The 53,031-nt window shown below is 69.3% G+C and carries 61 protein-coding genes and 1 tRNA gene (1 of these 62 only partly in view); 21 read left to right on the forward strand and 41 right to left on the reverse strand.

Going from position 1 to position 53,031, the window contains the following annotated elements; genetic code table 11:
- The 11 genes from CGR01S_RS00005 to CGR01S_RS00045 form a co-directional block, all read right to left on the reverse strand.
- Positions 1-840: DUF3987 domain-containing protein (locus CGR01S_RS00005; RefSeq protein WP_042421732.1), on the reverse strand; the 840-nt coding region annotated here is incomplete at its 3' end.
- Entirely contained in the window at positions 830-1,726 is an 897-nt protein-coding gene (locus tag CGR01S_RS00010) for a toprim domain-containing protein (protein ID WP_217997519.1), read from the reverse strand. The genes CGR01S_RS00005 and CGR01S_RS00010, both read right to left, overlap by 11 nt.
- A 53-nt stretch (positions 1,727-1,779) precedes the next feature.
- Positions 1,780-2,064: a hypothetical protein gene (locus tag CGR01S_RS00015; RefSeq protein WP_042421035.1), complete on the reverse strand. Its 285-nt coding sequence runs from the start codon at positions 2,062-2,064 to the stop codon at positions 1,780-1,782.
- Positions 2,065-2,096: 32 nt separating this feature from the next.
- A complete protein-coding gene (locus CGR01S_RS00020; RefSeq protein ID WP_042421038.1) occupies positions 2,097-2,636 on the reverse strand; it encodes a hypothetical protein in 540 nt (179 codons plus the stop codon).
- Positions 2,633-2,884: a hypothetical protein gene (locus CGR01S_RS00025; protein ID WP_042421041.1), complete on the reverse strand. Its 252-nt coding sequence runs from the start codon at positions 2,882-2,884 to the stop codon at positions 2,633-2,635. Before CGR01S_RS00025 ends, CGR01S_RS00020 begins: the two co-directional genes overlap by 4 nt.
- Positions 2,881-3,108, reverse strand: a complete 228-nt coding sequence (locus tag CGR01S_RS16555) for a hypothetical protein (RefSeq protein WP_156967468.1) — start codon at positions 3,106-3,108, stop codon at positions 2,881-2,883. Before CGR01S_RS16555 ends, CGR01S_RS00025 begins: the two co-directional genes overlap by 4 nt.
- Before the next feature lie 299 nt (positions 3,109-3,407).
- Positions 3,408-3,677 (reverse strand): helix-turn-helix transcriptional regulator, encoded by a 270-nt coding sequence (locus CGR01S_RS00030; protein ID WP_042421044.1) that lies wholly within the window; start codon positions 3,675-3,677, stop codon positions 3,408-3,410.
- A gap of 77 nt (positions 3,678-3,754) precedes the next feature.
- On the reverse strand, positions 3,755-4,207 hold the full coding sequence (locus CGR01S_RS16560; protein WP_156967469.1) for a hypothetical protein: 453 nt from the start codon (positions 4,205-4,207) through the stop codon (positions 3,755-3,757).
- 135 nt (positions 4,208-4,342) lie between these two features.
- Positions 4,343-5,566, reverse strand: a complete 1,224-nt coding sequence (locus tag CGR01S_RS00035) for a tyrosine-type recombinase/integrase (RefSeq protein ID WP_042421048.1) — start codon at positions 5,564-5,566, stop codon at positions 4,343-4,345.
- Between the two features lie 176 nt (positions 5,567-5,742).
- A tRNA-Ser gene (locus tag CGR01S_RS00040) sits at positions 5,743-5,832 on the reverse strand.
- Positions 5,833-5,884: 52 nt separating this feature from the next.
- On the reverse strand, positions 5,885-6,367 hold the full coding sequence (locus CGR01S_RS00045) for an Lrp/AsnC ligand binding domain-containing protein (protein WP_042421051.1): 483 nt from the start codon (positions 6,365-6,367) through the stop codon (positions 5,885-5,887).
- A gap of 126 nt (positions 6,368-6,493) precedes the next feature.
- Between CGR01S_RS00045 and CGR01S_RS00050 the strand changes: the two genes are divergently transcribed.
- Positions 6,494-7,804, forward strand: a complete 1,311-nt coding sequence (locus CGR01S_RS00050; protein WP_042421053.1) for a D-amino acid dehydrogenase — start codon at positions 6,494-6,496, stop codon at positions 7,802-7,804.
- A gap of 87 nt (positions 7,805-7,891) precedes the next feature.
- Here the strand turns inward: CGR01S_RS00050 and serS are convergent, their stop codons facing one another.
- Positions 7,892-9,250: a serine--tRNA ligase gene (gene serS / locus CGR01S_RS00055; protein WP_042421055.1), complete on the reverse strand. Its 1,359-nt coding sequence runs from the start codon at positions 9,248-9,250 to the stop codon at positions 7,892-7,894.
- Positions 9,251-9,363: 113 nt separating this feature from the next.
- Between serS and CGR01S_RS00060 the strand changes: the two genes are divergently transcribed.
- Positions 9,364-10,062, forward strand: coding sequence for a CBS domain-containing protein (locus CGR01S_RS00060; RefSeq protein ID WP_042421057.1), 699 nt, complete (start codon positions 9,364-9,366; stop codon positions 10,060-10,062).
- 197 nt (positions 10,063-10,259) lie between these two features.
- Here CGR01S_RS00060 and ispH read toward each other — a convergent pair whose 3' ends face one another.
- Both ispH and CGR01S_RS00070 read right to left on the reverse strand, forming a co-directional pair.
- Positions 10,260-11,228 carry a 4-hydroxy-3-methylbut-2-enyl diphosphate reductase gene (ispH, locus tag CGR01S_RS00065; protein ID WP_042421058.1) on the reverse strand — a complete coding sequence of 323 codons (969 nt, stop codon included), beginning with the start codon at positions 11,226-11,228 and terminating at the stop codon, positions 10,260-10,262.
- The gene (locus tag CGR01S_RS00070; protein ID WP_042421060.1) at positions 11,225-11,677 is read right to left on the reverse strand and encodes an FKBP-type peptidyl-prolyl cis-trans isomerase; all 453 of its coding nucleotides are present in this window, start codon (positions 11,675-11,677) and stop codon (positions 11,225-11,227) included. Before CGR01S_RS00070 ends, ispH begins: the two co-directional genes overlap by 4 nt.
- Positions 11,678-11,721: 44 nt before the next feature.
- Between CGR01S_RS00070 and radC the strand changes: the two genes are divergently transcribed.
- Positions 11,722-12,435, forward strand: a complete 714-nt coding sequence (gene radC / locus CGR01S_RS00075; RefSeq protein WP_042421063.1) for a RadC family protein — start codon at positions 11,722-11,724, stop codon at positions 12,433-12,435.
- Between the two features lie 220 nt (positions 12,436-12,655).
- Complete coding sequence (locus tag CGR01S_RS00080; protein WP_042421733.1) at positions 12,656-13,306, forward strand: Smr/MutS family protein; 651 nt, start codon at positions 12,656-12,658, stop codon at positions 13,304-13,306.
- Between the two features lie 80 nt (positions 13,307-13,386).
- On the opposite strand, the gene CGR01S_RS00085 is transcribed toward CGR01S_RS00080, so the two are convergent.
- Both CGR01S_RS00085 and CGR01S_RS00090 read right to left on the reverse strand, forming a co-directional pair.
- The gene (locus tag CGR01S_RS00085) at positions 13,387-13,791 is read right to left on the reverse strand and encodes a group II truncated hemoglobin (protein ID WP_042421067.1); all 405 of its coding nucleotides are present in this window, start codon (positions 13,789-13,791) and stop codon (positions 13,387-13,389) included.
- Between the two features lie 76 nt (positions 13,792-13,867).
- Positions 13,868-14,308 (reverse strand): type II secretion system protein N, encoded by a 441-nt coding sequence (locus CGR01S_RS00090; RefSeq protein WP_042421071.1) that lies wholly within the window; start codon positions 14,306-14,308, stop codon positions 13,868-13,870.
- Positions 14,309-14,373: 65 nt separating this feature from the next.
- On the opposite strand from CGR01S_RS00090, the gene gspG reads away from it, so the two are divergent.
- From gspG to CGR01S_RS00140, 10 genes are all read left to right on the forward strand, one after another.
- Positions 14,374-14,814, forward strand: a complete 441-nt coding sequence (gene gspG / locus CGR01S_RS00095) for a type II secretion system major pseudopilin GspG (RefSeq protein ID WP_042421074.1) — start codon at positions 14,374-14,376, stop codon at positions 14,812-14,814.
- A gap of 226 nt (positions 14,815-15,040) precedes the next feature.
- Positions 15,041-15,469: a prepilin-type N-terminal cleavage/methylation domain-containing protein gene (locus tag CGR01S_RS16565; RefSeq protein ID WP_042421076.1), complete on the forward strand. Its 429-nt coding sequence runs from the start codon at positions 15,041-15,043 to the stop codon at positions 15,467-15,469.
- Complete coding sequence (gene gspI, locus CGR01S_RS00105; protein ID WP_042421079.1) at positions 15,466-15,849, forward strand: type II secretion system minor pseudopilin GspI; 384 nt, start codon at positions 15,466-15,468, stop codon at positions 15,847-15,849. The genes CGR01S_RS16565 and gspI overlap by 4 nt, the downstream gene beginning before the upstream one ends.
- A complete protein-coding gene (locus tag CGR01S_RS00110; protein ID WP_042421082.1) occupies positions 15,849-16,511 on the forward strand; it encodes a prepilin-type N-terminal cleavage/methylation domain-containing protein in 663 nt (220 codons plus the stop codon). Before gspI ends, CGR01S_RS00110 begins: the two co-directional genes overlap by 1 nt.
- On the forward strand, positions 16,508-17,446 hold the full coding sequence (gene gspK, locus CGR01S_RS00115; protein WP_042421085.1) for a type II secretion system minor pseudopilin GspK: 939 nt from the start codon (positions 16,508-16,510) through the stop codon (positions 17,444-17,446). The genes CGR01S_RS00110 and gspK overlap by 4 nt, the downstream gene beginning before the upstream one ends.
- 84 nt (positions 17,447-17,530) lie before the next feature.
- Positions 17,531-18,748: a type II secretion system protein GspL gene (gene gspL, locus CGR01S_RS00120; protein ID WP_042421088.1), complete on the forward strand. Its 1,218-nt coding sequence runs from the start codon at positions 17,531-17,533 to the stop codon at positions 18,746-18,748.
- Positions 18,745-19,266, forward strand: coding sequence for a type II secretion system protein M (locus CGR01S_RS00125; protein WP_042421091.1), 522 nt, complete (start codon positions 18,745-18,747; stop codon positions 19,264-19,266). Before gspL ends, CGR01S_RS00125 begins: the two co-directional genes overlap by 4 nt.
- 5 nt (positions 19,267-19,271) lie before the next feature.
- Positions 19,272-20,093: a type II secretion system protein N gene (gene gspN / locus CGR01S_RS00130; protein WP_042421735.1), complete on the forward strand. Its 822-nt coding sequence runs from the start codon at positions 19,272-19,274 to the stop codon at positions 20,091-20,093.
- Positions 20,094-20,098: 5 nt separating this feature from the next.
- Positions 20,099-22,318 carry a type II secretion system secretin GspD gene (gene gspD / locus CGR01S_RS00135; RefSeq protein WP_042421094.1) on the forward strand — a complete coding sequence of 740 codons (2,220 nt, stop codon included), beginning with the start codon at positions 20,099-20,101 and terminating at the stop codon, positions 22,316-22,318.
- Between the two features lie 2 nt (positions 22,319-22,320).
- Positions 22,321-23,709: a GspE/PulE family protein gene (locus CGR01S_RS00140; protein WP_042421098.1), complete on the forward strand. Its 1,389-nt coding sequence runs from the start codon at positions 22,321-22,323 to the stop codon at positions 23,707-23,709.
- Between the two features lie 126 nt (positions 23,710-23,835).
- Here the strand turns inward: CGR01S_RS00140 and hisF are convergent, their stop codons facing one another.
- Positions 23,836-24,636 carry an imidazole glycerol phosphate synthase subunit HisF gene (gene hisF, locus CGR01S_RS00145; protein ID WP_042421102.1) on the reverse strand — a complete coding sequence of 267 codons (801 nt, stop codon included), beginning with the start codon at positions 24,634-24,636 and terminating at the stop codon, positions 23,836-23,838.
- Positions 24,637-24,730: 94 nt separating this feature from the next.
- Entirely contained in the window at positions 24,731-26,143 is a 1,413-nt protein-coding gene (locus tag CGR01S_RS00150) for a sigma-54 interaction domain-containing protein (protein ID WP_245616706.1), read from the reverse strand.
- 142 nt (positions 26,144-26,285) lie between these two features.
- On the opposite strand from CGR01S_RS00150, the gene CGR01S_RS00155 reads away from it, so the two are divergent.
- Positions 26,286-27,902: an AMP-binding protein gene (locus tag CGR01S_RS00155; RefSeq protein WP_169742437.1), complete on the forward strand. Its 1,617-nt coding sequence runs from the start codon at positions 26,286-26,288 to the stop codon at positions 27,900-27,902.
- A gap of 15 nt (positions 27,903-27,917) precedes the next feature.
- Positions 27,918-28,679 (forward strand): enoyl-CoA hydratase/isomerase family protein, encoded by a 762-nt coding sequence (locus CGR01S_RS00160; RefSeq protein WP_042421111.1) that lies wholly within the window; start codon positions 27,918-27,920, stop codon positions 28,677-28,679.
- 209 nt (positions 28,680-28,888) lie between these two features.
- Here the strand turns inward: CGR01S_RS00160 and hisA are convergent, their stop codons facing one another.
- The 6 genes from hisA to CGR01S_RS00190 form a co-directional block, all read right to left on the reverse strand.
- On the reverse strand, positions 28,889-29,632 hold the full coding sequence (hisA, locus tag CGR01S_RS00165) for a 1-(5-phosphoribosyl)-5-[(5-phosphoribosylamino)methylideneamino]imidazole-4-carboxamide isomerase (RefSeq protein WP_042421115.1): 744 nt from the start codon (positions 29,630-29,632) through the stop codon (positions 28,889-28,891).
- Between the two features lie 83 nt (positions 29,633-29,715).
- A complete protein-coding gene (hisH, locus tag CGR01S_RS00170; protein ID WP_042421118.1) occupies positions 29,716-30,384 on the reverse strand; it encodes an imidazole glycerol phosphate synthase subunit HisH in 669 nt (222 codons plus the stop codon).
- Between the two features lie 51 nt (positions 30,385-30,435).
- Entirely contained in the window at positions 30,436-31,059 is a 624-nt protein-coding gene (gene hisB / locus CGR01S_RS00175; RefSeq protein WP_042421122.1) for an imidazoleglycerol-phosphate dehydratase HisB, read from the reverse strand.
- Positions 31,056-32,156, reverse strand: coding sequence for a histidinol-phosphate transaminase (gene hisC / locus CGR01S_RS00180; RefSeq protein WP_042421126.1), 1,101 nt, complete (start codon positions 32,154-32,156; stop codon positions 31,056-31,058). The genes hisB and hisC overlap by 4 nt, the downstream gene beginning before the upstream one ends.
- The gene (locus CGR01S_RS00185) at positions 32,153-32,605 is read right to left on the reverse strand and encodes a PIN domain-containing protein (RefSeq protein WP_042421130.1); all 453 of its coding nucleotides are present in this window, start codon (positions 32,603-32,605) and stop codon (positions 32,153-32,155) included. Before CGR01S_RS00185 ends, hisC begins: the two co-directional genes overlap by 4 nt.
- 4 nt (positions 32,606-32,609) lie before the next feature.
- Entirely contained in the window at positions 32,610-32,834 is a 225-nt protein-coding gene (locus tag CGR01S_RS00190; protein WP_042421134.1) for a CopG family transcriptional regulator, read from the reverse strand.
- A gap of 158 nt (positions 32,835-32,992) precedes the next feature.
- Here CGR01S_RS00190 and CGR01S_RS00195 point away from each other — a divergent pair, with 158 nt between their 5' ends.
- From CGR01S_RS00195 to CGR01S_RS16980, 3 genes are all read left to right on the forward strand, one after another.
- Positions 32,993-33,265 (forward strand): VF530 family protein, encoded by a 273-nt coding sequence (locus CGR01S_RS00195; RefSeq protein WP_042421137.1) that lies wholly within the window; start codon positions 32,993-32,995, stop codon positions 33,263-33,265.
- Between the two features lie 601 nt (positions 33,266-33,866).
- The gene (locus tag CGR01S_RS16975; protein ID WP_245616726.1) at positions 33,867-34,103 is read left to right on the forward strand and encodes a Fic/DOC family N-terminal domain-containing protein; all 237 of its coding nucleotides are present in this window, start codon (positions 33,867-33,869) and stop codon (positions 34,101-34,103) included.
- Positions 34,078-34,530 carry a Fic family protein gene (locus CGR01S_RS16980; protein WP_245616708.1) on the forward strand — a complete coding sequence of 151 codons (453 nt, stop codon included), beginning with the start codon at positions 34,078-34,080 and terminating at the stop codon, positions 34,528-34,530. Before CGR01S_RS16975 ends, CGR01S_RS16980 begins: the two co-directional genes overlap by 26 nt.
- 199 nt (positions 34,531-34,729) lie before the next feature.
- Here CGR01S_RS16980 and hisD read toward each other — a convergent pair whose 3' ends face one another.
- The 12 genes from hisD to CGR01S_RS00260 all read right to left on the reverse strand — a co-directional run bounded on the left by hisD (position 34,730) and on the right by CGR01S_RS00260 (position 43,935).
- Positions 34,730-36,049, reverse strand: a complete 1,320-nt coding sequence (hisD, locus tag CGR01S_RS00205) for a histidinol dehydrogenase (protein ID WP_042421140.1) — start codon at positions 36,047-36,049, stop codon at positions 34,730-34,732.
- A gap of 5 nt (positions 36,050-36,054) precedes the next feature.
- Complete coding sequence (hisG, locus tag CGR01S_RS00210; RefSeq protein ID WP_042421143.1) at positions 36,055-36,717, reverse strand: ATP phosphoribosyltransferase; 663 nt, start codon at positions 36,715-36,717, stop codon at positions 36,055-36,057.
- The gene (murA, locus tag CGR01S_RS00215; protein ID WP_042421145.1) at positions 36,714-37,985 is read right to left on the reverse strand and encodes a UDP-N-acetylglucosamine 1-carboxyvinyltransferase; all 1,272 of its coding nucleotides are present in this window, start codon (positions 37,983-37,985) and stop codon (positions 36,714-36,716) included. The genes hisG and murA overlap by 4 nt, the downstream gene beginning before the upstream one ends.
- Positions 37,986-38,057: 72 nt before the next feature.
- Positions 38,058-38,303, reverse strand: a complete 246-nt coding sequence (locus tag CGR01S_RS00220; RefSeq protein WP_042421148.1) for a BolA family protein — start codon at positions 38,301-38,303, stop codon at positions 38,058-38,060.
- A gap of 111 nt (positions 38,304-38,414) precedes the next feature.
- Positions 38,415-39,170 carry an ABC transporter permease gene (locus CGR01S_RS00225; RefSeq protein WP_042421151.1) on the reverse strand — a complete coding sequence of 252 codons (756 nt, stop codon included), beginning with the start codon at positions 39,168-39,170 and terminating at the stop codon, positions 38,415-38,417.
- Positions 39,167-40,096: an ABC transporter ATP-binding protein gene (locus CGR01S_RS00230; protein ID WP_042421154.1), complete on the reverse strand. Its 930-nt coding sequence runs from the start codon at positions 40,094-40,096 to the stop codon at positions 39,167-39,169. Before CGR01S_RS00230 ends, CGR01S_RS00225 begins: the two co-directional genes overlap by 4 nt.
- 51 nt (positions 40,097-40,147) lie before the next feature.
- Complete coding sequence (locus CGR01S_RS00235; protein WP_042421159.1) at positions 40,148-40,420, reverse strand: STAS domain-containing protein; 273 nt, start codon at positions 40,418-40,420, stop codon at positions 40,148-40,150.
- 24 nt (positions 40,421-40,444) lie between these two features.
- Positions 40,445-41,092: an MlaC/ttg2D family ABC transporter substrate-binding protein gene (locus CGR01S_RS00240; RefSeq protein WP_042421162.1), complete on the reverse strand. Its 648-nt coding sequence runs from the start codon at positions 41,090-41,092 to the stop codon at positions 40,445-40,447.
- 26 nt (positions 41,093-41,118) lie between these two features.
- Positions 41,119-41,838, reverse strand: a complete 720-nt coding sequence (locus CGR01S_RS00245) for an MlaA family lipoprotein (protein ID WP_042421165.1) — start codon at positions 41,836-41,838, stop codon at positions 41,119-41,121.
- Positions 41,835-42,308, reverse strand: a complete 474-nt coding sequence (gene mlaD / locus CGR01S_RS00250) for an outer membrane lipid asymmetry maintenance protein MlaD (RefSeq protein WP_042421168.1) — start codon at positions 42,306-42,308, stop codon at positions 41,835-41,837. The genes CGR01S_RS00245 and mlaD overlap by 4 nt, the downstream gene beginning before the upstream one ends.
- A 14-nt stretch (positions 42,309-42,322) precedes the next feature.
- On the reverse strand, positions 42,323-43,105 hold the full coding sequence (gene mlaE / locus CGR01S_RS00255) for a lipid asymmetry maintenance ABC transporter permease subunit MlaE (protein ID WP_042421169.1): 783 nt from the start codon (positions 43,103-43,105) through the stop codon (positions 42,323-42,325).
- On the reverse strand, positions 43,102-43,935 hold the full coding sequence (locus CGR01S_RS00260; RefSeq protein ID WP_042421171.1) for an ABC transporter ATP-binding protein: 834 nt from the start codon (positions 43,933-43,935) through the stop codon (positions 43,102-43,104). The genes mlaE and CGR01S_RS00260 overlap by 4 nt, the downstream gene beginning before the upstream one ends.
- Before the next feature lie 388 nt (positions 43,936-44,323).
- Between CGR01S_RS00260 and speD the strand changes: the two genes are divergently transcribed.
- Together speD and speE are read left to right on the forward strand one after the other, a co-directional pair.
- Positions 44,324-44,734, forward strand: a complete 411-nt coding sequence (speD, locus tag CGR01S_RS00265) for an adenosylmethionine decarboxylase (RefSeq protein WP_042421174.1) — start codon at positions 44,324-44,326, stop codon at positions 44,732-44,734.
- Positions 44,734-45,696: a polyamine aminopropyltransferase gene (speE, locus tag CGR01S_RS00270; protein WP_042421177.1), complete on the forward strand. Its 963-nt coding sequence runs from the start codon at positions 44,734-44,736 to the stop codon at positions 45,694-45,696. The genes speD and speE overlap by 1 nt, the downstream gene beginning before the upstream one ends.
- Before the next feature lie 147 nt (positions 45,697-45,843).
- Here speE and CGR01S_RS00275 read toward each other — a convergent pair whose 3' ends face one another.
- The 5 genes from CGR01S_RS00275 to CGR01S_RS00295 form a co-directional block, all read right to left on the reverse strand.
- Complete coding sequence (locus CGR01S_RS00275; RefSeq protein WP_042421181.1) at positions 45,844-46,626, reverse strand: amino acid ABC transporter ATP-binding protein; 783 nt, start codon at positions 46,624-46,626, stop codon at positions 45,844-45,846.
- Entirely contained in the window at positions 46,607-47,260 is a 654-nt protein-coding gene (locus CGR01S_RS00280) for an amino acid ABC transporter permease (protein WP_042421184.1), read from the reverse strand. The genes CGR01S_RS00275 and CGR01S_RS00280 overlap by 20 nt, the downstream gene beginning before the upstream one ends.
- Before the next feature lie 172 nt (positions 47,261-47,432).
- Positions 47,433-48,227: an amino acid ABC transporter substrate-binding protein gene (locus CGR01S_RS00285; protein WP_042421186.1), complete on the reverse strand. Its 795-nt coding sequence runs from the start codon at positions 48,225-48,227 to the stop codon at positions 47,433-47,435.
- Between the two features lie 261 nt (positions 48,228-48,488).
- Positions 48,489-49,967 carry a glutamate synthase subunit beta gene (locus CGR01S_RS00290; protein ID WP_042421189.1) on the reverse strand — a complete coding sequence of 493 codons (1,479 nt, stop codon included), beginning with the start codon at positions 49,965-49,967 and terminating at the stop codon, positions 48,489-48,491.
- 68 nt (positions 49,968-50,035) lie between these two features.
- A protein-coding gene (locus CGR01S_RS00295) for a glutamate synthase-related protein (protein WP_042421191.1) crosses the window boundary here: on the reverse strand, positions 50,036-53,031 show its 3' portion. The gene runs 1,738 nt beyond the window's last position; only the last 2,996 of its 4,734 coding nucleotides appear in the window; its start codon lies beyond the right edge, outside the window; the stop codon is at positions 50,036-50,038.

Below are 53,031 nucleotides of genomic sequence, written 5' to 3' on the forward strand. Positions count from 1 at the left end.
AGAAACGCGCTCCACGCGCACATCGCCGCCGGTGTAGGCCTGCAGCAGCACGTCCAGCGAAGGCCCGCCCGCGCCGCCGTAGTTGGACGATATGGCGTTCAGCAAGCCGCCTTCATCGGATAGCGCCGCGCACCGGCCGCGCTGCTCGGTCAACACGGTTTGCACGCGCTCCACCGTGCTTTCGTTGACGTAGGCGCGCGGGGGGTAGAGCTGCTCCGGCATGTCTGCCAGCTCCTCCTCGATCTGCTTGCGCAGGTGGTCGCGTTCCTCCTGGTTCTCTGCCTTGCCAGCCTGGGCTTGCAGGCGCTTTACGGTGGCCTCGGCAACGGCAATGCGGGCGTTGTTGCCCGCAATCTCGCGCCGCATGCGGTCACCGGCCCGCTTCTCCCATGCCTCCAATGGCGCCACCAGCGCGGCCTTGATAGCCGATTTGCGCGAGCCGCTCGGCGCAACCGTCAGGCTCCAAAATGATGTGGATTCGGTGTAGCCCTCATGCACCTGCACCACGTAGCGCCGCTGCGCGCAGGTGGCCACCACCGACAGCGCAAAGCCCACGGCCATGGCGGGCGGGGTCTGCGTGGCCTCGCACAGCGCCGCCACGTACTGCCCCAGCCAGCCGGGCAGCACATCGGCAGGTATCTCGGGCGGCACGGCACCGCCGACCATGGGGATGGGCCAGTCAGGCGCGGGAGCCGGGGCAGCGGCGCGCGGTGCTGGAGGCTCCACAGGCGTGGCCTGGTCGATCTGTTCGCGCACTGCGTCCAGCCCCACCAGCACGGCCGCGTCGTTGAAATCGGTCAGTTTGTCTTCTTGCAGCGGGGGGAATGTCTCAGACACCATGGCGCGCACCCCTCTCGAACCGGGGGACAGCCACAAAGCCACCCACAGCCCGCGCCGCCTCGGTGGCCCTGGTCAGGCCCGGATTGCCAGGGGTCTGGCTGTCGTCGTCGGCGGCAACCACGATGCGCGCGTGAGGAAACTTTGCGCGCAGGGCGCGCGCCACCGGCATCAGGTTGCCCGCGTTGAAGGCGCAGGCCGTGGCGTCGCCCGTGGCCATGAAAACCGTGGCCGCGGTGGCGAAACCCTCGGCCAACAGCAGGCGATTGCCGGGCCTGCCCATGGCGTAGTAACAGCCCTGAATGCGTCCGCCGCTCAAGAAGCGCTTGGAGCCATCGGCGCCGATGAATTGCAGGGTATGCAGCGCACCAGCGGCGTCGCGCGCAGGAACGACCAATGCCCCGTTGAGCTGGCGCACACCAAAACCGCGAATGCCCTTGCGGCGCAGGTAGGGGTGTGCATCGTCTGCTGGCCTCGCTGCGCGCCAAAGCCTATCGGCCCGCTCGCGCGCCGCCCGATGCACTGCCACCTGTTCGGCGGCGCGCGCCGCCTGCATGGCCCTGAACTGGCGCTGCAGCTCCGCATGCTGCGCTGGCGTCAGCGGCTCATTTCCACCCGCTCGCCAGGTATGGGTTATGCCCGTTTTCCAGCTCCCGAAGGCCCCGGCCATGACGGGCTGGTCATGCAGAACAACCCAGCCGTTTTTGCTGCCAGGCTTGTCGCCGCGCACTCGGTAGCGGCGCAGCCTGCCATCGGGCATCAAGTCAATGTCTTTGAATGGCTCCAGGCCGACATGCCTCATGGCCTCGAACATCGAGGAAAATTCCCTGCACGCCCTGCGCAGGTCATTGACAGGCACCGCATGCCTGTCGATAATTTTTTTGTTCATTTTCCGCTCCTCACCGCCTCGGCCCCGCAATGGCCCAGGCGGTTTTTCTTTGCTCAATCACCCCTGGCGCTGGCGCCAGGAACAAAGCCGGCCTCAAGCTGGAACACGTTGCCCGCCTCGGACCGGGCCAGACATTCACCCGTCACCGGATCGAACACGCGCAGCACGCCAGGCCAGTCCACGCGCACCAGCACCGGCTTGCTGCCGGGCCTGCGCATGGTCTTGCTCAGCCATGGCTTGGCCGTGCTGTGCATTTCCGCGAACCGTGCAGCCTGGGCCAGGGTGCGACGGGCAGCAGCCTCGGCCGCGGCCTGCGCCTTTTGGTTGGGGTTCTCCATCGATGTCACTCCTGGGCAAACTGCCGCTCAATTCAGACATAACGCACCTCAACGGCGGTCTTTGCCGGCCGACCTGGCCTTTTTCTCTGCGGAACGACGGCGGCCTTGAACGCCTGAAAGGCGCTGTCCTGGCTCGCTTCAAAGTAGCGGGCCAAGCGTTCCGCCCGCACAAGACACCCTTCGGGCGAAAGTTCATAGAGCGCCCGGGCGATCTCAAGCCGCTTTTGCCGGATGCTCCACGCATCCTCCAGGCAGGTAGAGCGCAGGCACCACCAGTCGCCCGTAATCCACACCGACATGGGGCCTTTGATGCCGTCTGGCCGCTTGCGCCCCAGCCAATAGGACGCGCCGCCACTGCACCATTCGACTTTCTGTTTACCCTGGGGCCACACGGTGCCGGGCGGTATAACGCCTTCTGCTTCCAGTTGGGCGCGAGTGCCTTCGTACTCCCAGAACCGAAAGCCACGCTTGTAGATCGTGATCTTTAGTTCGCGCCCGGGAATAGGCAACTGCGCCGCAGCGGCGCCAGGAAAATGGGGGGGTTGCGTCGCGGCAATGTCGCGGGTGCTCATGCTGCACCCCCTTGCAGCGCATCAGCGCATGCCAGCAGCTCGGCGGCCACAGCCCGGGCCTGCTCCGCGGTGAAGGCCATGCGGCAAGACTGCACGTCCCCCTGCAGGCCGAGCAGCACGCTGCCGCTCGGTCGAACGGCGTGCACGGTAAGCAGATCGCCACTTGGCAGCAGGGCCTGAGAATCGCGCGGGCTCAGGGCATTTGACCCTGGCTCGCTCGTGTGGGTGGTGAAGATGACGGCGCTCATGCTGCTCCCCCTTGCGCCAGGACAGCCAGACGACGCAGGGCCGATAGCGCCTGAGCGCTCTTGCGCGCTGCGCCTGCATGGTTGCCCTTGCGGGTGTAGTAGGTGGCCATCGCGCAAGCGTTGATGGCCTCGCCATGCAAGGCGACAGGGTCAAAGTGGGGGGTGTTGCCCGTGCCGGGCTTGGATGCGGGCGCAATGCGGCCCACGGGTGCGGTGTTAGCCATGAATGGCTCCTTCGGAACAGGTTTGAAACCTGCCGCCCTCATCGCCAAATGAGGGTGGCAGACCGTGTCAGGTTGGCGAACCGGCCGAAGGAACCGGCACACCCTTGCGGGTGTCCCAACACGGCCCGCCGTAAAGGTAGCCGTGCGCCACACGCAGCATGTGGGCATGAAAAAAGCCGCTGTCCAAAAAAAGGGCGCGGCTGCTGCGCCTTCGGTGATCGGGTCGCCAAACCCGTGGTGTTTTTCAACACCGGGGTGGAATGTAGCACGGCTTGCCGCCGCTGTGTCAGGCGCCGCGTTCATACGTGCGCCACCGTTTGCGTCAGCGCCTCGAAACGCTCGGCCCGCTGCGCATGGAGCTTGGCCACCAGCGCACGAATGGCCTCATCGGGTTGCCCCGCAACGCGCGCGGCCGTGACGGCTTCAACCTCGTAATCTGGCCAGCCCACAGAGCGCAGGCCAATGGCCACGGGCTTGGTCAGAAGCCCGGCTTGAACCGCGTTGTAAACCGATGTTTTGGACCGATGGCCCGTGATTGCAGTGACCCCACAGATTCGCAAAATTGCCATCTTGGCCGCCCTTGTCTGTTGTTGGACATGGGGGCGAGTCTCAAATCTGAAGCCTTTGAAGTCACCGTCATTCGGTGTCAGTCTTTGTCATTTTGTTCGGGGTGCGCTTGATCCCATTCAGATTGGGTTTGGCCATCTAGGAAGCGCTGTGGCCAAATTTCAGTTGCGCGTTTCAGGTCGCGTTCGATTTGCCTGCATGATTTATGGCGTTCCTCGGCGACCGTTGCCACAGCTTCAGCATGCGTCAACCCGCTTTCTCTGAGAGCCTTGACTTCATGGTGAATGTCCAGAATCACAAAGTCGACCTCCTCAACTAACTCGAACGTTCCGTGCTCGGCAAAGCGTTGTAGGGCGCCCAAGAGCTCATCCGCGTTAGCATAAAAAAATTCCTGTTTCTCCGGTGGACTTTCAGGATTTAAACAATGCCTCCCATCTGGCGAATTTTCAGCCAGCAGGTACTGGTCAACTATTTCCTGTGCGCGGGCTCTCTCTTCAGGACTGGCGCGCCGCCCTGTCTTTTTCTGTCTCATACGCTCCCCGTCTCGCACCTGAATAAGTAGCCATCGCCGCCAGGTCAGGGTGTCCCGGTTTTCGCCCTCGGGGATCAGTCTCGGGCTAGGCATGGCTTCAAACGATGCGCACTTGGCGCCCGGCCTATGTACCCATCAAGCGATACCAACGCGCAGCGGCACCACGTCCGCACCGCGACGGAGCTTGTCCAGGTGGTTTGCCCAGTCGCACATCATCACGCGCCGCTCTTGCAAATACAGCGCGTGGTTGTAGGCTGCGCTCACTTCGTTTCGCTCCTGGTGGGCGAGCTGCAGCTCAATGGCGTGGTGGGCGTAACCCTGTTCATGCAGGATGGTGGAAGCCATGCCCCGGAACCCGTGGCCGGTCATGCGGCCCTTGTAGCCCATGCGCTCCAACGCTTTCAGGATGGTGTTGTTGCTCATGGGCTTGGCGTGGTCACGCTCGCCAGGGAACAGCAGCTCGCGCCCGCCTGAGAGCGTATGCAGCACCTTCAGCACCTCCACGGCCTGCGGCGACAGGGGCACGATGTGGGGCGTTTTCATCTTCATGCGCTCGGGTGGGATGCGCCACTCTGCGGCCTGCAGGTCGAACTCTGCCCAGCGTGCCGCGATCAGCTCGGACGTGCGCACGAAGGTGAGGGCCATCAACTGCATGGCCAGGCGCGTGTAGGGCCCGCCCTGGTATGCCTCGATCTTGCGCAGCAGCTCGGGCAGCTCCTTTTCACCCAGGCGGGCGTAGTTCTCCTTCCTGCGGCTCTTGAGGGTGTCGCTGGGCTTCACGTCCGTGGCCGGGTTGCGCTCGATCAGGTCATGCGCCACGGCATACCGCATCACCTGGCCCGCCATCTGCAGCACGCGGTGTGCCAGGTCGATGGCGCCGCGTTCCTGCACGGCTTTTGCCATGCGCGTCAGGTCTTTGGCGGTCAAGCTGGCAATGGGTCGCGAACCCAGCAATGGGAAGGCGTCCGCCTCCAGGCGCTTGATGGCGTATTCAGCATGGCGCGGGCTTTTGCCGTCCCTCCAGTGCTCCCACCACAGCCGCGCCACGGCCTCGAAGGTGTTGGCCTGGTCGAACGCGCTGGCCGCCTTGGCTTCGCGCCGGAGCTGGCCGGGGTCTGTGCCGTTCTTCAGCGCCTTGCGGGCATCGTCTCGAGCCTCCCTGGCCTGCGCCAGCGACACTTCGGGGTACACGCCCAGCGCCAGGCGCTTTTCTTTGCCGCCGTACCGGTACTTCCAGCGCCAGTATTTGCCACCGGCTGCGGTCACTTCCAAGTAGAGGGCTTTTTCATCGGCCAGGCGGACGCTGGGGCGCCCCTCGGGGCAAGTGGCCTTCTTGCACGCTGTGTCGGTCAGGGGCATTTTGGGGGCACATTTTTGGGGGCATCGGAAAAGCCCGATTTATGCCCCCGATTGTGCCCCCCGGTTTGCGTGGCTTCAACTGCCTGCCTTTGTGCTTCTTTGGCCAAAAAAAACCCCGCTTACCTATAGGAAAGCGGGGTTTACTGGTCAGCTTTGTACGTCGTTGAACGTCAAACTGGCGGAGAGGGAGGGATTCGAACCCTCGGTACGCTTACACGTACGCCTGATTTCGAGTCAGGTACATTCGACCACTCTGCCACCTCTCCGCAGCGTCGAAGCCCGCGATTCTAGCAGCAAATCCGAGCTTTGCGGCGGCCCTCAGGTCCGCGGCCGGCTCCGGTCGATGCGCACCACGGAGCTCTCCTTGATCTCCTCCATCACCACATAGCTGCTCGACTGCGCCGCCACCGGCATCTGCTTGAGCATGGTGCCCAGCATGTGCCGGTATTCGGACATGCCCGTCAGGCGCGCCTTGACCAGGTAGTCGAAGCTGCCCGAGACCAGGTGGCATTCGAGCACCTCGGGCATGTTCTGCAGTTCGTCGCGCACCTTCTTGAAGATGGGCTCGGACTTTTCCGACAGGGTGATTTCCACGAACACCAGCAGGCTTTTGCCCACGGCCGCGGGGTTGATGTGCGCGTGGTAGCCGGTGATGATGCCCAGGCTCTCCAGCCGCTTGACGCGCTGCGAGCACGGCGAGGTGGACAGGCCCACGCGCTCGCCCAGCTCGGTCATGGTCAGGCGGCCTTCCTGCTGCAGGAGGTCGAGGATGCGGCGGTCGATGGTGTCGAGTTCAGACATTGCTGCGGCAAAAGGTTTTTTGCGATTTTTGCAGCAATGATTGCTGCAATCAACGGCTAATTCAGCAAAAGATACGCGCGAAAATCCATAGAGTCACGCACATTCACCAAACAATGGAGACTGGACGTGAAAATTGTTGTTTTGGGATCAGGCGTGCTGGGGGTGGCTACGGCGTACTACCTGGCGCGCGCGGGCGCCGAGGTGACGGTGATCGACCGGCAGACCGGTCCGGCGCTGGACACCAGCTTTGCCAATGCCGGGCAGATCTCTTTCGGCTATTCCACGCCCTGGGGCGCCCCGGGCATTCCCGCCAAGGCCGTGAAGTGGATGTTCGAGCGCCATGCGCCGCTCTCGATCCGGCCCGATGGCACGCTGTTCCAGTTACGCTGGATGGCCGCCATGCTGCGCAATTGCTCGGCCGACCGCTACGCGGTGAACAAGGAGCGCATGCTGCGCCTGTCCAATTACAGCCGCGAATGCATAGGCCAGCTGCGCGCCGACACGGGCATTGCCTACGAGGGGCGCCAGGCGGGCACCTTGCAGCTGTTCCGCTCGCAAAAGCAGGTGGACCAGGCCCAGCGCGACATCCGCGTGCTCCAGGAATGCGGCATCGCCTACGAACTGCTGGACCGTACGGGCGTCTGCCGGGCCGAGCCCGCCCTGGCCCAGGCCAGTGCCCCGATTGCCGGCGGCCTGCGCCTGCCGGCGGACGAGACCGGCGATTGCTTCCTGTTCACCAACGCCCTGGCCCGCCTGGCCGAGGGGCTGGGTGTGAAGTTCCGTTTCGGCACCGACGTCGAAGCCCTGCTGTCCGACGGCCAGGGCGCCATTGCCGGGGTGCAGCTGGCCACGCCCGAGCGGGAGGTGGTCAAGGCCGACCGCTATGTGCTGGCCATGGGCAGCTATTCGCGCCCGCTGCTGCTCTCCACGGGGCTGGACATTCCGGTGTACCCCGTCAAGGGCTACTCGCTCACCATCCCCATCCAGAACGCGGCGCTGGCACCCGTCTCCACCGTGCTCGACGAGACCTACAAGATTGCCCTCACGCGCTTTGACGACCGCATCCGCGTGGGCGGCATGGCCGAGCTCAGCGGCTTTGACCACACCCTGCGCCCGCAGCGCCGCGCCACGCTGGAAATGGTGACGCAGCAGCTCTTCCCCGGCGGCGACCTGCCGCGCGCCGAGTTCTGGACGGGCCTGCGTCCCATGACCCCCGACAGCACGCCCATCGTGGGCCGCACGCCCCTCAAGAACCTGTTCCTGAACACGGGCCACGGCACGCTGGGCTGGACCATGGCCTGCGGCTCCGGGCGCCTGCTGGCGGACCTGGTGATGGGCCGCCCCACCGAAATCTCGACCGAGGGGCTCTCGGTGGACCGCTACCTGGGGGCATCGCGGGCGCCGGTGCGTGCCGCAGTGTCCGGGCAGGTGGCATAAGCCCCCTGGCGGGCCGCCGCCGCATGCAACAACAAAGCCCGGCACGTGCCGGGCTTTGTGGTTCGCGGCAGCGTTGACGCCGCGGCCTTACGGCACCAGGCGCACCAGGCCACCCATGTAGGGGCGCAGCGCCTCGGGGATGGTGATGCTGCCGTCCTCGTTCTGGTAGTTCTCGAGCACGGCCACCAGGGTACGGCCCACGGCCAGGCCCGAGCCGTTGAGGGTGTGCACGAGTTCGTTCTTGCCCTGGGCGTTCTTGAAGCGCGCCTGCATGCGCCGCGCCTGGAAGGCCTCGCAGTTGCTCACCGAGCTGATCTCGCGGTAGGCGCTCTGGCCCGGCAGCCAGACCTCCAGGTCGTAGGTCTTGGCGGCGCCAAAGCCCATGTCGCCCGTGCACAGGGCCATGACGCGGTAGGGCAGGCCCAACTTCTGCAGGATGGCCTCGGCGTGGCGCGTCATCTCCTCCAGCGCCTCGTAGCTCTTGTCGGGGTGCACGACCTGCACCATCTCGACCTTGTCGAACTGGTGCTGGCGGATCATGCCGCGCGTGTCGCGCCCGTAGCTGCCGGCCTCGGAACGAAAGCACGGCGTGTGCGCCGTCAGGCGCAGCGGCAGCTCGGACTCCTGCAGCACCACGTCGCGCACCAGGTTGGTCAGCGGCACCTCGCTGGTGGGGATGAGGTAGAGCGCGGCGTTGTCCGGCACGGGCTCGCCCTCCTGCCCGCCCTTCTTGGCGGCGAACAGATCGCCCTCGAACTTGGGCAGCTGGCCCGTGCCCTTGAGCGAATCGGCGTTGACCACATAGGGCACGTAGCACTCGGTATAGCCGTGCTCGCCGGTCTGCACGTCCAGCATGAACTGGGCCAGCGCGCGGTGCAGGCGGGCCACGGCCCCCCGCATGACGGTAAAGCGTGCGCCCGAGAGCTTGACGCCCAGGTCGAAGTCCAGCCCCAGCGGGCCGCCCAGATCCACATGGTCGCGCGCGGCAAAGCCCAGGCTGCGCGGCTCGCCCCAGCGGCGCACCTCGACGTTGCCGCTGTCGTCCGCGCCCACGGGCACGCTCTCGTGCGGCAGGTTGGGCACGGCCAGCAGCAGGGTCTGCAGCTCGGCCTGGATCTGTTCGAGCCGCGCGTCGAAAGTCTCTCGTTCCTGATTTATTTGAGCCACTTCCAACTTAAGGGCTTCTGCTTGCTGTTTGTTGAAATCAGCTTGTTCAAACTCCTCTGTCGCGTTAAGGCGGGCAATTTGCCCCATTAAAGCACCGACCTGCTTGGAAAGCTGATTGCGTCGAGATTGCAGTTCCTCAGACCGAGTCTGCAGCGTCTTGCGCTCGGCCTCCAGGGCCTGGAAGGCCGCGACGTTGAGGAAGGGCTGCGGGTTCTTGCGGGTGTGCAGGCGCTCGACCGCGCTGGCGAGGTCCTTGCGGAGGAGAAGAATGTCTAGCATGGCGTGATTTTAGATGGCCCCGCCCGCAGCGCCGCCGCCCCCTGTGGCGCCGCCGTGCTTTGCCGATAACATGGGCAGGCCCGCCCCGGCCGCGGGGCCTGCAGGAGGCTGCCATGTTTTTTGTGTTCGGCCCGTCGGGACAGATGTACCGAGGCGGCCCCGAGAACCTCTCGCGCATCGCGTCGGTGCGCCGCGTGCAGCGGCCCCAGGCCCTGCGCACGCGCACCACGGACGAGGCGCCCGCCTTTTCCCTCGACACCCTGGCCCCGGGGCCGGCGCCGCCCGGCCCGCCACCGGCGGCAGCCGGCCACGCCAGCCTGCGCGCCCTGGACGCCGTGCTGGCCTACGCCCAGACCGGCCAGCCCACACCCCCCACGCGCCAGCCGCTCACGCGCGTGCGCGATGTGATGACGCCGCGCGCCCTGACGGTGCGGCCCGACGCCATCGTCAACCACGCCTGGCAGCAACTGGCCGAGCACGGCGTGGCGCAGGCGCCGGTGGTCGATGCGCTGGGGCGCGTGGTGGGCCTGCTGCTGCGCGCCGACATGGCGCCGCTGGACCTGCTGCCCGAGCCCGGCCACATCCAGGCGGCCATTGCGCTGGCGCGGCGGCCCGTGGAGTCCGTGATGGTGAGCCCCGTGCCCGCCGTCGCCCCCGATACCGACCTGCGCCGCCTGGCCACGGTGCTGCTGGAGACGGGGCTGCCGGGCCTGCCAGTGACCGACGATCTGGGCGTGCCCGTGGGTTTTGTCTCGCGCACGGACATCCTGCGCGCCGTGGCGGCCGATCCGCCGCTGGACCTCTGGAGTTGAAGAGGCGACAACCCCCTGTGCGGCTGCGCCGCTTCCCCCTTCTCTCGGCTGGACGCCACCAGCGCTGCGGGGCGGCCCTTGCGCGGTGGCCGCTGGCCTGGGCCGCCCTCTAGCAAGCGTCCCGAACCTCGTTTCAATAAGAAACGGGCCCAAGGGCCCGTTTCATCCCCGCCAGCAGCTACTGAATCAATAGCAATTCATTCGCCGTCGCCCGGCGCCTGCGCGGCGCCGTCGAGCTTGAGGCCCTTGGGCAGCGGGAACTTGAGCGTCTCCTCGATGCCGCTGAGCTTGCGCACGGACACGGCGCCCAGGGCCTTGATGCGCTCGATCACCTGCTGCACCAGCACCTCGGGCGCCGAGGCGCCGGCCGTGAGGCCCACGCGCGCAATGCCCTCGAACCATTCGGCGCGCAGCTCGGCGGCCGAGTCCACCATGTAGCTGGTGGTGCCCATGCGCTGGGCCAGTTCGCGCAGACGGTTGCTGTTGGAGCTGGTGGGGCTGCCCACCACGATCAGCAGGTCCACCTGCGGGCTCAGCAACTTGACGGCGTCCTGGCGGTTCTGCGTGGCGTAGCAGATGTCCTGCTGCTTGGGCTCGCGCACCTTGGGAAAGCGCGCGCGCACGGCGGCGGTGATCTCGGCGGCGTCGTCCACGGAGAGCGTGGTCTGCGTGACCACGGCCAGCTTGTCGGTCTGCGCGGGCTGCACGCGCGCCACGTCCGCCACGTCTTCCACCAGGTGGATGCCGCCGTCGAGCTGACCCAGCGTGCCCTCCACCTCGGGGTGGCCCTTGTGGCCGATCATGATGAACTCGTAGCCCTCCTGCGCCAGCTTGGCCACCTCCACGTGCACCTTGGTCACCAGCGGGCAGGTGGCGTCGAAGATGTGAAAGCCGCGCGCGCGCGCCTCTTCCTGCACGGCCTTGCTCACGCCGTGCGCGCTGAAGATCAGCGTGGCGCCGGGCGGCACGTCGGCCAGGTCCTCGATGAAGATCGCGCCCTTGGCCTTGAGGTCGTTGACCACGTAGGTGTTGTGCACGATCTCGTGGCGCACGTAGATGGGTGCGCCGAACTTGGCGAGCGCGCGCTCGACGATGTCTATGGCCCGGTCCACCCCCGCGCAGAAGCCGCGCGGCTCGGCCAGCAGGATCTCCTGGGGGTGGTTCATAGAATCCCTATGACATGCACTTCAAAGGTCACCGGCTGGCCCGCCAGCGGGTGGTTGAAGTCGATGAGCAGCGCGTCCGCGCTCTCGGCATTGCCCACCTGCACCACCACGCCCGCGTAGGAGCCCATGCCATCGGGCGTGGAAAATTCCACCGCCTCGCCCACGTGGTACTGCTCGTCGGGGTCGCCCATCTCGTTCAGGAGCTTGCGCGCCACCCACTGCTGCATGGCCGGGTTGCGCTCGCCAAAGGCCTCGCCCGCAGGCAGGTCGAACGTGGTGCGCGTGCCCTCGTGCAGGCCCACGAGGCGCTGCTCCAGCACGGGCGAGAGCTCGCTGTTGCCCAGCGTGAGCGTGGCCGGCTTGGCGCTGAAGGTGTTGACGACGTCGCCCGCAGGCCCCGCCAGACGGTAATGCAGGGTGAGAAAAGAACCCGGTTGAACAGTAGCCATGGATGCCTCGATAAACTCGCGCCATTCTAGTTTGGCCCCCCGCCATGCCCCTGAAAGACCTTCCTGCCGACGCGCAGCCGCGCGAAAAGCTGCTCGCCCGCGGCCCCGCCGCGCTGGCCGACGCCGAGCTGCTCGCCATCCTGCTGCGCACCGGCATCGTGGGCAAGGGCGTGCTGCAAATGGCCCAGGAGCTGCTGCAGCCCCCGGCCCGCGACCCGGCCAGCGGCCAGGTGACGGGGGGCTTTGGCGGCATCGCCGGGCTGCTGCACGCGAGCAGCCAGGACCTGCAGCGCATCAAGGGCCTGGGCCCGGCCAAGCGCGCTGAACTCGTGGCCGTGCTGGAGCTGGCACGCCGCGCCCTGGCCCAGCAGTTGCGCGAGCGCGCGGTGTTCGACTCGGCCGACGCCGTCAAGCACTACCTGCAACTGCACCTGGCCAGCAAGGGGCACGAGGTCTTCGCCGTGCTGTTCCTCGACAGCCAGCACCGCCTGCTGGCGCTCGAAGAGCTGTTCCGCGGCACGCTCACGCAGACCAGCGTGTACCCGCGCGAAGTGGTGCTGCGCGCCCTGCACCACCACGCCGCCGCCGTGGTGCTGGCGCACAACCACCCCAGCGGCAGCGTGCAGCCCAGCCGGGCGGACGAGGCGCTCACGCAGGCCCTCAAGGCCGCGCTGGCCCTGGTGGACGTGCGCGTGCTCGACCATGTGATCGTGGCACCGGGCCAGGCGCTCTCCATGGCCGAGAAAGGCCTGGTGTAGCGTGAGCCTGCCCGGCCACACCGCCCTGCGCCTGGCGCTCGAGCGCGCCCGCGCGCCCCAGGCGGTGCGGCCACCGCCCGCCCCCCCGCTGGCGCCGCCCGCCAGCGCGCCGCCGCTGCCGCCCAGCCCGGTGCCACGCCCGCCGCGACCCGCCGCGGACGCCGCCCCCGCGCCGCGCAAGCCGCGGCGCAGCAGCGCCCCCCTGCCGCGCCGCGCCAGCGTGCGCGTGACCGACCTGCAGGACCTCGCCGCCATCGCCCGCCACCTGCGCGCGGAACAGGCCCGCCTGGAGGCCGAGGAAAAGGCCCGGCGCGAGGCCGCCGCGCGCCGCGAGGCCGAGCGCCAGCAGTTCAGCCGCGCCGTGGGCCCCGTCACCCGGCTGCGCGAGCGCAACCTCGCCCGCCTGCGCCCGCCCCTGCCGCCGCCCCTGCCCGTGCAGCACGCACTGGACGAACAGCGCGTGCTGCAGGAGTCGATCAGCGACGACTTCGACGTGAGCACCCTGCTCGACACCGACGACCAGCTCAGCTTTCGCCGCCCCGGCATCGGCGTGGAAGTGACGCGCCGCCTGCGCGCCGGGCACTGGAGCATCCAGCGCCAGCTCGACCTGCACGGCCTGCGCGTGGACGAGGCGCGCGAGGCGCTGGGCGCGTTCATCCGCACCGCGCACAAGAACGGCATCCGCTGCGTGCGCGTGGTGCACGGCAAGGGCCTGGGCTCGCCCGGCAAGAGCCCCGTGCTCAAGAGCCGCGTGCAGCGCTGGCTGGTGCAAAAGCACGAGGTGCTGGCCTTTGTGCAGGCGCGGCCTGTGGACGGCGGCGCCGGGGCGCTGCTGGTGCTGCTGCAGCCCGTGGGCGGGCGCCCGCGCTGACGGCCGTTCGACCTGGGCATAAAAAACGGCCCCAGCCCTTTTCTATCCAGCGCAAGCAGCTACTGAATCAGTAGCAAAACTCAGCCGCCCTTGTTGCGCATCCAGTCGGCGGTGTTCAAGAAGCTCGCCTTCAGCCGCGTGCGCAGCGCCTCGGGCGTGGCGCATTCGCCCATGGCCTGGTCCATGCAGGCCACCCACTGGTCGCGCTCCTTCACGCCGATGGCGAACGGCAGGTGGCGCGCGCGCAGGCGCGGGTGACCGAAGCGGCGCTCGTAGTGGTCCGGCCCACCCAGCCAGCCGCAGAGGAACCAGAACAGCTTGTCGCGCGCATCGGCCAGGGTGCTGCCGTGCGTGGCGCGCAGCGCGGCGTAGCCGGGCTCCAGGTCCATCAGGTCGTAGAAGCGGTCCACCAGGGCACGCACGGCGCTCTCGCCGCCCAGGCGCTCGAACGCGCTGGCTTCGCTGGGGGAGTCTGCAGGGTCCATGGTCAAATCGGGGTGCGAACCAGGACTGGAAAGCGCTGGCAGCTATCAATACAAGAGCAACGGGCGCTGTGCCCGGTCAGCGGCGCAGCGGCATCTCCAGCGTGACGCTGGCGGGCGCCTCCAGGGCCGGGCCCAGGCGCGCCGTGCGCGCGTCCAGCGCCTGCAGCACCAGGGCCTCGTCCACCCGCGCGCCCACGCGGTAGGGGCGGGCGGGCTTGCCGTCCACGGCGATGAGCGCGGCGCCGCTGCTGCCCCCCTGGCCCGCAAGCACGCCCACCAGCGCAAAGCGGCTCGCGGCCGGCGCGGTCTGCGCCGCCTGCGGCGCGGTGCCGCCCAGCAGGCGCGCCAGGGCCTGGACATCGGTGGCCACGGGCTCGGCCGCTGCGGGCGGCAGGGCCAAGGAGGGCGGTGGCGCCGACAGGCGCAGCCCCCAATAGGCCACGCTGGCGGCGGCCAGCGCCCAGGCGGCCAGCGTGCCCAGGCGCACGCCCCAGGTCGGATGAGATTCACTGCGCATCGCGCGATTATCATTCAGCCGATGCGCAGGGCAGCCCGCCGCGCCCGTTCCACATCCACTGCCCCATGAACCCTTCCGTTTCTTCCGTCCGCTCCCGCCTGGCCCGGGGTTTCACCCTGATCGAGCTGATGGTGGTGCTGGTCATCATCGGCGTGCTGGCCGCGCTCATCGTGCCCAATGTGCTGGACCGCGCCGACGACGCGCGCGTGACGGCAGCACGCACCGACGTCACCAACCTCATGCAGGCGCTCAAGCTCTACCGCCTGGACAATCTGCGCTACCCCACGGCCGAGCAGGGCCTGCAGGCGCTGATCGCCAAGCCCACCGCCGGCCCGCAGCCGCCCAACTGGAAGCCCTACCTGGAGAAGCTCCCCAACGACCCCTGGGGCCGGCCCTACCAGTACCTCAACCCCGGCATCAAGGGCGAGGTGGACGTGATGTCCTTCGGCGCCGACGGCCAAAGCGGCGGCGAGGGCAAGGATGCCGATATTGGCTCCTGGCAGTAGTGGCCCCCACGGTCGCGCACTGCGTGTCGCTCCCTGCCCCCCAAGGGGGCCGCGTTTCGCCTGGGGGCGGCCCGGCGGTGAAACGGTGAGCCCCCACGGTCGCGCACTGCGTGTCGCTCCCTGCCCCCCAAGGGGGCCGCGTTTCGCCTTGGGGCGGCCCGGCGGCGAAACTGTGAGCCCCCACGGTCGCGCACGGCCCGTCTCACCCTCCAATCCTGCGCGGTCCATGAGCCGGCAGGCACGCGGCTTCACCTTGCTGGAGTTGCTCGTGGTGCTGGCCATCGTGGGCCTGGCCCTGGGCGGGGCCAGCCTGGCGCTGCGTGACAGTGGCGCCGCCCTGCTCACGCGCGAAGGCGAGCGCCTGGCGGCCCTGCTGGAGGCAGGGCGCGCGCAGTCGCGCGCCAGCGGCGTGCCCGTGCGCTGGCAGGCCGATGCGCAGGGCTTTCGCTTCGAGGGCCTGCCGCGCGAGGCCCTACCCACGCACTGGCTGGACGCGCAGACCCGGGTGCAGGGCCCGCAGGCGGCGCTGTGGCTGGGGCCCGAGCCGCTCATCGGCCCGCAGGCGGTGCAGCTCGTCCACCCGGCCTGGCCCGGGCACAGCGTGCGCGTGGCCACCGACGGGCTGCGCCCCTTCGCCCTCGAGGCCGCGCCGTGACGGCAGCGCGCACCCGGGCCGCGCGCGCGCAGCGCGGCTTCACGCTGGTGGAGGTGCTCACGGCGCTGGCCATCGTCGCCATCGCGCTGCTGGCGGGGGCGCAGGCGAGCAGCGCCCTGGTGCGCAACAGCGCGCGCCAGGCGGACGTGCTGCTCGCCCAGCTGTGCGCCGAGAACGCCCTGGTGGCCGCGCGCCTGTCGCGCCAGATGCCCGCCATCGGCGACGGCATGCAGCCCTGCCCGCAGGCAGGGCGCAATCTCACGGTCAGCCTGGTGGTGCGGCCCACGCCCAACCCCTCGTTCCGGCGCGTGGACGCGCAGGTGCTCGACGAGGACCAGCAGCCCATGCTGCGGCTGTCCACCATCGTGGGGCGGCGCTGATGAAACCGGCGCGCGGCTTCACGCTGATCGAGCTGCTCGTGGCGATCGCCCTGCTGGGGCTGGTCGCGCTCATGAGCTGGCGCGGCCTCGACGCCATGGCGCGCACCCAGGAGCAGACGCGCGCGCACAGCGCACAGCTCATGGCGCTACAGGCGGCGCTCGCGCAGTGGAGCGCCGACCTCGACGCCCTGCTGCCGCTGGCGCACACCGTGCCCCTGGACTGGGACGGCCAGGTGCTGCGCCTGACGCGGCGTAGCCTGGGCGCGCCCGACGCCGGCGCGCTGGTCGTGGCCTGGACGCGGCGCACAGTGCAGGGCCAGGACCAGTGGCTGCGCTGGCAGTCGGCGCCGGTGCGCACGCGCGGCGACTGGCAGCAGGCCTGGCAGCAGGCTGCGCAGTGGGCGCGCAACCCCGGCGATGCCGAGCGCCGCCGCGAGGTGGTGCTGCTGCCGCTGGCCGACTGGCGGGTGTTCTACTACCGCGGCGACGCCTGGAGCAACCCGCAGTCCAGCCCCGACACGCCGCCGGGCGACGCGCCCACCGTGGGCACGCTGATCCCCGACGGGGTGCGCCTGCAGCTCGAACTGCCCCCCGGGCCGGGTGTGGCGGGCCCGCTGGTGCGCGACTGGGCCAACCCGCTGCGCGGCGGAGGCAAGTCATGAGCGCGCGCCAGCGCGGCGCGGCCCTGCTGGCCGCCATGCTCACGGTCACGCTGGTGGCCACCTTTGCCGCGGCCGCGCTGTGGCAGCAGTGGCGCACCGTGGAGGTCGAGACCGCCGAGCGCGCGCGCGTGCAGTCGGCCTGGATACTCACCGGCGCGCTCGACTGGTCGCGCCTCATCCTCATCGAGGACGGCCGCGCCGGCGGCCCCGACCACCTGGCCGAGCCCTGGGCCGTGCCGCTGGAGGAAGCGCGCCTGTCCACCTTTCTGGCGGCCGAGCGCAACGTCGCCCAGGTGGACTCCGGCACCGGCGAGGAGGCGTTTCTGTCGGGCCGCATCCTCGACCTGCAAGCGCGCCTGAACGTGACCAACCTGGTGCAGGGCGGCGCCGTGAACGACACCGCGCAGGCGCAGTTCCGGCGCCTGTTCACGCTGCTGGGCCTGCCCGTCTCGGAGCTGGACCTGCTCGTGCAGGGGCTGCGCCAGGCGCAGGTGGGCGGCGCCGAGGCCCCGGGCGCACCGCTGTGGCCCCAGAGCCTGCCGCAGCTTGTCTGGCTGGGCCTGGCGCCGCAGACGCTGGCGCTGCTGGCGCCGCACGCCACGCTGCTGCCCGAGCGCCGCGGCGTGAACCTCAACACCGCTGGGGCCGAGGTGCTGATGGCCGTCCTCCCCGGCCTGGACCGCGCGGGAGCCGAGCGCCTCATCACGGCGCGCCAGGCGCAGCACTTTCGCAGCCTGGAGGATGTGCGCGCGCTCCTGGGCAGCAGCGTGCCGCTCGATACCGGCGAACTGACCGTGGCCTCCGCGTATTTCGAGGTGCAGGGCCGCCTGCGCCTGGGGCAGATGGTGGTGCAGGAGCGCTCCGTGGTGCGCCGCCAGGGCATGGAGGCCACCACCCTCGTGCGCGAGCGCGTGGGCGCGCTGGGCCTGCCCTGACACGCCGCCGGCGCGCGGCAAGCCAGGCATTCCCGTACAAGAACCGCCAGACAAGCCCCCTACAATGGCCCGCGAATTGCGCCCATGAGCACCCTGATCGTCCACCTCCCTCTGGCCCGCGCCAGCGCCGCCACCGAATACCGCTACACGCTGAGCCTGGACGGCCAGCAGGTCGCACGCCACGGCGTGGCCGCGGCGTCCATGCTGCCGCCCCCGGGGCGCACGGGCGAGACCGTGGCCCTGGTGCCGGTGCAGGCCCTGTCGTGGCAGCGCGTGGCCCTGCCCCCGGGCGTGGGCCCGCACAGCCCACGCCTGCGCAGCGTGCTCGAAGGCCTGCTCGAAGACCGCGTGCTCGACGAACCCGCGGGGCTGCACTTTGCCCTGGAGCCGCAGGCGCGCGCCGGCCAGGAGGCCTGGGTCGCCGTGTGCGAGCGCGCCTGGCTGCAGGCGGCCCTGCAGGCGCTGGAGGCGGCCGGCCGCCCCGTGGCACGCGTGGTGCCCGAGCTGGCGCCCGGCGCCCCGGCCGCCCTGCATGTGCTGGGCAGCACGGCCGAGGACGCCCTGCTCGCCTGCGCCCCCGGGCCGGAGCAGGGCCTGCGCCTGCTGCCGCTGGCCGCCGCCGGCCTGGCTCTCGCCGGGCTGGACGGCGCGAACCCGCCGCCCGCCTACGCCGAACCCGCCGTCGCGGCACTGGCCGAGCAGGCCCTGGGCCGCAGCGTGCAGTTGCAGACCGAACACGAACGCGCCCTGCAGGCCGCGCAGGGAGCCTGGGACCTGGCCCAGGCCGACCTGGCGCGCAGCGCACGCGCACGCCGCCTGCGCCAGGCCTCCAGCCTGGCGGGCAGCCTGCTGCGCGCCCCGCAATGGCGCGCCGCCCGCTGGGGCGCGGCGCTGTGCGTGCTGGCGCACCTGGCCGGGCTCAACGCCTGGGCCTGGCAGGAGCGCCAGGCGCTGGCGGCCAAGCAGGCGGGCGTGCGCCAGGTGCTCACGGGCAGCTTCCCGCAGATCCAGGTCGTGGTCGATGCGCCGGTGCAAATGGAGCGCGAGCTCGCCCGGCTGCGCCAGGCCGCAGGCAGCCTCTCGGCGCGCGACTTCGAGGCCCTGCTGGCCGCTGCCGCCCAGGCCCTGCCGCCGGGGCCGCCGCCCACGGCCATCGACTTCCGCCCGGGCGAGCTGCGGCTGCGCGGCATCGCCCTGCCGCCCGAGGCCCTGGAGGCCGCCCAGGCCCGCCTGCGCGGCACAGACCACACCCTGCACGGCGAGGCCGACGGCCTCGTGGTGCGCACCGCGTCCGCCCCATGAGCACCTCCCCCCCTTCCTCCGCGGCGCTGCAGGCCGCCTGGCAGCGCCTCGCACCGCGCGAGCAGGCCCTGGTGCGCACCGCCGCCGCCCTCGTGGGCCTGGCACTGCTGTGGTGGCTGCTGCTGGCCCCGGCGCTGCACACCCTGCGCAGCGCGCCCGCGCAGCACGCGCGGCTGGACGCCGAGCTGCAGCACATGCAGGCCCTGCAGGCCCAGGCGCAGCAACTGCAGGCCCAGCCGCGCGCCGCGCCGCAGGATGCGGCGCGCGCGCTGCAGGCCTCGGTGGCGCAGGCGCTGGGCCCGGGCGCGCGCCTCACGCTCGCCGGCGAACGCGCCAGCCTGGCCCTCCAGGGCGTGGGCGCCGACGCCCTGGCCGCCTGGCTGGTGCAGGAGCGCAGCAATGCGCACGCCGTGCCCCTGGAGGCGCATCTCACGCGCAGCGCAGCGCCCGCCGCGGGCGCCGCCGCCGGCCCCGTGCGCTGGGACGGCACGCTGGTGCTCACCCTGCCCGCGCCATGACGGCCATGCCCACCGCGCCCCGCAGACCCGGCCCGGCCACCCGCTGGGCCAGCCGTGCCGGGCGCGCGCCCTGGGGCTGGGCCCTGGCCGGGGTGCTGGCCGGTGCGCTGCCCGCCGTGGCCGTGTTTGCGCCCGCGCGCTGGCTCGCCGCCGCCGTCGCCCAGGCCAGCGGCCAGCAGGTGCTGCTGGCCGAGCCCAGCGGCACGCTGTGGTCGGGTTCGGCCCGGCCCGTGCTGACGGGCGGGCCGGCCAGCCAGGACCGCGCCGCCCTGCCCTCGCGCCTGCACTGGCGCCTGCGCCCCGCCTGGGACGGGCTGCGCGCCGAGCTCCATGCCCCTTGCTGCACCCCCGCGCCGCTGCGCCTGCAGCTGCACGCCGGCCTGCGCAGCCTGCGCCTGGACGTGGCCGATGGCCAGAGCCAATGGCCTGCCGCCATGCTTGCCGGCCTGGGCACGCCCTGGAACACCCTGCAGCCGCAGGGCCGCCTGCTGCTGCAGACCCAGGGCCTGCAGGCCCAGTGGGCCGCCGGGCGGCTGGTGCTGGCCGGCAGTGTCCAGCTCGACGCGCTGGCCCTGTCCTCGCGCCTGTCCACGCTGCGCCCCATGGGCAGCTACCGCATCACGCTGCAAGGCGGCGAGGCCGTGGCGCTGCAACTGCAGACGCTGCAGGGCGCGCTGCAGCTGAGCGGCAGCGGCCAGTGGGTGGGCCGGCGCCTGCGTTTCACGGGCGAGGCCGTGGCCGCGCCGGGGCGCGAGGGCGCCCTGTCCAATCTGCTCAACATCATCGGGCGGCGCAACGGCGCGCGCTCGCTCATCACGCTGGGTTGACCCCTATGACCTGCCTGCACTTGCCGACACGCCATTTTGCTATCACAACAATAGCTACTGCCGCTTTATGGATAGGCGCTGGAGGCATTATTCATGCCCAAACCGTGCTGCAACCCGGAACGGCCAGCGTGCGCCCGGGCGAGCCGGTGACGCTGAACTTCGCGAACGCCGAGATCGAGGCCGTGGCGCGCACCATGGCCACCATCACCGGGCGCAATGTGGTGGTGGACCCGCGCGTGCGCGGGCAGCTCAACCTGGTGACCGAACACGCCGTATCGCCCGCCAAGGCGTTCGAGCAGTTCCTGGCCGCGCTGCGCCTGCAGGGCTTCACGGTGGTGGAGTCTGCCGGGCTCTACAAGGTGGTGCCCGAGGCCGACGCCAAGCTCCAGGGCGGCAGCGTGAGCGTGGCGCAGGGCGGCGCCAGCGGCCCCGCGGGCGGGCAGATCGTGACGCAGATCTACCGCCTCAACCACGAGAGCGCGGCCAACCTGGTGCCCGTGCTGCGCCCGCTGATCAGCCCGAACAACACCATCAACGTGAGCCCGGGCAGCAATGCCCTGGTCATCACCGACTACGCCGACAACCTGCAGCGCCTGGGCCGGATCATCGCGGCCATGGACGTCTCTACCGCAAGCGACGTGGAGATCATCCCGCTCCGGCACGCCATCGCCAGCGAGCTGGCGCCGCTGGTGGCGCGCCTCATCGACCCCGGCGCCAGCCCCGCGGGCGCGCCCGGCGCGCCGGGCCTGGCGGACACCTCGTTCAAGACCACCCTGCTGGCCGAGCCGCGCAGCAACGCCCTGGTGCTGCGCGCGGCCAACCCTGCGCGCGTGGCCCAGGTGCGCGCCCTGGTCGAGAAGCTCGACCAGCCGCCCACGCCCGGCAGCAGCGCCGCCAGCGGCAACATCCACGTGGTCTACCTGAAGAACGCCGACGCCACCAAGCTCGCGGCCACGCTGCGCGCGGCCCTGGCGGCCGCCGGTGCGGCAGCAGGCGCCAGCACCGGCACGGGCGCCGCCGCGCCGGCCAGCGGCGGCGGCACCTCGTCCATGACCATGACCGGCAGCGGCCTGAGCAGCACCGCGGCCGCGGCCTCGGGCGGCGGCCTGGGCACGGGCGCGAGCAGCAGCAGCGGCAGCACCAACCAGCCGTCCACGGGCGGCCAGATCCAGGCCGACCCGACGACCAACTCGCTCATCATCACCGCGCCCGAGCCGCAGATGCGCCAGTTGCGCGCCGTGATCGACCAGCTCGACGGGCGCCGCGCCCAGGTGCTGGTCGAGAGCCTGATCGTCGAGGTCAACGCCAACAAGCTCGCCGAGTTCGGCATCCAGTGGCAGGGCGTGATGGGCAAGCAGGGCGACGGCACGGTGGGCGTGATCGGCACCAACTCGGGGGTCACGGGAGCCAACATCCTGGGGGTGACGGCGGCCCTGGCCGCGGGCGACGCAGCCTCCATCGGCAAGGCCGTGGGCTCGCTGGGCGGCGGCCTGAACCTGGCGCTGGCGCCGCGCGTGGGCGGCCAGTACTACCTGGGCGCGCTGGCCAGCTTCCTGCAGAACAGCGGCGACGCCAACGTGCTCTCCACGCCCAACCTGATGACGCTGGACAACGAGGAGGCGAAGATCGTCATCGGCAACAACGTGCCCTTCGTCACCGGCTCCTACGCCAACACCGGCGGCAACAGCGGCGCGGTCAACCCCTTCACCACCGTCGAGCGCAAGGACGTGGGCCTGATGCTCAAGGTGCGCCCGCAGATCAACGAGAACGGCACGGTCAAGCTCTCGATCTACCAGGAGGTCTCGAAGATCGACACCTCCACGCTCAAGGACCAGAACGGCCCCACGACGAGCAAGCGCTCCATCGAATCCAACGTGCTGGTCGATGACGGCAGCATCATCGTGCTCGGCGGCCTGCTCGAAGACAGCTACGCCCAGGCCGAGGACAAGGTGCCCTTCATGGGCGACATCCCGCTGCTGGGCAATCTGTTCCGCAGCGAGAACCGCGCGCGCCGCAAGACCAACCTGATGATCTTCCTGCGCCCCGTGGTGGTGCGCGACGCCGCCGCCAGCGACGCCCTGGTGCTCGACCGCTACGACAGCATCCGCGCGCTGCAGCAGCAGGTGCAGCCCGCACCCAGCAGCCTGCTGGGCACCGTGCAGGGCGCGCCGGTGCTGCCCGCGCTGCGCCTGGACCGCAACACCCCGCCGCCGGCCGCCCAGTGACCATGCGCCACCCCCTGCCCTACGCCTTTGCCCGCGCCGCCCAGTTGCTGCTGGAGGACGACGGCCGCCAGCCCGTGCTCTGGCACGGCCCCGCCCCCGACCTGGCGCTGCTGGGCGAGGTGCTGCGCAAGCACGGCGTGCGCCACCTGCAGATGCTCGACGCCCAGACCCTGGCCCAGCGCATCAGCGCCGCCTATGCGCAGGGCGAATCGAGCGCCGCCACGGTGGTGAGCGAGGTCGAGTCCGACGCCGACCTCTCGCGCATGATGCAGGAGCTGCCCGCCGTGGAGGACCTGCTGGAGGCCGCCGACGACGCCCCCATCATCCGCATGCTCAACGCCCTGCTCACGCAGGCCGCGCGCGACGGCGCGAGCGACATCCACATCGAACCCTACGAGCGCCTGAGCAGCGTGCGCTTTCGCGTGGACGGCACGCTGCGCGAGGTGGTGCAGCCCAACCGCGCGCTGCACGCGGCGCTGATTTCGCGCCTGAAGATCATGGCCGAGCTCGACATCTCGGAAAAGCGCCTGCCGCAGGACGGGCGCATCAGCCTGCGCCTGGGCACGCGCGCCATCGACGTGCGCGTCTCCACCCTGCCCAGCGCGCACGGCGAGCGCGCCGTGCTGCGCCTCCTGGACAAGAGCGAGAGCAAGCTGAGCCTGGAGGCCGTGGGCATGCAGGGCGACACGCTCGCACGCTTTACCAGCCTGATCGCGCAGCCGCACGGCATCGTGCTCGTCACCGGCCCCACGGGCTCGGGCAAGACGACCACGCTGTACGCTGCCCTGAGCCGCCTGGACGCGGCGCGCAGCAACATCATGACGGTGGAAGACCCCATCGAATACGAGCTGCCCGGCGTCGGCCAGACGCAGGTCAACCCGAAGATCGACCTGACGTTTGCCAAGGCCCTGCGCGCCATCCTGCGCCAGGACCCGGACGTGATCATGATCGGCGAGATCCGCGACTTCGAGACCGCGCAGATCGCCATCCAGGCCTCGCTCACCGGCCACCTGGTGCTGGCCACGCTGCACACCAACGACGCCGCCAGCGCCGTCACGCGCCTGACCGACATGGGCGTGGAGCCCTTCCTGCTGAGCAGCTCGCTGCTGGGCGTGCTGGCCCAGCGCCTGGTGCGCAAGGTCTGCCACGCCTGCGCCGGCAAGGGCTGCGAGGCCTGCGGCCACACGGGCTACGCCGGGCGCACGGGCCTGTTCGAGCTGCTGGTGGTGGACGACGCCCTGCGCGCGCTGATCCACAACCGCGCGAGCGAGGCCGAGATCCGCGGCGCTGCGCTCGCCGGCGGCATGCAGCTCATGCGCGAGGACGGCGAGCGGCTGATTGCCGCGGGCGTGAGCACGCGCGAGGAAGTGCTGCGCGTGACGCGGGATTGATTTCTTTGAGCCGTTTGGGCCTCAGGCGCTGATTGGGCAAGCGCCGGCAGCTCTGTTTTTCATAGCTTGCGTTGCGCCGGGTTGGCGGGCGCAGGCCAGGTTTCGGCCCCCGGCGCGAGCCCAAGCTCAGAGCCGCACCGGAATTCCCCGCTCGCGCATATGCCGCTTGGCCTGCTCCACGGTGTATTCGCCGTAGTGGAAGATGCTCGCCGCCAGCACCGCATCGGCGCCGCCGATCTGGATGCCGTCGGCTAGGTGGTCCAGGGTGCCCACGCCGCCCGAGGCGATCACGGGCACGTCCACCGCGTCGCTCACGGCGCGCGTGAGCGCGAGGTCGAAGCCCGCCTTGGTGCCGTCGCGGTCCATGCTGGTGAGCAGGATCTCGCCCGCGCCGCGCCGCGCCATCTCGCTGGCCCACTGCACGGCGTCCAGGCCGGTGTTCTTGCGCCCGCCGTGGCTGTACACGTCCCAGCCCGCGCCCACGGGCTGGCCGTCGGCGCCCAGGCGCGTCTGCTCCTCGGCGCGGCGGCGCTTGGCGTCGATGGCGACGACGATGCACTGCGCGCCGTATTTGTCGCTTGCGGCGTTGATCACGTCGGGGTTGGCGATGGCGGCGGAGTTGAAGCTGGTCTTGTCGGCGCCCGCGTTGAGCAGGCGGCGCACGTCCTCCACGGTGCGCACGCCGCCGCCCACGGTCAGCGGGATGAAGACCTGGCTGGCCACGGCCTCGATGATGTGCAGGATCAGGTCGCGCCCGTCGCTGGTGGCGGTGATGTCCAGGAAGGTGAGCTCGTCGGCCCCCTGCTCGTTGTAGCGCGCGGCGATTTCCACGGGGTCGCCCGCGTCGCGCAGTTCCACGAAGTTGACCCCCTTGACGACCCGGCCGCCGGTCACGTCCAGGCAGGGAATGATGCGTTTGGCAAGCATGCGCTGGCTCTTGAGAGATGGAAGAAGAAGGCCCGCAAGATACCACGGCCGCGCCCTGCCCGCGCCCCTGCACCGGCCCCCGCGGGGCCGGCGCTCAGCCCCGCGGGCCCTGGGGTGCCAGCGGCCGCTGCAGGGCAATGCCGTGGCGGCGCAGGCGCGCGTAGAGCGTGGGCTTGGCGATGCCCAGCGCCTGTGCCGCGCGGGTCACGTTGTACTGGTGCTGGCGCAGGGCCTGGGTGATCGCCTCGACCTCCATCTCGCGCAGGCTGCGCGCACGGGGCGCGGCGGCGTCGCCATGCGCCGCGCCGGCCCGCGCCGCGGATGGTGCGAGCCATGACAGGGTCTGCGCTTCGAGCCGGGAGCCGTCCGACAGGTGCACCAGGCGATCAAGGGCGTTTTCCAGTTCACGCACATTGCCCGGCCAGTCGTAGCGCATCAGGTGCGCCAGCAGATCGGGCGGCAGGGCCTGTGCGGGCCGGCCCAGGCGGGCGTAGTGCCGGTCCAGAAAGTACTGGGCCAGCAGCGCGATGTCCTGCGTCCGCGCGCGCAGCGGCGGCAGCGTGAGCGCGATGGCATGGCTGCGGTAATACAGATCGGGCCGGAACTCGCGCCGCTCGACCATGGCCAGCAGGTCGCGGTTGCTGGCGGCGATGATGCGCACATCCAGCGGCCGCGCCTGGGTCTCGCCCAGGCGGACCACCTCGCGTTCCTGCAGCACGCGCAGGAGTTTGGCCTGGATGTCCAGCGGCAGTTCGGACAGTTCGTCCAGGAACAGCGTGCCGCCGCTGGCGGCCTCGAACTTGCCCGGGCTGCCCTCGCGCCGGGCGCCGGTGAATGCGCCCGGCGCATGGCCGAAGAGCTCGCTTTCGATCAGGTCGCGCGGCAGGGCCGCGCAGTTGATGGCGATGAACGGCCCGTCGCTGCGGGCACTGGCGTTGTGGATGGCCTGGGCAAACACCTCCTTGCCCGTGCCGCTCTCGCCCAGGAGCAGGATGCTGGCGCTGCCCTGGGCTGCCTTCTGCGCCGCCGCGATGACCTCGCGCAAGACGGGGCTGCGGCCCACGATGCTGTCGAAGGTGTAGCGGGCATGGTTGCCCGCGATGCGCCCGGCCAGGCGGCGCACGGCCTCGATCTCGCGGAAGGTGTTGACCACCGAGAGCACCCGCCCGTCCTCGGCCTTGACCGGCACGGCCGTATCGAGCACCTGCAATTGCAGGGTCGGGGTGGAAATGGTGCGCTCGCGATCGGTATATCCCTCTCCCGTGTGGAAGACCTGCGCCACCAGGGGGTCGAAATCCACCAGGGCGCCCAGCGGCCGCCCCATCGCCAGATGGCGCGGGAGCTTGAGCATGCGCGCCGCCGCTGCATTGATGTGGCGCACCACGCCGCCCGGCTCCAGCACCAGCAGGCCGTGCGGCATGTGATCGACGACCGTGCGCAGCTCTTCGGTCAGTTGGCGCTGGCGTGCGAGCGCTTCTTCCAGGGCGGTGGCGTGGCTGAAGGTCATGGGGAGGGCCATTCATGATTTTGAACGTTCAAATTATGAACATCCGTTCAAATTCCGTATTCAATGCGTCCGCAAGACGGCGAAAACGGGTGGGCACGGCTCTTGCAGAACCGGAGGGAATTGCCATAGCTGCACCCTGCCCATGCCCCGTACAGCCCCCGACGCCATGCGCCACTCACTGGCCGACGAGCTGCGCCGCGCCGCCGCCGAGGCGCCCGCACGCCCCTTCCTCCGCATGGCCACGGGGGAGTGGACCTATGCGGCCTTTGACGCCGAGACCGACCGCGTGGCCGCGGGCCTGCACGCCCAGGGCGTGGGGCCGGGCGACACCGTGAGCCTGATGCTGCCCAACTGCATCGAACTGGCCGTGCTGTGGTTTGCCCTGTGCAAGCTCGGTGCGGTGGCGGCGCCGGTGAACACGGCGTTTCGCGGTGCCGCGCTCGCCGATGCGGTCAATCTGGTGGCCAGCCGCAAGGCCGTGGTGCATGCCGACCTGCTCGAAGCCTGGACGGCGGTGCAGCCGCATCTGCACACGGTGCAGGCGGTGTTCGTCGCCGGCAGCGAGGCACCGCCCGCGGGCTGCCTGGCCTATGCGCAACTGCGCCGCGTGGCCCCCGACAGCCGCACGCTGCCGCGCCCGGCCGTCGGCTTTGATGCGCTGTGCCTGCTGCTCTACACCTCCGGGACCACGGGCCGCTCCAAGGCGGCGATGATTTCCCACCGCTTCGTGCTTGCGCAGGCGCGCCTGTTCATCGCGGGGCTGGAGCTGCGCAGCGACGACGTGCTCTACTGCCCCTACCCCATGTTCCACCTCGATGCCACGGTGCTGACCATCGCACCCGCGCTGCTCCTGCGCGGCGTGGCCGCGCTGGGCGAACGCTTCAGCGCCTCGCGCTACTGGGACGAGGTGCGCGCCCTGCAGGCCACGGTGTTCGACTTCATGGGCGCCACCATCACCATGCTGTGGAAGCAGCCGCCCTCGCCGCGCGATCGCGACCACCGCGCACGCCTGGGCTGGGGCGTGCCCCTGCCCGCGTTCGCCCCGGCGTTCGAGCAGCGTTTCGGCTGCCGCCTGGTCGAGCTGTATGGCTCGACCGAGGCGGGCTGCGTGGCCTTCACGCCGCTGCACGCGCCGCGCCGCGAGGGCTCCTGCGGCAAACCCGTGGATGCCGTGCGCGTGCGCCTGGTCGATGAAGCGGGCTTCGAAGTGCCCGTGGGCACACCTGGAGAACTGCTCGTGCGCCCCGAGGAGCCCTCCCTGCTCATGCAGGGCTACTACGCCATGCCCGAAGCCACGCTGGACGCGTTCCGGGACCTGTGGTTCCACACCGGCGACGTGCTGCGCCAGGACGCCGATGGCTACCTCTACTTCATCGGCCGGCGCAAGGACATGGTGCGCCGCCGGGGCGAGAACATTTCCTGCGCCGAGGTCGAGCTGGGCATTGCCGCCCACCCCGAGGTGCTCGAATGCGCGGTCTATGGCGTGCCCAGCGAGCTCACCGAGGACGAGGTCATGGCCGCCGTCGTGCTGCGCCCTGGCGCGCGCCTCACGCCCCAGGCCCTGGCCGAGCACTGCGCCGCCCACATGGCGCGCTTCATGGTGCCGCGCTATCTGCGCTTTCTGCCGGCCCTGCCCAAGACGCCCACGGACAAGGTCGAAAAATTCGTGCTGCAGGCACAAGGCATCGTCCCAGGCACCTGGGACCGCGAAACGGGGCGCGCACGGCCCCAGACCCTCCCGCCCCCGGGCGGACTTTGAACCCAGGAGACTCCCATGCCCTTTGCGAGCCATACCATCGACGGCGCCGTCAGCATCGTGACCCTGCAGCGGCCCGAACGGCTCAACGCCATCAGCGGCAGCCTGCTGGTGGACCTGCACACCGCCCTGCAGGCCGCGCAGGCCGAGGCGGCCACGCGCGCCATCGTGCTCACCGGCGCGGGGCGGGCCTTTTGCGCGGGCGACGACCTCAAGGAGTTCGCCGAGCAGTCCGCCAGCCCGCAGGCCATCGCCGAACACTGCGAACGCATCCAGACCATCACCCGCGACATCATGTTCGGCCCCAAGCTGGTGGTGGGCGCGGTGCACGGCTATGCCGTGGGCGGCGGCCTGGAGTGGGTGCTCAACTGCGACCTCGTGGTGGCCGCCGACGACCTGGTGGGCTTCTTCCCCGAGATGGGCCTGGGCCATTTCGTGACCGGCGGCCTCACGCATCTGCTGCCCCAGGCGCTGGGGCACCAGCGGGCCATGGAGCTGATCGTGCTGGGCGAACGCCACAGCGCGCAGGACCTGCGCGCCCTGGGGCTGGTGAACCGGGTGGTGCCGCTGGCCCAGATGCTGCCAGAGGCCCTGGCCCTGGCCGCCGCCGTGGCCGCACGCTCACCCCACGCCAGCGCACTGCTCAAGCGCGCCTTCACGCGCGGCCAGGGGGAACGCGTGGAACAGGCGCTGGCGCTGGAGACCGCTGCCGCCCAGGCCTGCTTCGCGCATCCGGAAACCCACCAGCGCATCGCCCACTTCCTGCACGAGCGGCTCTGAGAACGTGTCTACGATCTTTTCATGGAGCCCGTTGCCCCGTAAAAGTGGCAGGTGCAAGGCAGCAAAAAGCCGCACTCGTCGTTGCGCTCCTTGCCCAGGCCGCCAGCATGGCCTGCGGCGCGCGCCTAGATTGCGGCTTTTTGCTGCCTTGCGGGCTCCATGAAAAGATCGTAGACACGTTCTGAGGCGGCGCCCGGCGCGCCGCGCCCTCAGGCGTCGGTCAGCTCGTCTGCGCGCGCCTGGGCGGCGGCGAAGTCCAGGTCGCCCGAGTAGATGGCCCGGCCGCAGATCACGCCCTCGACGCCCTCGCTCTCGACGGCGCAGAGGTTCTCGATGTCCTGCATGCTGCCCAGGCCGCCCGAGGCGATCACGGGGATGGTGAGCGCCTGCGCGAGCTTGACCGTGGCATCGATGTTGATGCCCGTGAGCATGCCGTCGCGGCCGATGTCGGTGTAGATGATGGATTCGACGCCCCAGTCCTGGAACTTGCGCGCCAGGTCGACGACCTCGTGGCCGGTGAGCTTGCTCCAGCCGTCGGTGGCGACCTTGCCGTCCTTGGCGTCCAGGCCCACGATGATGTGGCCGCCGAAGGCGGTGCAGGCGTCCTTGAGGAAGCCGGGATTCTTCACGGCCGCCGTGCCGATGATGACGTAGCGCAGGCCGCCGTCGATGTATTTCTCGATGGTGTCGAGGTCGCGGATGCCGCCGCCGAGCTGCACCGGGATGTCCTCGCCCACCTCTTTCAGGATGGACTTGATGGCGGCGTAGTTCTTGGGCTTGCCGGCGAAGGCGCCGTTGAGGTCCACCAGGTGCAGGCGGCGCGCGCCCGCGTCGAGCCACTTGCGCGCCATCGCGGCCGGGTCTTCACCGAAGGTGGTCGATTGGTCCATATCGCCTTGCTTGAGGCGTACGCAATGGCCGTCCTTGAGGTCGATGGCGGGAATCAAAAGCATGGTGGTGCTGCAGGAGAAGGTGGGCTGTGGCTGCGGGCCGCCCGGACACGGGGTGGTGAAAGCTCGATCAAGCGCTTGGGGCCTCAGGGGTTCCAGTGCAGAAAGTTGCGGTAGAGCTGCAGGCCCTGCTCCGCGCTTTTCTCCGGGTGGAACTGCGTGGCGAAAATATTATCGCGTGCGACCGCCGATGCAAAGACGCCGCCGTAGTCGGTCTCGCCCGCGCAGTGGCGCGGGTCGCTGGGGCGTGCATGGTAGCTGTGCACGAAGTAGAAGTAGCTCTGGTCCGGCACGCCCGCCCACACCGGGTGCACGGCGCCTGCGTGCGGCACCTGGCGCACGGTGTTCCAGCCCATTTGCGGCACCTTGTAGCGGCTGCCGTCCTCCTGCGTGCGGCCGGCCAGCTCGAAGCGGACCACCTCGCCCGGGATCAGGTCCAGGCCGGGCGTGTCGCCCTCGGCGCTGTGCGTGAGCAGCATCTGCATGCCCACGCAGACGCCGAACAGCGGCTTGCTGGCGGCGGCCTCCAGCACGGATTCGAGCAGGCCGGATGCGCGCAGCTCGCCCATGCAGTCGGGCATGGCGCCCTGGCCCGGCAGCACGATGCGCTGGGCGGCGCGCACCTGCTCGGGCGCGCTGGTGACCACGACCTGCCAGGACGTGCCCTGCGCCGCCGCCTGCACCGCCTGCGAGACCGAGCGCAGATTGCCCATGCCGTAGTCCACGACCGCGACGGTATTTACTACTGAATTCATAGCTGCTCGCGCAGGTTGGATAAGCGCTGGAGGCCTATTTTGCCCAGATTTTTACAAAGAACCCTTGGTCGAGGGGATGGCGCCCGCGCTGCGCGGATCGAGCTCCAGCGCCGCGCGCAGCGCGCGCGCGAAGGCCTTGAACACCGTCTCGCACTGGTGGTGCGCGTTCACGCCCTTGAGGTTGTCGATGTGCAGCGTCACGCCCGCATGGTTGACGAAGCCCTGGAAGAACTCGTGCGTGAGCTGGGTGTCGAAGCCGCCGATGCTCGCCGCCGTGAACGGGATGTGCAGGTGCAGGCCCGGGCGGCCGGAGAAATCGACCACCACGCGCGAGAGCGCCTCGTCCAGCGGCACGTAGGCATGGCCGTAGCGGCGCAGGCCCTTCTTGTCGCCCACGGCGCGTGCAAAGGCCTGGCCCAGCGTGATGCCTACGTCTTCCACGGTGTGGTGGCCGTCGATGTGCAGGTCGCCGTCGCAGCGCACTTCCAGGTCGATGAGGCCGTGGCGCGCGATCTGGTCGAGCATGTGGTCGAAAAAGCCGATACCGGTGTTCAGGCGCGCTTCGCCGCTGCCGTCGAGATTGACGCGCACGTGGATGCGCGTCTCGGCGGTGCTGCGGCTGACCTCGGCCGTGCGGGCCAGGGAGGCGGAGGGAACGAGGGCAGAAGATGTCATAGGGAAGCCTGGAGTGCCTGCAGCAGGATCGCATTGTCGGCGGCGGTGCCTACGGTCAGGCGCAGGCAGTTTGCCAGCAATGGATGCATTGTAGAAACGTTCTTGATCAAAACCTTGCGTTCGCGCAGAGCGGCGAAGGTGCGCGCCGCGTCCGACACGCGCACCAGCACCATGTTGGCCTCGCTGTCCCAGCATTTTTCAATGCCGGGCAGGGCGCGCAGGGCCGCCACCAGGGCGCTGCGCTGTTCGCGCAGCTCGCGCGCCTGCTCGGCAAACACGGGGGCATGCTCCAGGGCGAACAGGGCCGCCTCGCAGTTCAGCACGCTCACGTTGTAGGGCGGGCGCACCTTGTCGATCTCGCCCACCAGATCGGCCGCGCCGATCAGGTAGCCCAGGCGCACCCCGGCCAGGCCGAACTTGCTGAGCGTGCGCATGAGCAGCACGTGCGCGTTGCGCTGCGGCTCGGCGCGCATGCGATCCAGCCAGGTGCGGCTGGCAAACGGCTGGTAGGCCTCGTCCACCACCACCAGCCCGCCCTGCGCGCCTGCGGCGTCGATGATGCGCTGCATCGCCCCCTCGTCCCACAGCGTGGCCGTGGGGTTGTTGGGGTAGGCCAGAAAGGTGATGGCGGGCCGGTGCTGCGCCAAGGCGGCCAGCATGGCGGCCTCGTCGAGCTCGAAATCGGGGGTCAGCGGCACGCCCACATAGCCCAGGCCCTGCAGTTGGGCGCTCATGGCGTACATCACAAAACCGGGCTCGGGCGCCAGCACCGTGGCGCCGGGCTGGGCGCAGGCCAGGGCCACCAGGCTGATGAGCTCGTCCGAGCCATTGCCCAGGATCAGCGCCTGCCCCGCGGGCAGGCCGGCGTGCTGCGCCAGCGCGGCGCGCAGGTCGGCATAGCGCGGGCCGGGGTAGCGGTTGAGCGCCAACGCGCCCAGGCGCTGGCCCAGCGCGGCCTGTAATGCGGGCGGCAGGGAAAACGGGTTCTCCATGGCGTCCAGCTTGAGGTAGCCGGTGGCGTCCTGCACCACATAGGCGTGCATGGCGCGCACGTCAGGGCGGATGCGGTCGAGCGGGTGGGCGGGCACGGCAGTCATTCGAGCGATTCCAGTTCAGCAGGCGAGGTGACAAACGGGTTGAGGGCGCGCACGGCGTCGTACTGGCGGCCATGCGGCAGCACGTCGCCCAGCACATAGCGGCAGCCCTGCTGGTGCGCCGAGGCCAGGATGAGCGCATCCCAGTAGCCCAGGCCGTAGCGGTCCTGCAGGTCCCAGGCGCCGTCCACGGTGTAGGCGTCCAGGTGCGGCGGCTGCCACACGCGCAGGCGGCGCACCTGGGCGCGCACCAGGTGCAGGGTCTGCGGCCCGGCAAAGCAGGCTACGGCGTTGTGGTACAGCTCGTTGAGCACCTGGGAGCTGATGCGCCCGCAGCGGCTCTGCCAGCACAGCGTGAGCCACTCGCGCGCGCGCGCCTGGCGGGCGCCATCGCGCTCGTCCACGCTGGCGAGCAGCACCGAGGTGTCGACGAAGAGCAGCGGCTGGGCCATGGCTTCAGCGCTCCTGCAGCTCGGGCCGTGCCAGGTAGGGCCGGGTGGATGCGCCCCAGGACTCGAACCCCAGCGCCTCGCGCATGGCCTGGGCGTAGGCGTCTTCCTGGCGCATCTTCTCGGCCAGCCACTCGCCCAGCAGGCGCGACACGCTGCTGCCGCGCTTGGCCGCCTCCACGCGCACCCACTCGGCGACGGCGTCGTCCATGGTGATGGTGACGTTTTTCATGGGGCACAGGATAACACGAAGTTCGTGGAACACGAGGTTCGTGTTATTTCTTCTCGCCCCCATTCTGCGACCCTGGCGATAAGATGGCCGTTTTTGCGCCGCCCGATCTCCGGCCGGTTGCGCCTGCCCGAAGCGGCCTCCAACGAAATGGCCACGCCATGACCTCCACGCCCCCACCCGCTCCACCCGCCCAGCCACGCAATCCCCTGCATGGCCTCACCCTGGAGGCCATCGTCACGGCGCTGGTGGCGCACTATGGCTGGGAGGAGCTGGGCAGGCGCATTCCGGTGCGTTGCTTCACCAGCGATCCCAGCGTGTCGTCCAGCCTGAAGTTCCTACGCAAGACGCCTTGGGCGCGCGAGAAGGTGGAGGGGTTGTACCTTTTCATGCAGCGGGACCAGCGGCGCGGCCAAGTACATCAAAACGCGTAGCCCTGCCGCTGAATTCCAGAAGGCGTGAGCTTGAAGGAGCCGCACCACAGGGCGGCATCTCCATGCGTTCAAAAAGGCCCGGCCTGCCTGGCGGCGTGGGGTGGGGTGCAGCGGATCTGAACGCTCTGCTTTTGATAGCTGTTTGCGCTTATCCAGAAAGCGTCAGAGTGCAATTTTGTTTGGGAATTTGCACCAGCAACCCGTGCATGTTCGCCCCCTGCTTTCCGCGAAGACCTGGCCCTGCTGCGCGAAACGGTGGCGCATAGCGGCCATTCTTGCCAAAGCACGTTTTTTCCCAGGAAAGCCGGCATGTCTGAAAAGGGCGCTGTGTGATGCATGCGGCGCCACACATGTATAAAAAAACCCGTTTTCTATCCAAGTGCTGGCTGACACGTATAGAAAACCGGCTTTTCTATCCACATCTCCACTCGCCATAGGCCCCGCGATGCCCCGGCTCCAATCGCTCGCTCTGTTGGACGCTGCCCGCTTCGACACGCCCGCCGTCCTCAAGAAGCTGGCCTGCAGCAGCCGCAGGCTGGCGGAGCTCTAGGGGATTGCGGCCTCCATTCCCAACCAGGGCATCCTGATCAATACCCTGGGCCTGCAGGAAGCCAAGGACAGCTCGGAGATCGAGAACATCGTCACCACGCACGATGAGCTGTTCAAGGACGATGCTCTGCCCGAGGCCTTTGCCAACCCTGCCGCCAAGGAGGTGCGGCGCTACCGCCAGGCGCTGCGCGTGGGGTTTGAGCAAGTGCGGGCCAGCGGGCTGCTCACGGCCAACCACATCATTCAGATCCAGGGCGATCAAGATGGCGCTGGCGCACCACCAGTTTGAAAGCATCCACCCGTTTCATGACGGCAACGGCCGCACCGGGCGCATCGTGAATGTGCTGTATCTGGTGAAAGAGGGGCTGTTGGACATTCCGGTGCTGTACATGCGGGAAGCCGTGGAGCAAGCCGCCACCCACACTTTGGCCACCATCCATGCCATCAAAGCAGCGCTGTTTGACTACAAGCACCGCATCCGGGAACAGCACAAGTTCTGCAGCCAGGATTTGATCAACAACCTGTTCACGCCCCCGTACACCAAGATCGACCTTGTGCAGCGCGACCTGGGTGTGTCACGGCTGACAGCCACCAAGTACCTCGATGCGCTGGCGGCCACTGGCTTTGTGCAAAAGCAGAAGATCGGACGCGGCAACCACTGCGTCAACCAGGCGCTCAGCGCCATTTTGCTGGGTCAGATCGAGGCAAGGCCATGACCAAGGATCAACTCGAACGCGAAAAACGCGGGCCTGACGGCAAGATGTGAGCGGCACCCACCGCTACGGGCCTGACATTGCCTTGAACGGTGCATCGCCGGAGTGTGACGCCGGAGCACGGCCAGCGAAGCCGACAAGTTCATCGCTTGGTCTGGACGTGGAATAAGGCACCAAGGGCCCACGCCAGGACCTGCCCTGGTCAGGGCTTGAGCCGCATCTCCGCCGCCCGCGCATGCCCCTGCAGGCCCTCGCCGTGCGCCAGTACGCTGGCGATGCGGCCCAGCACCTGGGCGCCCTGCTCGCTCACCTCGATGAGGCTGCTGCGCTTCTGGAAGTCGTACACGCCCAGCGGACTGGAAAAGCGCGCCGTGCCGCTGGTGGGCAGCACGTGGTTGGGGCCGGCGCAGTAGTCGCCCAGGGATTCGCTGGTATAGGCCCCGAGGAAGATGGCGCCCGCGTGCTTGAGCAGCGGCTCCCAGCGGTGCGGCTCGCGGCTGCTGACCTCCAGGTGCTCGGGGGCGATGCGGTTGGAAATCTGGCAGGCCTCCTCCATGCTGCGCGTGTGGATCAGCGCGCCGCGGCCGGTCAGGCTCTTGGCGATGATCTCGGCGCGCGGCATCTCGGGCAGCAGGCGGTCGATGGCGGCCTGCACGGCGTCGATGTAGGCGGCGTCGGGGCACAGCAGGATGCTCTGGGCCAGTTCGTCGTGCTCGGCCTGGCTGAACAAGTCCATGGCCACCCAGTCGGCGGGCGTGCTGCCGTCGGCCAGCACCAGGATTTCGCTGGGCCCGGCGATCATGTCGATGCCCACGGTGCCGAACACGTGCTTCTTGGCGCTGGCCACGTAGGCGTTGCCGGGGCCGGTGATCTTGTCCACCTTGGGCACCGTCTGCGTGCCGTAGGCCAGCGCGCCCACGGCCTGCGCGCCGCCGATGGTGAAGGCGCGCGTGACGCCCGCCACATAGGCCGCCGCCAGCACCAGCGGGTTCTTCTCGCCACGCGGCGTGGGCACGACCATGATGATCTCGCCCACCCCGGCCACGTGCGCGGGGATGGCGTTCATCAGCACGCTGCTCGGGTAGGCGGCCTTGCCGCCGGGCACGTAGATGCCCACGCGGTCCAGCGGCGTGACCTTCTGGCCGAGCAGCGAGCCATCCTCGTCGCGGTAGCTCCAGCTCTCGCCGCAGGCCTTCTTCTGGGCCTCGTGGTAGCTGCGCACGCGCGCTGCGGCGGCGCTCAGGGCTTGGCGCTGGGCCTCGGGAATGGCGTCGTAGGCGGCCTGCAGTTCGGCCTGCGTCAGCTCCAGCGCGGCCATGCCGTCGGCGCTCAGCCCATCGAAGCGCGCGGTGTATTCCAGCACGGCGGCGTCGCCGCGCTGCTGCACGTCGGCCAGGATGGCGGCGACGCGCTGCTCGATGGCGGCGTCCTGCTCCGCCGACCAGTGCAGACGCACCGCAAATTCAGCCTCGAAACTGGCTGCAGCGGTTGACAGACGGGCGGGAGCAGCTACGAATTTCATAGTATTCAGTCCTGACGGATCGCGGAGGCAAAGGCATCGATGATGCGGCGCAGCCGGGCCTGCTTGAGCTTGAGCGCGGCCTGGTTGACGACCAGGTGCGAGCTGATGTCCATGATCTGCTCGACCTCCACCAGGTGGTTGGCCTTGAGCGTGTTGCCCGTGGAGACCAGGTCCACGATGGCGTCGGCCAGGCCGGTGAGCGGCGCCAGTTCCATGCTGCCGTAGAGCTTGATGAGGTCCACGTGCACGCCCTTGGCGGCGAAGAATTCGCGCGCAATGCCGGGGTACTTGGTGGCCACCTTCAGGCGCGCGCCCTGGCGCACGGCCTGCTGGTAGTCGAAGTCGGCGCGCACGGCCACGCTCACGCGGCAGCGCGCAATGCGCAGGTCCAGCGGCTGGAACAGGCCCGAGCGCGCCGCGCCGCCCCATTCGGCGCGGTGTTCGAGCAGGGTGTCCTTGCCGCACACGCCCATGTCGGCGCCGCCGTACTGCACGTAGGTGGGCACGTCGGAGGCGCGCACCAGCACCACGCGCACGTCGTCCTGGTTGGTGGGCAGGATGAGCTTGCGCGATTTCTCGGGGTCTTCCAGCACCTCGATGCCGGCCGCGGCGAGCAGCGGCAGGGTTTCTTCGAAGATGCGGCCTTTGGACAGGGCAAGGGTGATCATCGGATTCTCTCGATATCTGCGCCCAGGCCGCGCAGCTTGGCCTCCATGCAATCGTAGCCGCGGTCCAGGTGGTAGATGCGGTCCACCACGGTCTCGCCTTCGGCCACCAGCCCGGCGATGACCAGGCTGGCCGAGGCGCGCAGGTCGGTCGCCATGACGGTGGCGCCCGAGAGGCGCGCCGCGCCTTCGCTGATGGCCACGCGGCCGTCGACCTGGATGCGCGCACCCAGGCGCAGCAGCTCGTTGACGTGCATGAAGCGGTTTTCAAAAATGGTTTCGGTCACCGTGGCCGTGCCTTGCGCCACGGTGTTGAGCGCCATGAACTGCGCCTGCATGTCGGTGGGGAAACCGGGGTACTCGGTGGTGCGAAAGCTCTGCGCCTTGAGCTGCGCGGCACCGGGGCTGCGCACGCGCAGGCCGCCGTCGGCCGTCTCCACCTGCACGCCGGCGTCGCGCAGCTTTTCGATCACAGCGTCCAGGTGGTCGGCGCGCGCGTGGCGCAAGAGCGCCTCGCCACCCGTGGCGGCCACGGCGCACAGAAAGGTGCCGGCCTCAATGCGGTCGGCCACCACGGTGTGCGTGCCGCCGCGCAGGCGCTCCACCCCCTGGATGCGGATGCGGCTCGTGCCGTGGCCCTCGATCTGCGCGCCCATGGCGATGAGCATCTCGGCCAGGTCGGTCACCTCGGGTTCCTGGGCAGCGTTCTCCAGCACGGTCTCGCCCTCGGCCAGCGTGGCGGCCATGAGCAGGTTCTCGGTGCCGGTGACGGTGACCATGTCGGTGGTGATGCGCGCGCCCTGCAGGCGCGTGCGCCCCTGGGGCAGGCGGGCGATGATGTAGCCGTGCTCGACCACGATCTCCGCGCCCATGGCCTGCAGGCCCTTGATGTGCTGGTCCACCGGGCGCGAGCCGATGGCGCAGCCGCCGGGCAGCGAGACCGTGGCCTCGCCAAAGCGCGCCAGCAGCGGGCCCAGCGCCAGCACCGAGGCGCGCATGGTCTTGACCAGTTCGTAAGGCGCCTCGGGGGTGGACAGGCCGCTGGCGTCGATGTGCACGCTGCCGTGCTCGGTGCGCTCGGCGCTCACGCCCATGTTGCGGATGAGCTTGAGCATGGTGCTCACGTCCTGCAGGCGCGGCACGTTGCGCAGCGCCACCGGCTCGGCGGTGAGCAGGGCCGCGCACAGCTCGGGCAGCGCGGCGTTCTTGGCGCCGGAGATCACGGCCTCGCCCTGCAAGGGGTGGCCGCCGCGGATGAGGAGCTTGTCCATGGTGGTATTCAGCAACAAATCGGGCTGTAGCGCTTATCCATCAAGCGCCAGAAGCTCTGTTTTTCATAGTACTCAGCGGGCGCTGAGCTCGGCCCATTCGGCCGGGGTGTAGGTCTTCATCGACAGGGCGTGCACTTCGTCGTTCTGCATTTTGCTGCCCAGCGTGGCATACACGCGCTGGTGGCGCGCGATGGGGCGCTTGCCCTCGAACTCGGGCGAGACGATGGTGGCATACCAGTGCCGGCCGTCGCCTTCCAGGGTGATGTGCTCGCAGGCCAGGCCAGCGGTGATGAGGTCTTTGATTTGGTCAGCAGTCATGTCGGTGGTCCCTTGCGTGTGGGGCAATGCCCATGGTCAAAAACTGGCGCCCCCGGCCCGCGGCGCTGCGAGAGCGGGGACAGGCGCGCAGCAGCTCCAGCGGGATGGTCCTCACCCCCGGATCTTGTAGCCGCTGCGCAGCAGGTGCACCGCCAGCACGCTCACGCCCAGCCAGGCCGTGCCGACGATGGACAGGCTGAGCCAGGGCGAGGCGTCGCTCACGCCGAAGAAGCCGTAGCGGAAGCCGTCGATCATGTAGAAGAACGGGTTGAGGTGGCTCACCCCCTGCCAGAACGGCGGCAGCGAGGCGATGGAATAGAACACGCCCGAGAGGAAGGTCATGGGCACGATGATGAAGTTCTGGAAGGCCGCGAGCTGGTCGAACTTGTCGGCCCACAGCCCGGCAATCACGCCCAGCGTGGCCAGCAGCGCCGCGCCCAGCAGGGCGAACGCGAAAATCCACAGCGGCGCGGCGAACTGCGGCGCGGCAAAGCCCAGCGTGACGACAAACACGCCCAGCCCGACCACCAGGCCGCGCACCATCGACGAGCCCACATACGCCACGAACCAGGCCCAGTGCGACAGCGGCGTGAGCAGTTGGAACACCAGGCTGCCCATGATCTTGCTCTGGATCAGGCTGGACGAGCTGTTGGCGAAGGCGTTCTGCAGCACGCTCATCATCACCAGGCCGGGCACCAGAAAGGCCGTGTAGCCGATGCGGTTGTACACCTTCACATGGTCTTCGAGCACATGGCCGAAGATCAGCAGGTACAGCACGGCGGTAAGCACCGGCGCCGCCACGGTCTGGAAGCTGACCTTCCAGAAGCGCAGCACCTCCTTGTAGAACAGCATCTGCCAGCCGGTCATGCGTGCGCCCCTTCCTGCTGCGTGGCGGCGGTGGACATGACCTGCAGGAACACGTCCTCCAGGTCCGGGCGGCGGATTTCCATGTCCATCACCGGCACCCCGGCCTGGCGCAGCGCGGCCAGGTGGTGCTCGATCTCGCCCGCATCCTGCGCCGGCAGCTGCACGATGCGCCCGGTCACGCGCGCCTGCAGCGCCAGGGCCAGCGGCAGCTCGCTGTCCGTCTTGAACTGCAGCATGCTGCCCGTGGCCGCCTTGAGCAGTTCGCTGGTGCGCTCCAGCGCCACCACGCGGCCGCTCCTGAGCATGGCAATGCGCCCGCACAGGGCCTCAGCCTCTTCCAGGTAATGGGTGGTCAGCAGCACCGTGCGGCCCTCGCGGTTCAAGCGGGCAATGAACTGCCACAGCGTCTGGCGCAACTCCACATCCACCCCGGCCGTGGGCTCGTCGAGCACGATGATGGGCGGCTTGTGCACCAGCGCCTGCGCCACGAGCACGCGGCGCTTCATGCCGCCCGAGAGCTGGCGCATGTTGGCGCCGGCCTTGTCGGCCAGACCCAGGTTGGCGAGCAGCTCGTCGATCCAGTCGTCGCTGGCGCGCACGCCAAAGTAGCCGGCCTGAAAGCGCAGCGCCTCGCGCACATTGAAGAAGGGGTCGAACACCAGTTCCTGCGGCACCACGCCGAGCTGGCGCCGGGCGGCGGCGTAGTCCTGCTGCACGTCGTGGCCCAGCACCGCAACGCTGCCGCTGCTGGCGCGCGTCAGGCCCGCCAGAATGCTGATCAGCGTGGTCTTGCCCGCCCCATTGGGGCCCAGCAGGCCGAAGAACTCGCCCTCCTCGATGTCCAGCGACACCCCGCTGAGTGCGTGAAAGGGCCCTCGGGGGGTGGAATAGGTCTTGGAGACGGACTGGAAGGATACGGCGGGCATGGGAACCGGCGATTTTACGTCCTGGGCCCGCTCCGGGCCGGCGCCGGCATTTCAATCCTGGGGATGCAGCAGGTCTTGCACCCCATACAGCCCCGCCATGCCCGCCAGCGCCTCGGGCAGGCCCTGCACCGCAAAGCCGCGGCCCGCGGCCAGGGCCGCACGGCGGCATTCGAGCAGCACGGCCAGCGCCGAGGAGTCGAACACGCGCAGCGCGCGCGCATCCACCTGCACTGCGCCGTCGGGGGCCGCGGGCAAGGCCTGCAGCAGTTGCTCCAGGGTGGCGCGCGCCTGGCGGTGGGTGAGCTCGGGGGGCAGCACCAGCATGGGCAGTCCGTCTGCGCGCACCGCTCAGCCGCGGGCGGCGTTGCCCTTGTTGCGCGCGCTCAGGGTCTGGATCAGGCCGTCGATACCCTTGGCGTTGATCTCCTGCGCGAACTGGCTGCGGTAGGTCTCGACCAGCCAGGCGCCCAGCACGTTGAGGTTGTAGATCTTCCAGCCCGCGCCCTGGCCGGGCGTCTTCTCCAGGCGGTAGTCGAGCTGCACCGGGTCGCCGCGGCCGCGCACCTCGGTGCGCACGAGCACGTCCTTGTCCTCGGGGCCCGCGCGCAGGGGCTTGACGCTCACGGTCTGGTCGCTCACCTGCGCCAGCGCGCCCGCGTAGGTGCGCACCAGCAATTGCTTGAACTCCTCCTGCAGGCGCTGCTGCTGCTCGGCGCTGGCCTGGCGCCAGCCGGGGCCGACGGCGGCCGCCGTCATGCGGCGGAAGTTGACATTGGGCATGATGACCCGGTCGACCAGCACCATGATCTTGTCCACATCGCCGGCCTTGATGGACTTGTCGCTGCGCAGCGCGTCCAGCACCTCGCTGGAGAGGCGCTGCACCAGGGCATCGGGGGCCTCGTCGGCGGCCTGCGCGGGCAGTGCGCCGCCCAGGGCCAGGGTGGCGGCGGCGGCCAGGGCGGCAGCGGCACGGGCGAGAAACCAGCGTTTCGTCATCGTCGTATCTCCGGAAGGGGCGCCCATCACTGTTCGGGCTCGGGCGGCAGGGTGCCGTCGCCCTGCGCAGCCGGGGCACGGCGCAATTGCAGGTAGACGTCGCGCGTGAAGCTGTATTTGTCCAGCGCGGCCTCGTCGAGCACGCTTTCCGCACGCAGCAGGTTGGCGCGCGTGTCCACGGCGCGCAGCACGTACAGGCCATTGCGCGTCGCAGTGGGCGAGACCTGCTGCAGCGGGTAGCCGCGCCAGTCCAGCGGCAGCGCCAGCGTGTCGCGCACCGTCGAAGGCCCGAGGATGGGCAGCACGAAGTATGGCCCCGTGGGCACGCCCCAGCGCCCCAGCGTCAGGCCGAAGTCCTGCTTGTGGCGCTCGATGCCCAGGTCGCTCGCCACGTCAAGCACGCCGCCAAACCCCAGCAGGGTGTTGAAGCTGACGCGGAAAAAGCTGGCCATGGCCGCCTCGCCGCGCAGTTGCAGGCTGTTGTTGACGAAAGACCAGGCATCGCCGAGGTTGCCGAAGAAGTTGCTCACCCCGGTGCGCACCGGCGCGGGCAGGGCCTGCTGGTAGGCCGTGGCCACGGGTTTGAGCACGGCCTCGTCCACCGCGTCGTTGAAGCGCGTCATGCTGCGGTTGTAGGCCTCCAGCGGGTCGTCGGCCTGCGCCGCACCGGCATGGGCGGCGCCAGTCAGGGCCAGCGCCAGGAGGGCCCGGGCCGCGCGGCCCCGGGGAGAGGTGGTGGTGTTCATTTCTTGCTGTCCGCGCCTTCGGCGGCCTTGCTGAAGAGGAACTGGCTGATGAGATTCTCCAGCACCAGGGCCGACTGGGTGGAGGCCACCGCGTCGCCCGGCGCGAGGGTGGCTTCGTCCGCGCCGGCCTCGATGCCGATGTACTGCTCGCCCAGCAGGCCGCTGGTCAGAATCTTGAGCGAACTGTCCTTGGGGAAAGCATAGCGTTTGTCCAGAGCGAGCGTGACCTGGGCCTGGTAAGTTTTGTCATCGAATGTGATGGACTCCACGCGCCCCACCACCACGCCCGCGCTGCGCACCGCGGCCTGCGGCTTGAGCCCGCCGATGTTGTCAAAGCGCGCCGTGACGCGGTAGCCGCGGTCGAAATTCAGGCTCAGGAGGTTGGCCGACTGCAGCGCCAGGAACACCAGCGCCGCGGCGCCCAGCATCACGAACAGGCCCACCCAGACATCGTTCTTGTGCGGTTGCATCGCATTTTTCCTTGTCAAACGCTGAACATCAGTGCCGTGAGCACGAAATCCAGCCCCAGCACGGCCAGCGAGGCCATCACCACGGTGCGCGTGGTCGCGTGCGCCACACCCTCGGGCGTGGGCCGGGCCGTGTAGCCCTGCAGCAGCGCCACGAAGGTGACGGTGAAGCCGAACACCACGCTCTTGGCCACGCCGTTGCCCACGTCGCTGAACACGTCCACGCCGCCCTGCATCTGGCTCCAGAAGGAGCCGCTGTCCAGCCCGATCATGGGCACGGCCACCACCCAGCCGCCGGCCACGCCCACGGCATTGAACACCGCGCACAGCACCGGCATGGCGACGACGCCCGCCCAGAAGCGCGGCACGAGGATGCGGCGCACCGGGTCCACGGCCATCATCTCCATGGCGCTGAGCTGCTCGCCCGCGCGCATGAGGCCGATCTCGGCCGTGAGCGAGGTGCCCGCCCGCCCAGCGAACAGCAGCGCGGTGATGACGGGCCCGAGCTCGCGCAGTAGGCTCAGGGCGACGAGCTGGCCCAGCGCCTCGGTCGAGCCGAAGTCCTGCAGCGTGTAGTAGCCCTGCAGCGCCAGCACGAAGCCGACGAACAGCCCCGAGACGGCGATGATGGCCAGCGAGTAGTTGCCCAGGAAGTGCACCTGGTCGCGCACCAGGCGCGGGCGGCGCAGCGCCTCGGGCGCCAGCCCCAGCAGGCGCAGGAACAGGCGCGCGCCCAGGCCGACGCCGGCCAGCCTGCGCCGCACGGCAAAGCCCAGGCTCGCGGGGTGGTACCACTTCATGGCCGCCCCCCGCTGCCCGGGCCGAAGTCCTGAGCCACCTCCGGCCCCGGGTAATGGAAGGGCACGGGCCCCACCGGCAGGGCATGGACGAACTGGTGCACCAGCGGGTCCGCGCTGGCCAGCACCTGCGCCGGCGTGCCCTGGGCCGCCACGCAGCCCGGCCCCAGGATGACGACATGGTCCGCGAGGCGGAAGGTCTCCTCCAGGTCGTGCGACACCACGATGGTCGTCAGCCCCATGGCGTCGTTGAGCTGGCGGATGAGCTGGGCCGCCGTGCCCAGGGAAATCGGGTCCAGCCCGGCAAAGGGCTCGTCGTACATGATGAGCTCGGGGTCCAGCGCAATGGCGCGCGCCAGCGCCACGCGCCGCGCCATGCCGCCCGAGATCTGGCTGGGCATGAGGTCGCGTGCGCCGCGCAGGCCCACGGCGTGCAGCTTCATGAGCACGATGTCGCGCACCAGCGCCTCGGGCAGATCCGTGTGCTCGCGCAGCGGGAAGGCGACGTTGTCGAGCACGCTCATGTCGGTGAACAGCGCGCCGAACTGGAACAGCATGCCCATGCGCCGGCGCGCCGCGTAGAGCTGCGCCGGGTCCATGCGGCCCACGTCCTGGCCGTCGAACAGCACCTGCCCGGCCTGCGCGCGCTGCTGCCCGCCGATCAGGCGCAGCACCGTGGTCTTGCCGCCGCCCGACGCCCCCATGATGGCCGTGACCTTGCCGCGCGGCACCGCGAGCGACAAGTCGCGCAGCACCACGCGCTCGCCGTACCCGAAGGTGACGTTGCGCAGTTCCACGAGAGCGGCAGAAGGCGGCGGGACGCTGGATGGCATGAGCAAGAAAGAGGCCTGCGCGGCGCACCCGGGCAAGCTATGGGGCCGCCAAGGCGCGAACCGGCAAACCGTACATCATAGGGGTAAACCCCCTTGTCCCTACGGCGGCACCTGCAATTCCGGCGTTTGCATATTGCCATTGGCTATAATCGTGGGTTCGAGAAATGTCACGCTCGCCTGGCCGAGCGGATTGCTGTCAGCGTTGCATGTGCGCTTGGGTGTGCGCAGCGGAACGAAGGCGCGGCAAGGGCCTCCCGGCCTGCGGCATTCCCCCTTCTTCCACGCAGTACCCCCACGCGGCAGCGCACCGGGCGGCGCCTGCAGGTGCTCGTGCACTTGCCGGGTTTGCCGTTATGTCACAACCCCGCGAAGAAAGGTCCTGCGCGCAATGAAGAATCTCCAGTCCGTCGTCCCCATCCCGGCACCCGTCCCCCCCCGCCATGCCACCGGCCTGCACCTGATCGGCGACCTCTACGGCTGCCTGTGCGACAGCCGCCTGATGCTCGACGCCGCCCACCTGGAGAGCTTTTGCAAGGACCGCGTGGCGGCCGCCGGCCTGACCACCGTGGGCAGCCTGTTCCACAGCTTTGGCGAGGGCGGCGGCGTCACCGGCGTGGTGGTGCTGGCCGAGTCGCACCTGTCCATCCACACCTGGCCCGAGGCGGGCTACGTCACGCTGGACGTGTACGTGTGCAACTACACCGAGAACAACCGCCCCAAGGCGCAGAAACTCTTCGACGACCTGCAGGCCGCTTTCAACCCGGCCGACCCGCACCTGCACCGCGTCGACCGCGCCTGATGAGCGGCGAGCCCACCGTGCAGGCCACACGTTACCTGGCCGAGCGCCTGAACGCCGATTTCGGCTTCTACCTGAGCGAGCGCCGCCTGCTGGACCAGCGCCAGTCGGCCTGGCAGCACATCGAGGTCTTCGAGAACCCGCAGTTCGGGCGCGTGATGCGCATCGACGGCTGCTTCATGACCAGCGAGCGCGACGAGTTTTTCTACCACGAGCCCATGGTGCACCTGCCGGCCATCGGCCACGCGGGCGTGCGCCGCGCGCTGGTGGTGGGCGGGGGCGACGGCGGTGCGGCCGAGGAGCTGCTCAAGCTGCCCGGCATGGAGCGCGTGGTGCTGGCCGAACTCGACGCCGAGGTGGTCGCCATGGCGCGCGCGTGGCTGCCCAGCATCCACCGCGGCGCCTTCGACGACCCGCGCCTGGAGCTGCGCCTGGGCGATGCGCGCGCCTTCATCGGCCAGACCGAGGAGCGCTTCGACCAGATCATCCTGGACCTGACCGACCCCTTCGGCCCGGCCGTGGAGCTCTACACCGTGGAGTTCTACGCCGCCTGCCGCCGCGCGCTCAACCCTGGCGGCGTGCTCTCGCTGCACCTGGGCTCGCCCGTGCACCTGCCCGAGAGCCTGGGGCGCATCGCCGCCTCGGTGCGCGCGGTGTTCCCCATCTTCCGCCCCTACCTGCAGTACGTGCCGCTGTACGGCACGCTGTGGTGCATGGGCATGGCATCGGACAGCACGGACCCTGCCCGGCTCAGCGCCGACGAGGTGGACGCGCGCATTGCCGCGCGCGGCCTGCGCGACCTGCAGCTCTACAACGGCGCCATGCACCAGGCGCTGCTGGCGCAGCCGAACTTCGTGCACGCGCTGCTGGATGCGCCAGCGCGGCCGCTGCACAGCGGCGATGCGCTGGACGAGGTGCGCGACCCCGCGGAGTTGCCGGAAGTGGTGGTGTCTGCCGTTGGGTGATTTTTAGTCCAATCACCCTCTAGCGCTGATGGATCAAGCGCTGGCAGCTATTCTTTTTGATGCTATGGGCCGGGATGTGCGCCCCTTCGCTGCACGCCCCCCCAGGGGCGCAGGCGCAGCGCGCCGCGCAAGTTCGGCCCTCAAACCTCACAGCATGTGCTGCAAGAACGCCCGCGCCCGCTCGTGCCCCGGGTCGGCAAAGAAATCGGCCGCCGCCCGCGCCGCGATCAGCTCGCCCTGGTCCATGAAGGCCACGCGGTGCGCCACCTCGCGCGCAAAGCCCATCTCGTGCGTGACCACCAGCATGGTCATGCGCTCCTCGGCGAGCTCGCGCATGGTGCGCAGCACCTCGCCGGTGAGCTCGGGGTCCAGCGCCGAGGTGGGCTCGTCGAACAGCATGATGTCCGGCTGCATGCACAGCGCGCGCGCGATGGCCACGCGCTGCTTCTGCCCGCCCGACAGGCGCGCGGGGTAGTTGTCACGCTTCTGGGACAGGCCCACCTTGGCCAGCAGCGTCTCGGCGCGGGCGATGGCGGCCTCGCGCGCCAGGCCCTGCACCACCATGGGGGCCTCGATGAGATTCTCAAGCACGGTGAGGTGCGGGAACAGGTTGAAATGCTGGAACACCATGCCGGTCTTGGCGCAGATGCGACGCAGCGCCGCGTCGGGGGCGTAGCTGCAGCGGCCCTGGGCATCGGTGGTGGCGAGCACCTCGCCCTCGATGGCGATGTGCCCGCTGTCGATGGTCTCCAGGTGGTTGAGGCAGCGCAAAAAGGTGCTCTTGCCCGAGCCCGAGGGCCCGATCACGGCCACCACCTCGCCGGGGGCGACCGCGAGCGACACGCCGCGCAGCACCTCGTTGTGGCCGAAGCGCTTGCGCACGTCGCGCGCCTCGATCATGGGCGCGGCCTCACTGGTCCAACTTGGCATAGCGTTTCTCCAGGCGCTGGAAGCCCCAGGTGAGCACCAGGGTCATGAGCAGATAGAAGGCCGCGGCGACGATGAAGGGCGTGGTGGTGAAGTCGCGCTGCACGATGCCGCGCGCGGCGCGCAGCAGGTCGTTGAGCGCCAGCACGTAGATCAGCGAGGTGTCCTTGACCAGGGTGATGGTCTCGTTGCTCATGGGCGGCAGGATGGAGCGCACCATCTGCGGCAGCACGATGCGGCGCATGGTCTGGCCGTAGCCCATGCCCAGCACCTTGGCGGCCTCGTACTGGCCGCGGTCCACCGACTGGATGCCGGCGCGGAAGATCTCGGCAAAGTAGGCCGCGTAGTTCAGCGCGAACGCCGCCACGGCGGCCGGGAAGTCCGGCAGGCGCACGCCCACCACGGGCACGAAGGGCAGCGCGAAGTAGATGAACAGCATCTGCAGCATGAGCGGCGTGCCGCGCATGAGCCAGATGTAGCCGTTGACGGCCGCCGACAGCGCCTTCCAGTGCGACACCCGCGCCAGCGCCAGCACCAGCCCCAGCGGCACCGCCAGCACCAGCGTGATGACGAACAGCTTGAGGGTCACGGCGGCGCCCTGCGCCAGCGGCCCCAGGAGGGAAAGAACGTAGTCCATAGCGGCAACGGTTCAGAGTGTTTGACGGCCCACTGCCGTCACAACCGGCGCGGCCCAGACCAGCGACCGCCGCGCAAGGGCCGCCCCGCCGCGCTGGCGGTGTCCCCCTGCCCGCAGCGCGCAGCGCTGCGAGAGCGGGGGGAAGGCGCGCAGCGCCACAGGGGGGTGTGCCTTATTTGATGATGTTCTTGCCGAACCACTGCTCGGCAATCTTCGCGGCGCTGCCGTCCTGCTTCATGTCGGCCAGGGCCTTTTCCAGCTTGCCGTGCAGCTCGGTGTCGTCCTTGCGCAGGCCCACGCCGTATTCCTCGGTGCCGAAGTTGTCGTCGAGCACGGCATACTGGTCGGGCTTCTTGGCCACATAGTAGCGGCCCACCACCTCGTCCACCACCACGGCTTCCAGGCGGCCGGCGGAGAGGTCCATCAGCGCGGTCACGTTGTCGCCGAAGGTCTTGAATTCCTTGAAGGACTGGAAGACGGCCGCTTCCTTCTTGATGGCGTCCACGGCGCTGGAGCCGTCCTGCGCGCCCACGACCTTGCCGGCCAGGTCGGCCTTGGTCTTGATGGCGGAGCCGGCGGGCACCACGATGATCTGGTGGTTCTCCATGTAGGGCGCGGAGAACAGGATGTTCTGCTTGCGCTCTTCGGTGATGGTCAGGCCGTTCCACAGCGCGTCCACGCGCTTGCCCGAGAGCTCGGCCTCCTTGGCGCTCCAGTCGATGGGCTTGAACTCCACCTCCACGCCCAGGCGCTTGGCGGCTTCCTTGGCCATGTCGATGTCAAAGCCCACGAGCTCGTTCTTTTCGTCGCGGAAACCCATGGGCGGGAAGTTGTCGTCCAGGCCGACGACGATCTTGGTGACGGCGGCCGGTGCGGGCGCGGCCGCAGGGGCTGCGGCCTCTTGTTTGGAACAAGCCGCCAGCAGGGCGCCCACGGCAACCAGCGCAATTGCAGCAAACTTTTTCATGGTGCAAGAATCCTTGGGGAAATGACACGGACGGCCGGAAAGCACTGCAGGCGCCACGCCTGGCAGAAGCCTCCGGTCTAGGGAAAACCCGCAATTGTCCCATCAATGGCGCACGCGCGCGCCCCATGCCCCCGCAGGCCGCGACGCATCAGCATGAAAAACGGCTGCAGCGCTTGTCCAGCAAGCGCAAGCAGCTATACAAAAAATAGCAACCGATTCTCCCTGCGCGCGGTGCGCCAGGAGAACCGACGGGCACGCCGGTCAGCGTGGCAGGTCGGACTGCCCCATCAGGAACTCATCCACCGCGCGCGCGGCCTGGCGGCCTTCACGGATGGCCCAGACCACCAGCGACTGGCCGCGGCGCATGTCGCCGGCGGCAAACACCTTCGGAACACTCGTGGCGTAGCCGCCGCTGAAGTCGGTGCTGGCGCGGGCGTTGCCGCGGGCGTCCTTGTCCACGCCGAAGGCATCGAGCACGGCGGCCACGGGGCTCACGAAGCCCATGGCCAGCAGCACCAGGTCGGCCGGGTAGGTCTTCTCGGTGCCGGCGATCTCGTGGAACTTGCCGTCTTTGAACTCCACGTGCACGGTCTTGAGGCCGGTGACCTTGCCGTTCTTGCCGGTGAACTCCTTGGTGGCGATGGCGAACTCGCGCGCGCAGCCCTCCTCGTGGCTGGAGCTGGTGCGCAGCTTGGTCGGCCAGTAGGGCCAGACCAGCGGCTTGTTCTCCTGCTCGGGCGGCATGGGCATGAGCTCGAACTGCGTGACGCTGGCCGCGCCGTGGCGGTTGCTGGTGCCCACACAGTCGCTGCCGGTGTCGCCGCCGCCGATGACGATGACATGCTTGCCGTCGGCCCGGATCTGGCCCTTGAGCTTGTCGCCCGCGTTGACCTTGTTCTGCTGCGGCAGGAACTCCATGGCGAAGTGGATGCCGCCCAGCTCGCGGCCCGGCACGGGCAGGTCGCGCGAGGCTTCGGCGCCGCCGGCGAGCAGCACGGCGTCGAAGTCCTGCGCCAGCTGCGCGGGCGTGACGGTCTCCTTGGCCCAGTTGGTCACCTTGCTGCCCGGGCCCAGGCCCTGCTCGGCGCTGCCCACGAACACGCCGGTGCGGATGGTGACGCCCTCGGCCACGAGCTGCGCGACGCGGCGGTCGATGTGCGCCTTGTCGAGCTTGAAGTCGGGAATGCCGTAGCGCAGCAGGCCGCCCACGCGGTCGTTCTTCTCGAACAACGTCACCGCGTGGCCCGCACGCGCCAGTTGCTGCGCGGCCGCCAGGCCCGCCGGGCCGGAGCCGACCACGGCCACCTTCTTGCCGGTCTGGCGCGCGGCCGGCTGCGGCAGCACCCAGCCGTGCTCCCAGGCGCGGTCGATGATGGCGTGCTCGATGCTCTTGATGCCCACGGGGTCGTTGTTGATGTTGAGCGTGCACGCGGCCTCGCACGGCGCGGGGCAGATGCGGCCGGTGAACTCGGGGAAGTTGTTGGTGCTGTGCAGCACGGCGCTGGCGCTCTTCCAGTCCTGGTGGTACACGAGGTCGTTGAAGTCCGGGATGATGTTGTTCACCGGACAGCCGTTGTTGCAGAACGGCGTGCCGCAGTCCATGCAGCGCGCGGCCTGGGTCTTGGCCTGCGCGTCATCGAGGCCGATGACGAATTCCTTGTAGTGCCTGACGCGCTCGGCGGGCGGTGCGTAGCCCTCTTCGATGCGCCCGTATTCCATGAAACCGGTGGTCTTGCCCATGATCGTGGTGTCCTGTGCTTGTGCATGCGGTGCCGCGGCGGCCGGGCCCGGGGCCCGGCGCGCGGAGGTTACTTGGCGGGAGCTGCTTCTGTTTTAGGAGCTACTACCGCAGGTGTGGCCTGTTCTTCCAGCACTTTTCTTTCATAAATTTCCGACAGGGCGCGCTTGTACTCGGTCGGGAAGACCTTGACGAACTTGCTGCGCGAGGCGGCCCAGTTGTCCAGGATCTCGCGTGCGCGCTTGCTGCCCGTCCAGCGGCTGTGGTCCTCCAGCAGCTTCTTGAGCAGGGCCTCGTCCGTCTGGTCGCGGTGCCAGGTGCCGCGGTCCGTGCTGGCCATCTGTTCGTCGGCCGGCTGGATGCGCTCGAGCCGCACCATGGCCAGGTTGCAGCGCGAGTCGAAGCGGCCGTCCTCGTCGTAGACGTAGGCAATGCCGCCGCTCATGCCGGCGGCGAAGTTGCGCCCGGTCTTGCCCAGCACCACCACGGTGCCGCCGGTCATGTACTCGCAGCCGTGGTCGCCCACGCCCTCGACCACCGCCGTGGCGCCGGACAGGCGCACGGCAAAGCGCTCGCCCGCCACGCCGGCGAAGAAGGCCTCGCCGCTGGTGGCGCCGAACATCACCGTGTTGCCGACGATGGTGTTGGCCGCTGCGTCGCCGCGGAACTCATGGCTGGGGCGCACGATGATGCGCCCGCCCGACAGGCCCTTGCCGGTGTAGTCGTTGGCCTCGCCGGTGAGGTTCAGCGTGATGCCCCTGCACAGGAAGGCGCCGAAGGACTGGCCGCCCGTGCCCTCGAAGTGGATGCGGATGGTGTCGTCCGCCAGCCCCTCGGGGTGGGCCTTGGTCACCGCGCCCGAGAGCATGGCGCCCACGGAGCGGTTGACGTTCTTGGCCACCTCCATGATGCGCACGGGCTCGCCCTTGTCGATGGCGGGCCGGCAGCGCTCGATGAGCTTGACGTCCAGCGCCCTCTCCAGCGCGTGGTCCTGCGCCTCGACGTGGTAGCGCGCCACGTCGGCAGGCACCTGCGGCTGGGCGAACAGGCGCGAGAAGTCCAGGCCCTGGGCCTTCCAGTGCTGCAGCCCCTTGCGCGTGTCGAGCAGCTCGGTGCGGCCGATGAGCTCGTCGAACTTGGCGATGCCGAGCTGGGCCATGATCTGGCGCACCTCTTCGGCGACGAAGAAGAAGTAGTTCACCACATGCTCGGGCTTGCCCGAGAACTTGGCGCGCAGTTGCGGGTCCTGCGTGGCCACGCCCACGGGGCAGGTGTTGAGGTGGCACTTGCGCATCATGATGCAGCCCTCGACCACCAGGGGCGCGGTGGCGAAGCCGAATTCATCGGCGCCCAGCAGCGCGCCGATGACCACGTCGCGCCCGGTCTTCATCTGGCCGTCGGCCTGCACGCGGATGCGGCCGCGCAGGCGGTTCAAGACCAGGGTCTGCTGGGTTTCGGCCAGGCCGATTTCCCACGGGCTGCCCGCATGCTTGATCGAGGACCAGGGCGAGGCACCCGTGCCGCCGTCATGCCCGGCGATCACCACATGGTCGCTCTTGCACTTGGCCACGCCCGCGGCGATCGTGCCCACGCCCACCTCGGACACCAGCTTGACCGAGATGTCGGCGTGCGGGGCCACGTTCTTCAGGTCGTGGATGAGCTGGGCCAGGTCTTCGATGGAGTAGATGTCGTGGTGCGGCGGCGGCGAGATCAGGCCCACGCCGGGCACGGAGTGGCGCAGTTGGCCGATGTAGTCGGACACCTTGCCGCCGGGCAACTGGCCGCCTTCGCCGGGCTTGGCACCCTGGGCCATCTTGATCTGGATCTGGTCGGAGGAAGCCAGGTACTCGGCCGTGACGCCGAAGCGCCCCGAAGCCACCTGCTTGATCTTGGAGCGCAGGGAGTCGCCGTCCTGCAGGGGGATGTCGGCCTGCACCTTGTCGCTGCCGATGATGGAAGCCAGGGTCTCGCCCTGCTGGATGGGTATGCCCTTGAGCTCCTTGCGGTAGCGCCTGGGGTCTTCGCCGCCCTCGCCCGTGTTGCTCTTGCCGCCGATGCGGTTCATGGCTACGGCCAGGGTGGCGTGCGCCTCGGTGCTGATCGAGCCCAGCGACATGGCACCGGTGGCAAAGCGCTTGACGATCTCGCGCGCGGGCTCGACCTGGTCCACGGGAATGGCCTGCGCCGGGTCGAACTTGAACTCGAACAGGCCGCGCAGCGTCATGTGGCGCTTGCTCTGGTCGTTGATGAGCTGGGCGTATTCCTTGTAGGTGCTGAAATTGCCCGAGCGCGTGGAGTGCTGCAGCTTGGCGATGGCGTCGGGCGTCCACATGTGCTCCTCGCCGCGCGCGCGCCAGGCGTATTCGCCGCCGGCGTCCAGCATGGTTTCGAGCACCGGGTCGTCGCCGAAGGCGGCCAAGTGCGTGCGGATGGCTTCCTCGGCGATCTCGAACACGCCGATGCCTTCCACGCGGCTGGCGGTGCCGGTGAAGTATTTCTGCACCGTGTCGCTGTTGAGGCCCACGGCCTCGAACAGTTGAGCGCCGCAGTAGCTCATGTAGGTGGACACGCCCATCTTGGACATGATCTTGGACAGGCCCTTGCCTATGGCCTTGATGTAGTTGTAGATGGCCTTGTCGGCAGACAGCTCGCCGCTCAAGTCCTTGTGCATGTCGGCCAGCGTCTCCAGCGCCAGGTAGGGGTGGACGGCCTCGGCGCCATAGCCTGCAAGCACGGCGAAGTGGTGCACCTCGCGCGCCGTGCCGGTCTCGACCACCAGGCCGGCCGTGGTGCGCAGGCCCGAGCGCACCAGGTGCTGGTGGATGCTGGATAGCGCCAGCAGCGCGGGAATCGCCACCTGCGTGGCAGAGAGCAGGCGGTCGCTGATGATCAGGATGTTGGCGCCGCCCTTGATCTCATCGACGGCCTGCGCGCACAGCGAGGCCAGCTTGGCCTCCACGCCCTGCTTGCCCCAGGCGAGCGGGTAGGTGATGTCTATGGTCGCGCTCTTGAACTTGCCGTGCGTGTACTGCTCGATCTGGCGCAGCTTGGCCATGCCCTCGAAGT

Source organism: Comamonas granuli NBRC 101663, from assembly GCF_000739995.1.
Classification (GTDB): domain Bacteria; phylum Pseudomonadota; class Gammaproteobacteria; order Burkholderiales; family Burkholderiaceae_C; genus Simplicispira; species Simplicispira granuli.

Bases quoted from the DNA above. Each gene is read 5' to 3' on its own strand.
- CGR01S_RS00240 (WP_042421162.1), bottom strand. From the start codon at position 41,092: ATGACGAAACGCTGGTTTCTCGCCCGTGCCGCTGCCGCCCTGGCCGCC.
- CGR01S_RS00220 (WP_042421148.1), bottom strand. From the start codon at position 38,303: ATGACTGCTGACCAAATCAAAGACCTCATCACCGCTGGCCTGGCCTGC.
- gspK (WP_042421085.1), top strand. From the start codon at position 16,508: ATGAGCGCGCGCCAGCGCGGCGCGGCCCTGCTGGCCGCCATGCTCACG.
- CGR01S_RS16555 (WP_156967468.1), bottom strand. From the start codon at position 3,108: ATGGCTAACACCGCACCCGTGGGCCGCATTGCGCCCGCATCCAAGCCC.
- murA (WP_042421145.1), bottom strand. From the start codon at position 37,985: ATGGACAAGCTCCTCATCCGCGGCGGCCACCCCTTGCAGGGCGAGGCC.
- CGR01S_RS00275 (WP_042421181.1), bottom strand. From the start codon at position 46,626: ATGCCAAGTTGGACCAGTGAGGCCGCGCCCATGATCGAGGCGCGCGAC.
- CGR01S_RS16560 (WP_156967469.1), bottom strand. From the start codon at position 4,207: ATGAGACAGAAAAAGACAGGGCGGCGCGCCAGTCCTGAAGAGAGAGCC.
- gspG (WP_042421074.1), top strand. From the start codon at position 14,374: ATGAACCCTTCCGTTTCTTCCGTCCGCTCCCGCCTGGCCCGGGGTTTC.
- mlaD (WP_042421168.1), bottom strand. From the start codon at position 42,308: ATGCAACCGCACAAGAACGATGTCTGGGTGGGCCTGTTCGTGATGCTG.
- CGR01S_RS00260 (WP_042421171.1), bottom strand. From the start codon at position 43,935: ATGCCATCCAGCGTCCCGCCGCCTTCTGCCGCTCTCGTGGAACTGCGC.
- mlaE (WP_042421169.1), bottom strand. From the start codon at position 43,105: ATGAAGTGGTACCACCCCGCGAGCCTGGGCTTTGCCGTGCGGCGCAGG.
- CGR01S_RS00125 (WP_042421091.1), top strand. From the start codon at position 18,745: ATGAGCACCTCCCCCCCTTCCTCCGCGGCGCTGCAGGCCGCCTGGCAG.
- ispH (WP_042421058.1), bottom strand. From the start codon at position 11,228: ATGAACCACCCCCAGGAGATCCTGCTGGCCGAGCCGCGCGGCTTCTGC.
- CGR01S_RS00195 (WP_042421137.1), top strand. From the start codon at position 32,993: ATGACCTCCACGCCCCCACCCGCTCCACCCGCCCAGCCACGCAATCCC.
- CGR01S_RS16980 (WP_245616708.1), top strand. From the start codon at position 34,078: ATGGCGCTGGCGCACCACCAGTTTGAAAGCATCCACCCGTTTCATGAC.
- CGR01S_RS00085 (WP_042421067.1), bottom strand. From the start codon at position 13,791: ATGGACCCTGCAGACTCCCCCAGCGAAGCCAGCGCGTTCGAGCGCCTG.
- CGR01S_RS00060 (WP_042421057.1), top strand. From the start codon at position 9,364: ATGTTTTTTGTGTTCGGCCCGTCGGGACAGATGTACCGAGGCGGCCCC.
- CGR01S_RS00070 (WP_042421060.1), bottom strand. From the start codon at position 11,677: ATGGCTACTGTTCAACCGGGTTCTTTTCTCACCCTGCATTACCGTCTG.
- CGR01S_RS00010 (WP_217997519.1), bottom strand. From the start codon at position 1,726: ATGAACAAAAAAATTATCGACAGGCATGCGGTGCCTGTCAATGACCTG.
- CGR01S_RS00280 (WP_042421184.1), bottom strand. From the start codon at position 47,260: ATGGACTACGTTCTTTCCCTCCTGGGGCCGCTGGCGCAGGGCGCCGCC.
- CGR01S_RS00015 (WP_042421035.1), bottom strand. From the start codon at position 2,064: ATGGAGAACCCCAACCAAAAGGCGCAGGCCGCGGCCGAGGCTGCTGCC.
- hisC (WP_042421126.1), bottom strand. From the start codon at position 32,156: ATGACTGCCGTGCCCGCCCACCCGCTCGACCGCATCCGCCCTGACGTG.
- CGR01S_RS00030 (WP_042421044.1), bottom strand. From the start codon at position 3,677: ATGGCAATTTTGCGAATCTGTGGGGTCACTGCAATCACGGGCCATCGG.
- gspL (WP_042421088.1), top strand. From the start codon at position 17,531: ATGAGCACCCTGATCGTCCACCTCCCTCTGGCCCGCGCCAGCGCCGCC.
- CGR01S_RS00110 (WP_042421082.1), top strand. From the start codon at position 15,849: ATGAAACCGGCGCGCGGCTTCACGCTGATCGAGCTGCTCGTGGCGATC.
- CGR01S_RS00140 (WP_042421098.1), top strand. From the start codon at position 22,321: ATGCGCCACCCCCTGCCCTACGCCTTTGCCCGCGCCGCCCAGTTGCTG.
- CGR01S_RS00285 (WP_042421186.1), bottom strand. From the start codon at position 48,227: ATGAAAAAGTTTGCTGCAATTGCGCTGGTTGCCGTGGGCGCCCTGCTG.
- hisF (WP_042421102.1), bottom strand. From the start codon at position 24,636: ATGCTTGCCAAACGCATCATTCCCTGCCTGGACGTGACCGGCGGCCGG.
- hisD (WP_042421140.1), bottom strand. From the start codon at position 36,049: ATGAAATTCGTAGCTGCTCCCGCCCGTCTGTCAACCGCTGCAGCCAGT.
- hisA (WP_042421115.1), bottom strand. From the start codon at position 29,632: ATGCTTTTGATTCCCGCCATCGACCTCAAGGACGGCCATTGCGTACGC.
- radC (WP_042421063.1), top strand. From the start codon at position 11,722: ATGCCCCTGAAAGACCTTCCTGCCGACGCGCAGCCGCGCGAAAAGCTG.
- hisB (WP_042421122.1), bottom strand. From the start codon at position 31,059: ATGACATCTTCTGCCCTCGTTCCCTCCGCCTCCCTGGCCCGCACGGCC.
- hisG (WP_042421143.1), bottom strand. From the start codon at position 36,717: ATGATCACCCTTGCCCTGTCCAAAGGCCGCATCTTCGAAGAAACCCTG.
- CGR01S_RS00185 (WP_042421130.1), bottom strand. From the start codon at position 32,605: ATGGCCCAGCCGCTGCTCTTCGTCGACACCTCGGTGCTGCTCGCCAGC.
- CGR01S_RS00235 (WP_042421159.1), bottom strand. From the start codon at position 40,420: ATGCTGGTGCTGCCCCCCGAGCTCACCCACCGCCAGGCGCGCGCCACC.
- CGR01S_RS00150 (WP_245616706.1), bottom strand. From the start codon at position 26,143: ATGACCTTCAGCCACGCCACCGCCCTGGAAGAAGCGCTCGCACGCCAG.
- CGR01S_RS00155 (WP_169742437.1), top strand. From the start codon at position 26,286: ATGCCCCGTACAGCCCCCGACGCCATGCGCCACTCACTGGCCGACGAG.
- gspN (WP_042421735.1), top strand. From the start codon at position 19,272: ATGCCCACCGCGCCCCGCAGACCCGGCCCGGCCACCCGCTGGGCCAGC.
- CGR01S_RS00025 (WP_042421041.1), bottom strand. From the start codon at position 2,884: ATGAGCGCCGTCATCTTCACCACCCACACGAGCGAGCCAGGGTCAAAT.
- hisH (WP_042421118.1), bottom strand. From the start codon at position 30,384: ATGAATTCAGTAGTAAATACCGTCGCGGTCGTGGACTACGGCATGGGC.
- CGR01S_RS00020 (WP_042421038.1), bottom strand. From the start codon at position 2,636: ATGAGCACCCGCGACATTGCCGCGACGCAACCCCCCCATTTTCCTGGC.
- speE (WP_042421177.1), top strand. From the start codon at position 44,734: ATGAGCGGCGAGCCCACCGTGCAGGCCACACGTTACCTGGCCGAGCGC.
- CGR01S_RS00290 (WP_042421189.1), bottom strand. From the start codon at position 49,967: ATGGGCAAGACCACCGGTTTCATGGAATACGGGCGCATCGAAGAGGGC.
- CGR01S_RS00035 (WP_042421048.1), bottom strand. From the start codon at position 5,566: ATGCCCCTGACCGACACAGCGTGCAAGAAGGCCACTTGCCCCGAGGGG.
- CGR01S_RS00245 (WP_042421165.1), bottom strand. From the start codon at position 41,838: ATGAACACCACCACCTCTCCCCGGGGCCGCGCGGCCCGGGCCCTCCTG.
- CGR01S_RS16565 (WP_042421076.1), top strand. From the start codon at position 15,041: ATGAGCCGGCAGGCACGCGGCTTCACCTTGCTGGAGTTGCTCGTGGTG.
- CGR01S_RS00090 (WP_042421071.1), bottom strand. From the start codon at position 14,308: ATGCGCAGTGAATCTCATCCGACCTGGGGCGTGCGCCTGGGCACGCTG.
- CGR01S_RS00045 (WP_042421051.1), bottom strand. From the start codon at position 6,367: ATGTCTGAACTCGACACCATCGACCGCCGCATCCTCGACCTCCTGCAG.
- CGR01S_RS00230 (WP_042421154.1), bottom strand. From the start codon at position 40,096: ATGCCCGCCGTATCCTTCCAGTCCGTCTCCAAGACCTATTCCACCCCC.
- serS (WP_042421055.1), bottom strand. From the start codon at position 9,250: ATGCTAGACATTCTTCTCCTCCGCAAGGACCTCGCCAGCGCGGTCGAG.
- CGR01S_RS00190 (WP_042421134.1), bottom strand. From the start codon at position 32,834: ATGAAAAACGTCACCATCACCATGGACGACGCCGTCGCCGAGTGGGTG.
- CGR01S_RS00225 (WP_042421151.1), bottom strand. From the start codon at position 39,170: ATGACCGGCTGGCAGATGCTGTTCTACAAGGAGGTGCTGCGCTTCTGG.
- gspD (WP_042421094.1), top strand. From the start codon at position 20,099: ATGACCTGCCTGCACTTGCCGACACGCCATTTTGCTATCACAACAATA.
- speD (WP_042421174.1), top strand. From the start codon at position 44,324: ATGAAGAATCTCCAGTCCGTCGTCCCCATCCCGGCACCCGTCCCCCCC.
- CGR01S_RS00160 (WP_042421111.1), top strand. From the start codon at position 27,918: ATGCCCTTTGCGAGCCATACCATCGACGGCGCCGTCAGCATCGTGACC.